The organism is Coleofasciculus sp. E1-EBD-02 (assembly GCF_040218245.1).
In the GTDB taxonomy this organism is placed as follows: Bacteria; Cyanobacteriota; Cyanobacteriia; order Cyanobacteriales; family Coleofasciculaceae; genus Coleofasciculus.
Window position 1 is genome coordinate 1 of the sequence record NZ_JAVJQN010000055.1, and the last position, 41,909, is coordinate 41,909.

Here is a 41,909-nt window from a genome sequence, read left to right on the forward strand (position 1 = left end):
CCTGTTCCCTGTTCCCTGTTCCCTGTTCCCTGTTCCCTGTTCCCTGTTCCCTGTTCCCTGTTCCCTGTTCCCTGTTCCCTGTTCCCTGTTCCCTGTTCCCTGTTCCCTGTTCCCTGTTCCCTGTTCCCTGTTCCCTAACAAAGGACAAATGACCAATGACCAATGACGAATAACTAAATCAAACCCAACCAGCCTAATAAACCTTTACCTGTAATCAACTCGATCAGCAATAAAGCCACAAATGCGATCATGGCAAACCGTCCGTTGATTTGTTCGGCGTAAGGTGTCCACCCAAAAGCGGGTTCGGGTTGGTTGGGGGTTTCTGTTGTCGATTTTTCTGGGGTGGGTGTTTGAGATGTCATGATTTTGGTAAAATTTCTTCCTCTGGTGTCTCAGATTTCAAGGTTTGGACGGATTCAATCAGCGATCGCACTTGGGCGGTGTCTTCGGAGGCGTCAAATCCTAGGGGGAATTTACCACGGGCGAGCATCCGTAATCCGAGGGGACTTAAACTGAGCATTCCTTTAATATCTCGGAAGAAGTTCGCCACCACTTGGATGCCAAATTTGCGCTCATCAACCCAACCTCCTTGTTTGACCAAATCAATTAAGACTTTGCGATGGCGGATTGAGCGGCTGGCTTGCTTGTCTTTGCGAGTCAGAATTTCTTGTTTAATTTTACCGATTTGATCCATGGGGGCGACATCCATTGGGCAAACGGCGTTACACATTAAACAGCGGGTACATCCCCACACCCCCTTAGTGCCTTGATTGTAGTTTTCCAGGCGACTTTCTATGGCGGTATCGCGAGAATCGGCGACTAGACGTTGGGCTTTGGCGAGGGCGTGAGGACCAACAAATGTGGGATCAACCTCGCGAGCATTACATTCTGAATAACACGCGCCACACATGATACAATTACCATTCTGATCCAGGCGCGATCGCTCTTGGGGACTTTGTAAAAATTCCCGTTCTGGAATGGTTCGTCCGGCTGTGCTAACGTAGGGTTCAACCGCTTCTAAGTTGTCCCAAAAGCTCCGCATATCCACGACTAAATCCTTAATCACGGGCAAATTACCTAGGGGGGCAATTGTGATTTCCGGAATCTCTGGACGATGATGCTCAGGCAGCTGCGCCAATTCATTGCCCACATTTTCTTTACAAGCCAGTGCGGAGCGACCATTGATCCGCATCGCACAGCTACCACAGATTGTGTTGCGGCAATTCTTGCGAAACGCTAACGTTCCATCCTGCTCCCACTTAATCCGATTCAGGCACTCCAGAATCGTGTTTCCTTCCTCCACATCTAACTTGTAAGTCTCGATAGTGGGGGAGGTATTTTGAGTCTGTCGAATGATTTTAAAGGCAACTTGCATAGTGATATGCTCTCTTTGTATCTCAACACCTATATGAAAATTACCACCTTCTCAGGAATCACAACCTACCCATTGACCATCACCCCCTCATTTCCTGATCGCCCATAAATATAGATGAGAAATATTGCCAGAAGGCACTCGCTCAACTTGTCCGTGAGCATTTAGCCACGATATTTAGCAAACTGACTACAGTCTAAGACAATCGGCGGTCACTCAGCATTCATCCTTGGGAGTGTTGATTTTCTGCTGATAGATGCTCTCTCCCTTGTGTCTGGTCAAATTTTTCCCAGATGACCTGCCAAATCTCCAGATGGATCACTGATCTGAACATACTTCAGGTTCGATCTTTTGCCACAGAGTCATATCTTGGTTAAAATTTTAACCTAAGAAGCGGCTTTGGCGTCTCCGAAAAATCCTTATGGCTCAAATTCCTAGAAATTTTAATAAATGATCAAAAAAATCTTGACCAAAACCAGAGATTTAACGATATATTTTTTATATAGCCAAATACACTTGGCAGCAAATGACGTTTACCATCCTGAAAAATAAAGGATAGTCTGTGAAATTATGGCAGAGACCCAAGCTAATGCATTAACGGGGAAAGCCTTACTTCAAAAAGTAAAAGAGCTTTCTCACTTGCCTCGGCGAGAAACAGCAAAACGCTGTGGCTATTATTCCGAAAGTAAAACAGGTCAGACCCGCGTCAACTTAACTGATTTTTATGATGCGGTGTTAGCGGCGAAGGGTGTTCCCTTAGATCCAGAGGGAGCAAAAGATGGTCGTGGTCGGGAACCGACATATCGCGTCAGCGTCCATAAAAATGGTCAGATTGTGATTGGCTCAACCTACACTCAGGAAATGGGATTAAAGCCCGGTGATGAGTTTGAAATTAAACTGGGCTACAAGCATATCCATCTCAAGCAGGTGGATCTGGATACATCTGAGGCGTCCGAAGAGGAATTAGAAGCCGCAGAGGTTTGAGGCAGTTCATGCTAAAAAGGATGGGTTATGCAAAGTATCCATCCTTGGCAGCATGAAAGTAGCCGCGTAAAAATTATAGCTCCTCACCGTTTGCCGATCGCGCTTATGGCTATTTTTGATCAGGCAGATAATCCGTGTATTATTTGGCTAATAAGCGCATCGGCGCTGGTAAAAGTCGCGGTTTTTTTTCTGGCTTGGTCTGCGTTGTGGTTGCCTTTAGCCATCGCGATCGCAACCCGACTGAAATGGTATCCTCCTAAGCCTTTGGCAGCACAGCAAAAGTTGCCATTCATTGCTGTTCTTTACCTCATTGCCCCCCTGATTATCTGGGGGGCGACACAGATAGAAGATACATCATTCCCTGACTATGGCTGGGACTGGACGACGCGGATTTGGATATCCTTAGTCGGGGGATTTGCTGTGGCAATTTTGAGTTTAGGAATCAGCTTTACGGGACAATGGCTAGTAGGCTGGGTGGATTGGCATGGAGAAAATTGGCAGCAATTGACCCAGATTGGACTGCCAATATGGGGAATAGGACTAGGGATTGGATTAATCGAGGAATTAGTGTTTCGCGGGTTCCTTCTGACGGAACTCCAACAGGACTATTCTCTGGCAATAGCGGCGGTACTATCAAGTCTGATTTTTGCTCTATTACATCTGATTTGGGAACAGCAACAGACGCTCCCTCAAATTCCTGGATTGTGGCTAATGGGTATGGTATTAGTCCTAGCGCGGTACGTGAATGAAGGGAGTTTAGGCTTAGCCTGGGGACTCCACGCAGGTTGGATTTGGGGATTAACCTGTCTGGAGGAAGCCAAACTGATTTCTTATACCAGAAAAGGACCAATATGGATAACGGGAATAGGAGATAATCCTTTAGCAGGGATATCTGGTGTCTTGTGTTTACTCGGTGTTGCTGCGTTCCTGTGGGGAATTAGTCATTAGTCATTAGTCATTGGTCATTAGTCATTTGTCCTTTGTCATTCGTCATTTGTGATAATTGAACGGTGAGGTCGGGGCGGGTTTAGTTATATCAGGGTCAAAACGAAACGTTAGTGGTAAAACCCGCCCCTACAAAAGATGTTCCACCGGAGAAGTCTCTACAATTCTTCCCCATCTCCCCCATCTCCCCCATCTCCCTCTGCTTCCCCAGCTTCCCCAGCTCCCCCAGCTCCCTCTGCTCCCCCTGCTCCCCCTGCTCCCCCTGCTCCCTCATCCCTCTTTTGCTGACCAACGTTTTTGCCAATGGGAAGTAGGTTCGAGAGTAGAGGCTTGCTGCTCAATTTGCCGTCGTTGCAGAATAATCTCAGCCTGATCCGCAAGTTGAGGATCACGATAGGGAATAGCCGCACGGGTTTGTAAATGTTGACGCGATCGCTCGGAGAGAGGGGGTAGAGTGGAAGCGTCAAAACTTGCCACGGTTCCCGGTTGTCGTCCCCCGACAGGGGGTGTCGGACCAATCTTAAATCCAGCCGTTATTAAGCCACTACGGACAGCAGCCGCACAGGAATAGGTTGCGAGTCTACCTGTTTTGGCACAGCACTCAGCTAATTGGTGGAAAAATTCCACCGTCCATAATTGGGGACAGCGACGGGAAGAAAAGGGATCGAGAAAAATAGCATCAGCTTGAAAGTTCAACTGAGACAAGTGCTGGATGCTTTTTCTGGCATCGCCGAAATAAAGTTGCGCCTGAAGCTGATCCGTTTTGACTTGTGAGGTTGTCACCAGACACTCTAGGAGTTCGGGAATCGGGTGATTCCAGCCACTGAGAAAATGATGTGCGATCGCGCTTCGCGGTACAGTCGGGTCTAATTCCAGGGCGACTAATTCAACTTGGCATCTAGGGTTAATCGTCCAAATCGTTTCTAAAGCCGCCGCTGTATTGTAGCCTAAGCCATAGCAGATATCCAGCAGACGCACAACCTGCTGTTGGGCTTTTTGCTTCAAGTGACAAGGTTCCACAAATTTTAACAACGCTTCCGTTTTTGCCCCTTGAGTGCTGTGGAAATATTCACCAAACGCTTCAGAAAAGAAGGTGAATGAGCCATCGGCTGTGGGTTGAGGGGTAAAGCTGGGGATGTTTGCCATGGTTGGTCTGAATGATATTCAAAATTCTACCTTCCCCATCGGGCAGGAGGCAGACGTGTTCTCAGTCCTAACCATTGTGGCGGTGGCTCTATATCTCACATTCCTCATATCCCTCACATTCCTCCCCATTTCTATGACTTTTCGTTCCGCTTCAAATGACTACAACTCCTGTCCTGGCGTCATTATAGGACTTTAGCTTTTAGCCTTGCGTTGAAACATAAGACGGTTTAAGGCTTGTACTTGCCCCTTGACAAACCTCATTCAAAGGGGATATAACAGAAATAGCTCACAAGAATGAGTAAAGCGAACAAACCGATCCATGGTCAGGGTGTCAGAAAACAACACCAATGAAATTTGAGGAAGAATTCGATGAGAGTCCAAATTTTGACCCTAAATAACGTTCAAATATTCGGTGATATGGCAGTTTCTGCCCTTCCTAACAGCTATCGTTCTAGACTCTCCGATATGCTCAATAATTCTCGAAATTTCATTGTGTTGACGGATGTAGAAATCCACCAACCGGGACAGCCGCTCACGCAAATGTCCTCTCTGTGCATTAACAAGCCTGCGATCGCATTCTTATGTGAGGCAGAGGTGACACCCACTTCATCTCAGACTTGGGAGACTGATTCTGTCTCAGCAGGTGCAGCCTGACGACTATAGCGAACTTACTCCAACATTTAGAGGAAATACATTATGAAAACGATAACCACTAAAATCAAACAGGCAATTTGGGCAGTTCCCTTCTGTCTCACTGTCCTCTCACCGCTTTCCGCCCACGCCTTAACCGTTGAAGAGGTTCCTAATCCGCAACAAAGGAATGGCACTTGGGTAACAGATATGGCAGATATTCTCAGTCAGGATACGGAACGCCAGCTTAATCAGATGATTTCTGAGTTGGAAATTGAAAATGGTACAGAAATTGCCGTTGTGACTGTACCGGAAACCTCTCCATCTCCATCACCCAAAGCGTTTACCACTGAGTTGTTCAATCACTGGGGGATTGGCAAAGCTTATGAGGACAACGGTGTACTATTTTTGATTTCCACAGGCGATCGCCGCGTCGAGATTGAAACCGGATATGGTATCGAACCGATTTTACCCGATGCCCAGGTGGGTCAGATTATCAAAACTAACATTACTCCGCCTTTTAAGCAAGGTGACTTTGACACCGGGACATTAGCCGGAACCAAAGCATTGGTTGTTCAATTAAGCGATGACGTCAATACAACCGATACCATCCAAACCAATAGAAAAACGACCAACAGTACGACGGCTGTATCTTCATCTCAACTATCCAGTGAAGAAACCTTTTCTGGAGGAACGTTGCAATCATTACTCCTCTTCCTAGGAGTACCTGTTGGAATCATTGTCCTACTCGTTGCCAATCGCAATCGTAGCCGTTCTTCTAGGCGCCGTTCTTCTAGGCATCGTTATTCTAGGCGTTCTTCCAATGGCGGTATCAGTAGTGGTGGTTCTAGTGGTTGCAGTTTTGGTGGCAGTGATTTATAAGATCATGTTCGCTTGGATCATTACAGATTTTGACTACCTCAAGTCGATAACAGATGTTTGCTAAATGTGTGCAACATTATTCCTAAAATCGACCTCTTGCAGACAATCTAGGAGTTAACCGTGAATAAGAAACAGACAACTCAGCTTCAAAAAATTACAGCTTTCCCCCATAACCTAATCAACATCAAGAATTTATCGGAGATTAAAACAATGAAACCTTTTGCACGTCAACTCAAACAAATGATTTGGACAGTTCCAGTTTGTCTAACCATTTTCTCCCCTCTGGCTGCCCAAGCCATCACCGTTGAAGAAAGCACATTCAACGAAACAAAAGCAGTCGTTACTGAAACGAGTACTGTAGTCGCGAGTAATACTACATCTCCTGAGCATATTTATAAGTCGTCTAACGAGGCTTTGCTGGCACTACTCATCCTATTGGGCGTACCTGTTGGAGTGCTGATACTAGCCCTAAATAGCGATAGCAGTTCTAGCAGTTACCGTTCTGGTAGTCATCGTTCTTCGAGTAGTGGCTACAGTGGCTACAGTGGTGGCGGCTTTGGCGGCGGTGGCGGTTCCACTGGCGGCGGCGGTTGCAGCGGTGGCGGCGGTTCTAGTGGTGGCGGCTTTGGCGGCGGTTCCAGTGGCGGTGGCGGTTGCGGTGGCGGTTTCTAAAGGAAATGAATACCGCTTCGTAGTTGCACCAAGCGTGCCATAAGCAAGTTGAGCGCTGACTACAAACTCTTACATCTAACATCATCAGTTTGTAGTGGCGCTGTCTTCGCCATCAGCGATCGCATCACGTTCTACCAACCCTTAAGTTAGTCAATCGACCCTACTTAAGTTGTAAAGAGATATTACAAGAATCAACCTCTCGCATAAAAGCCAAGACTCAATAGCGAGTAAGAGACAGACGACGCAGATTCAAGAATTTACAGCGTCCTCACATAACCCAATCAACATCAATTTTTTTCGGAGATTGAAAGCATGAAATCTTTTGCCCCTAAACTCAAACAGATACTTTGGACAGTTCCATTTTGTTTAACAGTTTTTTCACCCCTTGCGGCACAAAAATTAACAGTTGAAAACTTTGCTAATTCGCCACCAGTGACTAGCGGTTTTGCCACAGAAATGACAGGGATTGTTAGTGAAGAAAGCGAGAGCCAAAGCAATCCGATTAATTCCGATTTGCCGACGGGTAATATGAATACTGAAGTCGCTAGTAATACTACGTCTTTAGAGTCCAAATCTAAGATATATAAATCGTCTGGAGAAGCTTTACTGGCATTACTCGTACTATTAGGTGTGCCAACGGTCGTGATTTTTCTAGTTGCCAATAGTAATGGCAGTTCTTCGAGTCGTCGTTCCTCGCGTCGCCGTTCTTCAAGTAGTAGTTACACGGGTGGCGGTTACACAGGCGGTGATTACGGTGGCGGTGGCTACAGTGGTGGTGGCGATTCCGGTGGTGGCGATTCCGGTGGTGGTAGTTTTGGTGGCGGTGACAGTGGCGGTGGTGGCGCTGGCGGTGATTTCTAAGCAGCCTCTTTTGATCGAGTTGTCCGCTTATTAATAATCCAAAACATCTGTAGTTCAGAGTGTCGGGGCGACCCGCTTGCACTAATTAAAAACTCCATTTCATTCAATTAGGTTGGGTCGCCCTCTGATCAAATTTGTTGTTATTACCACCTGAACAAAACGACATCGACATTTGAATCAACATCCGGACTCGATACCTCTCCAGTTTTCAATCAATAGCTAGCACATCATAATTAAGTTTTTCAAATTTTGGATACAAATGCTTATGAAAGTTATAAAAGTTCAACGCCTAGTTGTGGCAAGTCTATTTTGTCTAGCGCTTTGCCTATTTCCTTGTGTGAGTTATGCCTTAACTATACAGGATGTCCCCAATCCGCAACAGGTCAATGGCACTTGGGTAACGGATATGTCAAATATCCTCAGTGATTCTACAGAAACTAAACTTAATCAAATTATTTCTGAGTTAGAAGCCCAAAATGGGACAGAAATCGCCGTAGTTACTGTGCCAGAAACAGCACCATTGGCTTCGCCAAAAGCGTTTACAACAGAGTTATTTAATCATTGGGGAATTGGCAAAACTGATGAAGATAATGGTGTACTATTTTTGGTTTCAGTTGGTGATCGTCGCGTTGAAATTGAAACGGGTTATGGGATTGAGCCAATTTTACCAGATGCCAAAGTGGGTAACATCATTGAGAATCAGATCACACCCAGATTCAAACAAGGTGACTTTGATGGTGGTGTATTAGCGGGAACGAAAGCACTGATAAATACTTTGCAGAGTAAAAGTACTGATTCTTTCTCAGCAAATTCTACTAATATATCCCTAAGTGCCACTCGACGTGGCACAATTGCGTTAATCGGTGTGGGAGGTATACTATTGTCATGGATAGGATACCGCCAGTTCAAGAAAATTAGTACTCCAATTTTGCTCAAACCCATGGGGCGATCGCGCCTCCATGGCGTCAGTAATCCTAAGCAGAAAGCTTATCTAATCGCCTATATGGGTATAGTTTTGGCTACGTTGTCCCTGGGACTATTCTTAGTAATCATTTCTCTTAAATTATTTAATATAAAGTTTGCAATTAGCTGGTTCATTTTTAGTGTAGTTACTGGATTTCCACTTGCCATCTTAGCAACAAATAAATATTACGTTTCACCATCTTGGCATTGTAGCGATTGTGGTTCACCCTTGAAAAGAGTGCGGCCAAGCTTGGTTCGTGCCTCTCTCACTAAACCCGAAAAAGTGGCTCGAAATTTAGGTAGCGTGAAATTTGAAGGTTGGGAATGTCGTCCCTGTAGTCAGAAGATGCGGTTGCCGTTAATGCATATCCGGGCTTATGTGGTTGATTCTCGTTCTTACATACAATGCCCAATATGTCAAGAATTAACAATGAAACACAGTGCAACAACAATTACATCTCCGACTGAATATAGCACGGGTGAACTTCGCATTATCGATGACTGCAAATGTTGTGATTATTACAAAGAGAAGATAGAAACTATCCCAACTTTGCCTTCCACTTCACACAGCAGTTCAAGTGACAGCAGCTCAAGTGACAGCAGTTCTAGCAGTAGTAGCGATTTTGGTGGCGGTGATAGTGGCGGCGGTGGTGCAGGTGGAGATTGGTAATTTTATGAAATTGTTGATTGAAATGGGAGCAAGTCATGAATAAATTAAACGGGGGAATACCTGAAGAAATTGTTCCAGAGGTTTTGGAATTAGCCTCTCGCAATTATGCCAATAACAGCCAAGCTTACTCTGCCTCGGAACTCATACAAGCGGGTTCAGAAGCCCAAATTCCAGCAGAGTTTATTCAACAAGCAATTCAAGAGGTGCGATCGCGAAAAATACGCCAACAAAAACAGCGAAGAGTTTTGGCGATAGTTGGTGCAAGTGTTTTGGCGATTAGTGGAGTTTGGAGTATCTGGACATATAACTCATTTTCTCGCCATGCTTCTGTGGTTCAGGCTAAATGGGCGCAAGTGGAAAATCAACTGCAGCGACGTGCTGATTTGATTCCTAATTTGGTTCAAGTCACTCAAGCTTACACCGAACATGAAAAAGAAATGGTGTCTTTGTTGCAGCAATCTCGTCAGGCTTATTTACAAGCGGATACCCCAGAACAAAAAGTGGCGGCTGTCGAACAAGTGAATGACGCGATTAATCATTTTCAAGACTATGCCGCCAATAATTCTCATTTACAATCGAGTCAATTATTTACGAACCTTCAGTATGAAATAGCCGGGACAGAAAATCGCCTTGCTGTAGAACGGATGCGTTATAATCAGGCGGTGCAACAATACAATCAAAGGATTCAGCAATTTCCTAACTCGGTTTTGGCACAGGGGTTAGGGTTTGAGGCGCAACCCTTTTTCCAGGCGGCAACCACTGAACCTTAACCAGGACGATTATCACGCCTAACCTGATTCGTCTGATCAGTTAGGGGATAGGAAGGGCGGGTTTTGCCTGTTCAATTATCACACGCTAGAAAGATTAATCCCTAAACCCGCCCCTACAGGGATGGGAATTTTGTGTCTGATATCAATAACGTCTCTTGCTTTAAATGTTGAATTATTTATTATTGCCGATATAGAATGAGTATGTTAGGGTGTTGGTTGATTTGAGCTGAATAGCACTGACGTAAGCGTTTTATAAATTGATATAATACATCCATAGATTTATAGTCAACGCTGAGGTGTTGATGGCGCTAAAGCGCAACTACAAGCGCAACTACAAGCGCAACTACAAGCGCAACTACAAGCGCAACTACAAGCGCAACTACGAATGAAGCTAGCTTAGGTCAGTAGTATTCGCCTTTATTGCGTGAGTTTATCGCCTTCATGCCATCCTCAAATTACGACCACTTATTTAATACTATTGAAGAGTTAGTGCTGCATCATTCTCCTAGTGGTGCCGAACGGGAAATTGATCAACTTCTGATCAGTCGGTTGCAAGGTTTAGGTGTCGAATCATGGCAGGATCGAGCCGGAAATATTATTGCTAAGATACCGGGTCAAACCTCTGAGCGATCCATTGCCATTACCGCCCATAAAGATGAAATTGGCGGTATTGTTAAATCGATGGACGAACAGGGACAGGTGCAAGTCCGCAAACTCGGCGGCTCATTTCCCTGGGTGTATGGGGAAGGCGTTGTCGATTTATTGGGTGATAATCAAACTCTGAGTGGTATTCTTTCCTTTGGATCACGTCATGTTTCCCATGAATCTCCCCAAAAGGCGCAACAGGAAACCGCCCCCCTGCGTTGGGAAGAGGTTTGGGTGGAAACGAAATGTACTCTGGCTGAACTTGTCGCTGCTGGGGTGCGCCCCGGAACGCGCATGGTTGTGGGTAAACACCGTAAGCGACCCATACGCCTCAAGGATTACATTGCTAGTTATACCTTGGATAACAAAGCCTCTGTTGCTATTCTGTTGAGTCTTGCTGAACAGGTTAAAACTCCGGTTGTGGATACCTATTTAGTGGCGTCGGCGAAGGAAGAAGTTGGCGCAATTGGCGCGTTGTATTTCAGTCAAAATCATTCGCTTGATGCTTTAATCGCCTTAGAAATCTGCCCTCTCTCCTCAGAATACCCGATTGAAGATGGGGAAGCACCTGTGCTGTTGTCTCAGGATGGCTACGGGATTTACGATGAAGGACTCAACTGGGAACTGCGACAGGCGGCGAATGGGATTGGTGTTCCCTTACAGCTTGCCACAATTAGTGGGTTTGGCAGCGATGCGTCTATTGCCATGAAGTTTGGTCATGTTTCCCGCGCCGCCTGCTTGAGTTTCCCGACACAAAATACCCACGGCTATGAGGTGGCTCATTTGGGCGCGATCGCCAACTGCATTTCTCTGCTTGACACGTACTGCCAGACTCAGTTCACCTGAGTATCACAAAACGGCGACGGATAACAACTCCCTTTATTAAGATAAAGTTAAGGAAAAAATGCGACAGTGAAGATTGTGTAAATATAGGTACTATAGGCTTTTGAGAAGCAAATCGTTCAGTATACTAGATAAAAAGCGAAGGACTTAACCAGCCGTTAGCGCTGAAACAACAATTCTTTAAGGTAGGTTGATCATGTTGCATATCATGCTAGTTAGCTCAGTTAGTCTTTACTTAGTCGTAGCGGTGCGCTTGTTAAACAAGTGGTTTACCTGTTTACAAGAAGATAATACGTTATCGGAAGACGATAGACTGAGCTGTGGAATTTGTTTCGTTGTGGCTACAATTACTTGGCCCCTATCTGTACCCTATTCCTATCTAAGATTATTGGAAGGTCAAAATACTATTCCCCAAGACTCCTGATTAAGTTGAATCGGCTTAAAGAAAAGAGACGTGGCAAATAGGAAGTCGTAGAAAATAACTATCAAGTAAACCGAAAGGAATCGAATCAAGCCGCCACGTAGCAACTTGTCAATAATCCAACTCTTTACCTTCTTTTTCTGTCCATTCTAAAAGAGTGAAGTCACACTATTGTCGGGGCGGATTGACGCGCTCCAGAGGAGTTCATAACCGATAACCAATCCACAAAACCTTGGCACATCTCTAGTATCCTAGTGTAGAAATCTCATCGACCACCTTCATCCGCCCTCGGCGAAATGCGCGGAGTAATCGTTCTAGGGAGTCTCTCTCTTCATCAGTTAGTGATTCTTCTAGCAATGCTGCCATTAATCCGTATCGGTCAGCGAGCGTAATTTTACCAGAACTGCTAGCTTGAGCGAATAAATCAGATAGCGCACCAGGTATAAGTCTCACTGAAATTTTCATCGTTGCATTAAATCAACACTTTTATCCAATATGAACTATCCTAACCATTTGAGGGATATGGGTCAGACCCCACACCCCAGCGGAGGCGCGGGGGAGTTGGGGGAGATGAGGGAGCTGGGGGAGATGGGGAGATGGGAAGATGGGAAGATGGGAAGATGGGGGAGTCAACAAATGACGAATGACGAATGACGAATGACGAATGACGAATGACGAATGACAAATGACGAATGACAAATGACAAATGACGAATGACGAATGACGAATGACAACAATGATTGCGATACCATCCAAGTGTAGTCATCATCACACCTATCACTATGGAGCCAGAGTCTCTTCCGGCAGAGCTAATCCTGACGCAATCGCGTCAGAGTCTGGGTAATATCCGATTAGATTGGACTCCCCAACCGGGTAATTATCTTGACTATAACGGTCAAACCTACGCTGTTTTAGAGCGTCGCCATCGCTATCTTCTAAAATCTGGGCGTTATCGCTTGCACAAAATTGCCTTGTATGTCCAATCGGCGCCGCGCCCGACGGAGAAAAGTTTGGTTGATGGGCGCTGGGTGCTGGGCGATGCGAGTTGTGAATATAATGCGAATTCTGAACTTGTGCGTTGTGCGGTTAATCCAGAGGGTCCTTGTCAGTCTTGCCGTTACTACGAACCAATTCAATCCAACCTGACTGACTCTGAAATTCCCTATCGAAAAAGTCGCCAAAGCTAGATTGTACAACTCCCGCCGCGATCTTCACGTCTGCGAAGTGTGGCGGGAGAAGGTAGAGACGTTTCGGCGGAACGTCTATCAATTGATTGTAGGAACTGATTTTCCGGCTATTTTAAGCTTGATTGCTCGAATCGATAAAAAATGGGGGAGTGGGTAGATCATTGGCGATCGCCAATACCTGAAGCGCAACTTTAACTTTGACAATGTTAGCGTCGTTTTCGGCACCTCCGGCTGGTGGATTCTTCAGAAATTCTCTCAGTACATTAGCCGCCTCTACGCCAGCTTCATGTAGAGCATCATCAAATTCTCGCTCTGCTGCCATGACGTTCTCCTCGAATTTGGTCTGATGCTTTCATTGTAGAAGGCGATCGCTTGAGCGAATAGGTTTCATACATAATCTGCGTAAGGGCGCAAGCCTTGCGCCCCTACTGACATGGATTAGCTACAATCTCACCTGCTCCCAGACGTGCCATGACACATCTCTACAAGCATTAAGCGCCACCCCGTAATTTGTCGAGGACGCTCCGATCTTCTAAGGTTGAGGTATCACCTGTTACCTCTTGACCTGATGCAAGCGATCGCAACAACCGCCGCATAATTTTACCCGATCGCGTCTTGGGTAATCCTTCGGTGAATTTGATTTCACCGGGACGCGCTAAGGCGCCAATCTCTTGTCCAACGTGCTGTTTTAATTCCTTGGCTAAGGTGTCACTGGCGGTATAGTTTTCTTCTAAAGTGATAAAGGCGACGATTTCTTCCCCTTTCACCTCACTGGGTTTCCCGACTACAGCAGCTTCGGCGACGGCGGGGTGAGAGACGAGGGATGATTCGACTTCCATCGTTCCCAAGCGATGTCCGGCGACGTTGATCACGTCATCCACTCGACCCATAACCCAGAAGTAACCGTCTGGATCTCGACGAGCGCCATCACCACTAAAGTAGAGATAGTCTCCATCTTTGGGCGGGATATGCTCCCAATAGGTGCGACGGAAGCGATCGGGGTTGCCGTGAACCATACGAATCATACTGGGCCACGGCTGTTTAATCACTAAGTAACCCCCTTGGTTGTCTCCCACGGGATTGCCGTCTAAATCCACCACATCAGCGACAATTCCGGGGAAGGGATAAGTGGCAGAACCCGGCTTCGTGGGTGTGGCACCGGGTAGAGGCGTGAGCATGATTCCACCTGTCTCCGTTTGCCACCAGGTATCCACAATCGGACAACGTTCGCCGCCAATGACGCGGTGATACCACATCCAAGCGGCTGGGTTAATTGGTTCACCGACACTTCCCAGTAATCGCAGTGAGGATAAGTCTCGCGCTTTGGGTAAATGTTCCCCCATTTTCATGAATAGGCGAATCGCGGTGGGGGCGGTATAGAAAATGGTGACTCGGTATTTTTGTACCACATCCCACATACAACCGGGATTCGAGGAACGGGGCGCCCCTTCATACATGACGGTGGTGGCACCGTTGGATAAGGGACCGTACACAATATAACTGTGACCCGTAATCCAACCGATATCAGCAGTACACCAGAAGACATCCGAGGGGTGCAGATCAAAGACCCATTTTGTGGTGATATGGGTATAAAGGTTATACCCACCTGTGGCATGAACCACGCCTTTGGGTTTACCTGTGGTGCCAGAGGTATAAAGGATAAAGGCGGGATCTTCACTGTCCATGGGTTCGGCTGGACAATCCGCAGAGACACCCGATCGCAGATCGTGCCACCAGTGATCGCGTCCCGGTGCCATACCGATCTGTTGACCTGTGCGTTGCACCACCAGAACGCTGTGGACGCTGGGAACGCTATTCCCGGCTAAGGCTTTGTCTACTTGTTCTTTCAACGGGACGATCGCATCCTTGCGCCAACCGCCATCCGCCGTAATCACTACCTTAGCTTCGGCATCTAAGAGTCGGTCTTTGAGGGCTTCAGAACTAAACCCCCCAAACACCACCGTATGGGGTGTGCCAATTCGCAAACAAGCCAGCATGGCGATCGCCGCTTCGGGAATCATCGGCATATAAATCCCCACGCGATCGCCTTTTTTCAAGCCCAGTTGTTTAAGGACATTTGCCATTTGACAGACGTCCCGATGCAACTGAGCATAAGTGAAGCTCCGGGAGTCTCCGGGTTCGCCTTCCCAAATCAAGGCTAATTTGTCCTGTCGTTCAGGAGTCAGGTGGCGATCGAGACAGTTATAAGAAATGTTTAGTTTACCGCCGACAAACCACTGAGCAAACGGGGGTTGCCAATCCAGCACCTGATCCCATTTCTGGAACCAGTGCAGTTCTTGTTCTGCCAGTTGACCCCAAAAGGCTTCTGGATCAGCTTTAGCTTGGTCATAGAGGCGCTGATACTCCTCCATGCTCTTAATATGGGACTCTTGGCTAAACTGACTCGGTGGATTAAAGAGGCGTTTTTCTTGAAGGACGGATTCTATGGTCGCTTGTGACATCGTTTCTCTCCTTAAACGAGACGATCATCGTAGCGGTTAATTAAAAAACTGATAATCATATCATACGCAAAAGCATACACTTTGATGCATCTGCTACATCTGCTGTAACAAATAGAATTGTTAATTCGTGTAAGCGGGTCGCCCCTACACCAAACTGATAACTGTTATTCCCCAATCAATCGTTGCACATAGAGCGATCGCGTTCTTCAACTTCCGGGCTAGTCTGAATATAATCCCGTATCCAGTCACACCCCTGTTGGAAAACAGGCTTGACATCCACCACCTGATCCAATGTCCAGAGAATCACCGTATGATCTAAACTGGCAGAGGCGAGAATCTGACCATCGGGACTAAAGGCAACATCAAAGACACGATCCGGATGACCCGGTAATGTGGTGATTAACGTGCCATCACTGCGCCACAGTTTAACCGTATGATCCCAACTGGCTGAAGCCAGAAATTGACCATCGCGGCTATAGGTAACACTTTGGACGCGATCGCCATGTCCTGCTAAGGTTTTAATTAACTGCCCGTCTCTTGTCCATAGCTTAATCGTGCGATCGGCACTGGCTGAGGCAAACTGCTGACCATCGGGACGGAAGGCGATATCCCAAACTTGATCACTGTGTCCCCTCACTGTTTGTATCGCTTCCGAGGCAAATCCCCCAGAACTATCCCGTTGCCAAAGTTTAACGGTTTCATCGGAACTGCCAGAGGCGAGGAGTTGACCATCGGGACTGAAAGCCACCGTGTTCACCTCATGCTCATGTCCCAGCAATGTGGTTAATACTCTACCATCAATCCGCCAGACTTTAATCGACTTGTCCCAACTGGCTGAAGCAATCAACTCCCCATCCGGGCTGAACGCAACCTCAAACACGGTATCCTGATGTCCCTTCAGGGTTCTCAGGGGTAAACCCTCTGCCTGCCATAGTTTAACCGTTGCATCCTCTCCGGCTGAGGCAATCAAGGAACCATCGGGACTGATATCAATCCCCCACAGTTGATTCAAATCTCCCTTCAGGGTTTTAATGGGTGTGCCATCGGGTTGCCAAAACTTGAGTGTCGTATCGCTGCCAACAGACACCAATTTCTGACTGTCGGGGAAGAAATCAATGCCCCAAACTGACCTAGAATGACCTCGGAGTCGAGTTAAACTAGGCGGATTGAACCGCCACAGGCGCAGGGTTCCATTGACCCCGGATGACATCAAGGTTTGACCATCGGGACTAAAAGTAATCTGCCAAATCCCTTCTTGATTTGCCTGGATAGTGTGCAGCAAAATTCCCTCTATTGACCAGAGTTTGATTGTGTCATCCCAACTCGCGGAGGCGAGAGTTTGCCCATTGGGACTAAAAGCTAAACTGATCACCGTACTCTCATGCCCTTCCAGAGTTTGTACCAATGTCCCGTCACGCTGCCAAATCTGAATCCTGTTATACCAGGTTCCGGCTGCTAACCGTTGACCATCAGGACTGAAAACCAGACTGACAATGCGATTGAATTCTGAGGACTGATCTCGGTGATTAACACCTTTAAGGGTTTTGAGTCGGGTTCCGTCAAGATTCCACAGCTTGATTGTATTATCGAAACCGCTAGACGCCAACATCTGCCCATCGGGGCTAAACGTCACCGACCATACTGCATCCTCATGCCCGATAAAGGTGTTTAGCAGTGTACCATCTAACCGCCACAGCTTGACAGTGCCATCTTCACTCCCTGAGGCAATATGTTGACCATTTGGACTAATGGCAATCGACCGGACTAAATCCTGATGTGCCTGAATTGTCCGTAATACTGTACCCTCTAAATTCCACAGCTTAATTGTCTGATCCCAACTGGCAGAAACGAGTTGTTGACCATCAGGAGTAAACTCAACAGCAGTGACGATATCTTTATGTCCCCTCCAACTCCTTAGAAGCTTACCATCTCGACGCCAGAGTTTAATCATTTTATCTTGACCCCCAGTGGCAATCAGTTGACCATCTGGACTGATGGCAACAGTTTGGGCAGCATTTTTATGGGCTAACAGTTGATTGGATTGGTCGGCTTGAAAGACACTGCGGCGCAGAATTTGCTCAGTTTGAGAGTGTAACTCTGGAGTCACAACGGCTAGATTTTGCGATCGCCGCCATGCTTTAATTGCGGTGAATAATGCCTCTAAGTGATTATCTGAGGCAAATAAGGCTTCAGCAGAAATTGTTAGCGCTTGCACCTCTCTCACCGCCAGTTGACGCTTCTGAAACCGGGTGAATAATCCCAACCCACTGGCTACCACAAATGCCACAGTCACTGTAGCTAATAAACTCCGTTGCAGTTGGGTGGTTTTATGTTCTTGCAGCAGTCGCGCTTCTACTTCTTTAAGTCGTTTTGCCTCCTCAATGCGCTTAATTTCCTCTAAGTCGGTACTGGTGCCAAACCATTTTACAACTTCCCCATCAGGACTCCGCAGGGGAGTGGCGCGTTGCAAAAACCAACGGTAGTTCCCTTGACCATCTCTAAGGCGAAGTTCCACCTGATAGGGGTCTCCGGTTTGAAAACAGTGTTGCCAAGCGGTTTGCGATCGCGCGATATCTTCGGGATGACAAAAGACAAATCGTTCTTGGCTTGTTGCTTGCGCTAAGGTACAGTTTAAGTAATCCAATCCTCGTTGATTAATATAGGATAATTTACCATCGGCTTCAATAATCCACACAATTTGTGGTATGGCATCGGCGATCGTTCTAAAATATTGTTCTCGTTCTTTTTGTACCTGTAAGACTCGTTCAATCTCTTGGCGTTCTGCATCTTGACTCGCTGCCAAAAATTGATAATCTACATCACTTAAACGCTTTCCCTGAGACCACAGTAGGGCATCTTGTAGCGCTTGTCCCCGCAACAGTCGGGAAGTATCCTGTTGATGGCTAGCTATCCACGCCTCAATTGCTTGAGAGTAGGGACGTAATTGACTCAGTTGTGCTTGTACCCAGTTGAGATTAAAGACAGCTTGATAAATAGCATTATTAATCCGTAAATAGCCTTGCTGCTTAACAACTAACCCCGAAAGCAACAGTTCAATCTGTTCCCGACTGTCATCACTGGGAATAGAAATACCTTGAAGTAATTGCTGATAAATCCCCAAAAGTCGGGTCGTTAATTGGGGGTTGACCAGGACGCGATCGCGAATCGTTCGCAGATGTTCCGGTTCATCATTTGCTTCCCAATCCATCAACAGGCGTTCTAACACCAATTTATCGATAATTTCCCCTTCTTCACCCGCCTCAATAATGTTAGAAGATTTAACAACCAACTGACAGAGTTTTTGGGTGAGAAATGGTTGTCCTCCCGTCCAGTCTAAAATTCGCTGGAGTACCTCCATGGGGTGTTTAGCTTTTGGATTCAAGCCTTGAGCTAAAGGCTCCACCTCGGCTATCTTAAATCCGCGCAAATCAATGGCTTTGCCAATATTAAACGGCGTGCGTTTTTTATCCGCAATCAAATCCGAAGGCGTCGCCACCCCAAACAAAGCAAACGTGAGTCGCTGATATTTAGCATTCTCTGACCGTTGATTATAAAAATATCGAATTAAAGCAAAGAAATCATCTGTAGGAAACTTTAAACCCAGAACTGTATCAATTTCATCAATACAGATCAGAATATTTCCTTGGGGAATCCGAGCCAATAAAACCGTATCAATAAATCGACTGAATAGTTGAATTAGGGATAAACCCTCATGCTCATCCCACCAAATTTTCAGATTAAACTCTTGGATTTGGGAAAACTTATCGATTAATTCATATAAAAGTCCGCGATACCACTCCTTTGGCGTAATCGTCTCACTCCCCAGATTAGTTAAATCAATCGAAGCCGAATGAAACCCTCTAGCTTTAAGGCGATGAAGTGTTCGCAACCGCAAACTGGATTTCCCCATCTGTCGGGTATTAAACACATAGCAAAAGTTTCCCGCCAGCAGCGCTTCATACAATTGGTCATCAGCCGCTCGTTGAACGTAGGTGGGGTGGTTATATTTTAAACCCCCACCCACTTTGTAGTATTTAGTGAAACGAGTTAAATTGGTCATTGGTCATTGGTCATTGGTCATTGGTCATTGGTCATTTGTCATTTGTCATTCGTCGTTGTAGTGGCGTGTCACACCTTATTTGATGAATTAGAATTACGCCCGGAAACTGTAGGGGCGCAAAGACTTGCGCCCGATTCAATGGTCAAATCTATTCCACAATTTTAGTCGTCGTAGGGTGCGTTAGCGCAGCGTAACGCACCTTTCCCCTTTACCTTCTGAAATATCGGATTGTTCTAGTTTGACTCCGTAATCGACATTTAAAGCCGCTGCTAATTCAACCTGATCTAGACCGCGTTGTAATCTGACTTGACGAATTCTCAAGCCGCTGATGTTTTGCTTTTTATCCACAGTTAACAGTTTAAAACCTAATGGTCGAGATATTATCGACTGTTAAACTGGTTTGTAGACGAAAATCGTCTACAGTAGATTTTGATCCGTCAATCATCTATGATGGTCGTCACAATTAGGCTTTATCTCTAGTTTCATGCGTGTTGCTTCGTTCTTTGCAGGTATTGGCGGTTTTGATCTCGGCTTTGAACGAGCAGGGATGCAGGTTGTGTTTCAATGTGAGATAGATCCGTTTTGTCAACAGATATTAAAACGCCATTGGCCCCACGTACCCCTTCATGACGACATCTCGACCCTCAATCCAACAACTATCCCTACCTCTGATTTATGGTGTGCAGGATGGCCCTGCCAAGACCTCAGCCACGCCAACACCGAGCGACAAGGACTCACAGGGGAAAGAAGCGGGCTATTTTTCCGGTTTATGGACTTGGTTAGAGAAGTTCAGCCAACGTGGTTGGTCATGGAAAATGTGCCGGGATTGCTCTCGGCGGAGCAAGGAACCGCTCTTGAGACAGTTACCGACACGTTGGAAGCGAATGGGTATTTGGGGGGATGGATATCGTGTAACGCTCTCCATGCGGGCTTACCCCACAACCGAGACCGAGTATTCTTTATCGCAAGTTTTAGATCAGAACGTGCCTATCACTTCTTTGCTAACAGCCGCGAATTGTCTAGGGATACTGCGTCGCGAAAATCGAGCCAAGCGAAAACTCGATCCGATTTTCGTCAAGGCACTGTCACAAACGATCCGCTTGTGGTACAACGTCGCGGTGGCTTCGGGTACACCTTGGCAAAAAGCATCTGCCCCACGCTACGTGCCCAATCTGGACGACATCAAGGAGGTCATTCAGACCGACCCATACTCTGTGGCGAGAAACTTGACGTGGACAGAGTGGGAGCGGCTCATGGGGTTTCCTCCCGGATGGACAGTCGCCGAGGGAGACTCCTTGGCAACGCCGTTGTCCCCCCCATCAGCGAATGGCTCGGAAGACAAATTTTAGAAATTGTTCGTTGTTCGTAGTGAGGGAACCTTAGCCTAGTTTGTAGTAAAGGAACCTTAGCCTTATATTCAGTTAGATGATCAGAATTTCGTGACAGATCAACTCAACAGAGTCCACCTACTTTTAACCTCAAAAAAAGGGCGACCTGATCATCTGTAGGGGCGGGTTTTACGGATAACATACAAGCCCAAACAGGTAACTTATGTAAACCCGCCCTGTTTCTGGAATTGCCTGAAAGAGGAAGGATTGCTTGTTTGATTATAGAGCGACATGATCGAGTTGAGTCGGGGGAGAAATGGTGTGTCACAGCTAATTTTATGAATTAACCATTAGCCCCGAAACCGGGCGCATGGCGCACGCCCGATTCAGATAGCGTGTGCCCTAAAATTGTGGAATAGATTGATGGTTAAATTGGGCGCACGGGGCGTCATCCGTGTCAACTTAAGAAGGGCGGGTTTATTCAAGTTATTCCTTGGGTGCTCCCATGTTATCTGTCAAACCCGCCCCTACATTCCTGATATTTTAAAGGGCGGGTTTAGTTAAGTTATCAGTGGGGCGCACGTCGTGGAAAAGGGCGCACGTCGTGGAAAAGGGCGCACGTCGTGGAAAAGGGCGCACGTCGGTGCGCCCCTACGAGAAACCTCGCCCAGCGCCAAAATACTGACGGTATAACTCACAACTCGGCGTCGCTTTATTTTCCTTTAACTTAATCAACCCTAAACTATCCGGATACTCGGGTTTGGTTGGGGATGGATTGAGAATAAATGATGGCGCGATCGCATTCATTCTACGCCGCAGTACCGACTGTAGATTCGCTTTGGTGACTTTTTCTCCCAAAGCCTTACTGAGTTGTTGCCAAAGCTGCGAACCCGCAATCCGCAGGTAACCCACCTCATACTCAAACTCTTGGGCGATGTCATAATAGCTCTTCCCCTGCCAACATTGTCGGAAGATCAGCTCTTGTATATCGGTTAAGCCTTTCGGTTTAAGGCTTTGATCGATAATGCTTAGGGCTTGCTCCACATCCATCATTTTGCTGCTCCTCCCCAAATACCTAACTTTTTCTAACAATTTATAACAGGTCAGTGTTGTAGACTATACGTTGATGTAAATGATTAGTCTCTTGATATCATGTTCATACAACCATTCAACGGCTATTGATCATTCATGTAACAAGTTGTTATAAAATCAGTTAACTAACCAAGTATCTAGGTTTTGGGCGAGCAATCGATTGTCTTGTCTGGCAATATCCCCATCGCTGTTATCGGGTTCGCCGTCACCTGTTCGGCATTTAAATTGGGATACCTCAATCGCAAGGAAGGGAACAGGCAACAGGCAACAGGCAACAGGGAATACACAATTTAAATGCGTTTTAGCTTAACTGAAACATTAGCTAAATAATTTTTACAATTTTTTCTGAAAATTTCAGATGAATAGCAACGTTAAAAGCCCTGTGCATAGTCCATTTTGTCAATTTTTATTTATAAAAATAAAATTACACATAAATTTATTTTTTCCCAACATATCACCCAAGACAGAGAACAAAGATAAAAAATATTTGATTTCGGTAAATTTGAAGAAATTATGAATACATTAATTATTTTAGCTGAAGTCAGTATTGTCATAATTATTTTCTTGGGTTTGATTTGGCTTGTGGGGAAGTTATCCAAGCTAGTGATTCAATACCCACTATTTAAGATCGAGGCGCAACAAGTCAAAATGATGCGTCGGAACATCACCGGATTGTTGCTCCTGACTGCCTTGGTGCTGTGCCTGGTGATTGTCGGTGTTAATGGTTTCCTGATCTATCAAGGGAAAGACTTACAAAAGTATACACTCGACCTGATTCGGCTTATTCCACCCAGATTTTGGCTAACCTTGGCAGTTGGCATGGCTCAAAGTCTTGGTGCGGTCATTTTAGCGGCGATCGCTCTAGCCTTGATCAAATACTGCCTCAAACTAGCGAACACTCGCGCCAAAAGTATAGACAGCAGTACCACTGATGATGAAAGTATTGATGCTTTTTTTAGCGAACTTTATAAACGAATCAAATGGGGGAGTTGGCTGTGGATAATCGGTTGCTGTAGTCTGTTTCTCAAGTTACCCGCCGTAATTTCTGACTATATTTTTGTCGCCCTACGCATCTATTTAATCATCGCGGTTGGATTACTCATCATTAAAGCAGCCGCCGCGATCGTGGATATCCTAGATGTTCTCAGTATCAGATATTCTAGCCCGGATAACCTATTAAGATTTTACGATCGCCTACGCCACCTAATCCCCTTTTTGAAGCGGTGTTTGGAATTAATTTTATACACTTGCATAGCGATATTGGTAACTCAGCAGATTCAATTAATCGCTAACTTATCCGATTTTGGGCTGCGAATTATCAAAATCATTACCCTGGTATTCTTGAGTCGGGTGTTTTATGACGTGGTTTATCTCCTGGCGGAAGAATTAGTCTTTAAAGAGAAACATTTGACCGAGAGGCAAAGAAGCAGACGCTTAACGCTGGTTCCTCTATTTCGTAGCTTATTGCAATACGCAATTTATTTCACCGTTGGGATTTCTATCCTGTATACTCTCGATATTGATCCAACTCCCATCCTAGCCGGTGCGGGTATTATTGGTCTAGCTGTAGGATTTGGCGCCCAAGAACTCATTAACGATATGGTTTGTGGCTTCTTTATTCTGTTTGAAAACTACTATTTAGTGGGAGATTATATTGAAGCCGGGAACGTGGAAGAGAAAGTTGTCGAGGGTACGGTGGAAGCAATTGAACTGAGAACCACCCGTCTTAGACATCCTAATGGTCAATTACAGATTATTCGCAATGGCGCGATCGGCTCAGTGATTAACTACTCCAAAGAATATATTTTTGCTGTTGTAGAAGTTTGTGTACCCTATAATGCCAACTTAGCCCAAGTCTATCAAGTCGTTGAGGAGCTCGGACAGGAGTTAAACACCAATTATCCCGATGTCCTCGAACCCACACAAGTTGAGGGTGTGGAAAGTCTCGGCGAGTCTAACTTGTTGTTGCGGACATTAACCAAGGTAAAGCCAGGAAAGCATATTCAAATCCAGCGCATTTTGCGGCAGATGTTTATGGATACCTTGCGTGAAGAAGGCATTCTATTACCGGCTCCGATTAAAAATGAAGAATAATTTATAGCAACGTAGGGGCACGGCATTGCCGTGCCCTTACCCGATATTTTAGTTAGGTTTTGTCCCTGAAACGAACCGAAAAAATTTACAAAAAAAATGGCATAATTTGATAGACAATTTATTCAGGTAATGTTAGAATATTTTCTGGTAATATAAAAAAACAACCAACAGACAATAGGAGACTATGTTAACGGAACTTCAAACCAAAAAATGGACAAGACTATTCCAAGTCTATGACGCCGATGGAAACGGTACAGTCACCCAGGAAGACTTTGAACTCATCTTCCAAAATTTAGCCAAATTCCGCAATTTGGAAGCCAATACACCCCAGTACGATCAACTCCATGCCAAGTTTATGGAGGATTGGGAGCATCTGCAAAAAGATGCCGACAAAGATAAGGATGGGAAGGTTCAGCTTCAGGAGTGGCTAGAACACGGCGATCGACGCATCCATGACCAATCAATGTACCAAACAGTTGTTGACCTTGCCAACCAAGTTTTCGAGTTATTAGACTTAGATGGCAATGGTGTCATTACGGCTAAGGAGTACAAAACAATTATGCAGAGTTGGCACGTTTCTGAAGATGTAGCGGCGGAAACCTTTCCTAAGTTAGATTTAAATGGTGACGGTAATATATCCAAAGAAGAATTAGTCGAATTAGTTCGACAATTCCATGCGAGCGATGATCCACAGGCACCTGGAAACTCCTTCTTTGGTCCTTACTAAATTCGGCTCTGAATAAGGGGTGTAGAGACGCGCCATGGCGCGTCTCTACAACATAGAATGACCTAGATTTAGATTCTATCTGTAATCATCCTAGAAAGTTTGCCATTATATAAAAAATTAAGAGGTTTCGTTGAAATGGAATTATATTCCGTGCGAATACTAAAAACAGAGGAAGAGAAGATTTTAGCCAAAAGGCTACTTTACGAAGTTTACGTGGAAGAGCAAGGTTGGATTCCACCCGTAGGCAATCCCTCCAATTTAAAAATCACAGAAAGTGTCTTGGGAAATATCCTGGTTGATGATTATGACTCGGTGTCAACACAATTTGGTGGGTTCTATGGTGAAAACATCATAGCGGTACTTCGTGTAATTCCTCGGCTTAAGGGGCGTTTAGAGGTAGAAAATTACACCCAATTACCACTATTTCTACAAAAAGATTGCCATCATGAATTTAATCGCTTGGCTATCGATAGAAGTTTTCGCAATTCTCCCATTTTTTTATTGATCATGGCAGCAGCAATCAGGTACATGATCGGATGTGAGTATAAGTATGTAATTAGTAGCGCTCCTTTTCCCGAACCCGGAAATCTTTATTGTAAAGTTGGTGCAACTCGAATCAATTTTCCTGAGTTCAAATATTATTTGCTTGACCAAAACATTGTTTCCCTAATTGTATTTTTTCTTGAGCAACTAAATAATTTTCAGCGATTATTTACAATTGTCGATAAATTCAAGCAAAAAGGGAAGGTCAAACCAATTGACGATAAGCTTGACTTGTAATGTCTTACAGTAAACGATTCTTCAATGAACCGCCAGAATGTCAACAACGCGATCACTTTATTCACCACTGGCAGCACGAACCTTATTAGTAAAGACGTTGCCGATAACGTCTCTACAACATAGAATGACCTAGATTTAGATTCTATCTGTAATCATCCTAGAAAGTTTGCCATTATATAAAAAATTAAGAGGTTTCGTTGAAATGGAATTATATTCCGTGCGAATACTGAGAACAGAGGAAGAGAAGATTTTAGCCAAAAGGCTACTTTACGAAGTTTACGTGGAAGAGCAAGGCTGGATTCCACCCGTAGGCAATCCCTCTAATTTAAAAATCACAGAAAGTGTCTTGGGAAATATCCTGGTTGATGATTATGACTCGGTGTCAACACAATTTGGTGGGTTCTATGGTGAAAACCTCATAGCAGTACATCGGATAATTCCTCGGCTGAAGGGGCGTTTAGAGGTAGAAAATTACACCCAATTACCCGGATTTTTACAAAAAGATTGCCATCATGAATTTACTCGCTTGGCTATCGATATAAATTTTCGTAAATCTCCCATATTTGTATTGATCGTAGCAGCAGAAATCAGGTATCTAATCAGATGCGGGTGTCAGTATGCAGTTAGTACCGCCACTTTCCCCGAACCTGGAAATCTTTATTGTAAAGTTGGTGCAACTCGAATCAATTTTCCTGAGTTCAAATATTATTTGCTTGACCAAAACATTGTTTCCCTAATTGTACTTTTTCTTGAGCAACAAGAGGATTTTCGGCGATTATTTACAATTGTCGATAAATTAAAGCAAAAAGGGAAGGTCAAACCAATTGACGATGAAATTGACCTGTGATAGCAAATCCGGCATATTTTTTCTGTGAGAATTGGAAACCTTAGGGGATACGGTAGGTAGGGGCACGGCATTGCCGTGCCCTCACCCGATGTGGCTAAATCAAAACAACTCCCTATTCCGGAAGAGTCTGAGAATCTAGATAAATTGTAGCCTCTAAAATTATCAAATTCGTGTCATTTTCTCAATCAGAGACTGATGTTGAGGATAAAGCTTAGTTAATTCCTCTCGTTTAGCCAACTCAAAATCATTAAAATCAAAACCGGGATGTACGGTACACCCCACCAGTGCATAAGATTGCGGATCATTCACCGTCGAGCCAAACCAACATCCTGCTTTGACTAAGGCTTGAAACACCTCACCCTCGTCAAAATTATCACCTAACTTGATCGGACAATAGTTTCCCGATTCCTCAATAACATGAACCGTTAGTGAACTCCCGGCATAAAAATGCCATAACTCATCGGAATCGAGGCGATGAAACGCCGAAAAATCAGTTCCCTCTAATAAAAAATAGATGGCGGTTGCAGAATTCCGAGAGTCTTCAAATCGTTTGGGTAGATTTTCGTGAGGTATTTCTTGCTCACAACGATAAGTTTCCTTGTAGTACCCTCCTTCTGGATGTTTTTCAAGTCCAAGCTTTTCAATCCAATAGCTAGCGTTTTTGGTTGACATAGAGTTTCTCCTTAGAAATCATAATTTTATCTGTAGGGGTATGGCAATACCCATTGGTGTCAACTTAAGGTAAAGAGATCGAGCGAGCGGGGGGTGTAGGGGCGGGTTTTACAGATAACATGGGAGCAGCAAACTGATAACTTAACTAAACCCGCCCTTCTCCCATAGCTGAAAATTAGAATGGGTAAGGGTTATGGCTTAAGTAAGTAGGTTGGGTAGTAAGTAGGTTGGGTAGAGCGAAAGCGAAACCCAACACCATTGTTAGCCTGTTGGGTTTCGTTCCTCAACCCAACCTACGAGGCTAAAATTGTATCGGGCGACTCTTATCATCAAGTGCCTGCCAAAACAGATTGATATCCTCAGTTTTGATCTGTTGCGCCATGCGATAAACCCCTGGTTCTATTGCTGTTTCCGTTGTCGCCAGTTTCACTAATCCTAGCAGTTGCATCGTGACAATGGGATCAATATATTCGGTTTTTACGCCTTTCTCATGCTTGGCAAAAAAGTTGATCACAAAGCCATCGGCTAACAGAACTAATCGTTTCGACTGCCCGTTAAACTGAATATGATAGATTGTACCAATATCCTGGTGAATGGATTTACGAATGGAAAGACGGCTTTTAATCTTACACCGAATCCATGCCGCTAAACCAGACGCCCAGGTATCAGGTTGGGCATCTTTCAACCCACTAATCTTGAGCAATTCAGGATATTGTTTAAGTTGGGCGACGAGAGCATCAGGTGTTTTCCCAGAAGCCAAAACTTGACGCATCACCTCCATGTCATCATCTGCAACAAAGCACATCTGTTGTTCATAATATCTCGTATACCCGGTCAACTGTTGCTGAATATCTATCGTCTTTTCGGAAAGAACCGCTAACAACTCATCCAGAAAAGCAATGGCTTTTTTAAATTCATAATCCTTGGATGAACCACTAACCAGGACAAGTTCATCAACCGGATTTTCATTGTTATTTCGGGTTAAAAAGGCATTGATGTCATACTCATCAAATACAGGTAACCCCGTCATCCCAATTATGGTATCAACATGGTTCTGAATCAGGCGCGTCACTTTTTTGAACGAGAGTACCTGTTCTGAGACTAATAACGTGACTTTTTTGGATAAATTGCCGTTACTAAAGAATTGACTCATCCCTTGTCCATTGGGCAAGAATTCCATTTTCTCTGCTACATACCCAGACTCCTGTCTGATAGAATCCCATAACTGATTCAATCTGTCCAGTTCTTGCCATAGCATCTCCAAGGAAATGTCTGGATGTGGGAACGAATTGGTAAAGACTAATTCCGTAAAGGAGGCGTAGGGGGAAGAGACTGAAAAGAACTCGCGCACGGATTTCTCAATCGTCTGGTTGTATACGTGCAGACTACGATTGCCAAAGGACAAGTCGATAATCACCGGTAAACAGTTGTCTTCCACAACATATCGACCCAAGTTTAAGTAATCAACTTTTATGGCTGCATAGGGAAACTTTTCGCTGTCAATTTCTCGATAAAAGGCGTGATCGACAATGTCTATGGCAAACACATTACTGGTGCTATTCTGCATTTCGGTAAGTTCTTCAACCAGTCGAGTACCGATTGCCCCATTGCCCCCAATAACCGCCACTTTACGGGTTTCAAATGTGGGCAATCCTAATCGACCTAATGCCGTTGATGTGGAGTCAATAATCGCTTGTGAAACCCCTTTTGCCTCAAAAATAGTCTTGATGTCATCCCGTGCGGTTGAGAGTACCGGAAGCAAGGCTTTTCCTTGATTCGATTCAATGGCTGCCAAGTCTCTGCGTTCTCCAGCCGCCGTTACTTCAACGGCACCAACTATTATCCTTTCATCCACAGCTTGTTTGAACAGGGAATGCCAAGGATGGCTGGAATCGTTATAAATTTGATAAATCAGAGGGATGGCATATCCGCCATCTTCATAAATCAAAAATTTGGTCTTTTCTTGGAGACAGCGTTGAACACTGCGAATTAGTTCGGTTTCCACTAAGGTTGTCATCGCACTCATATAGTTCCGATTCACGTTCGAGTCGTTATATAAGTCGGTAAATAACGCTTCATCCGCACTCAAAAGAAAAGAGGATTGCTTAAAGTCAAATCGGTATTGCATCGGTTCAATCGGATGTTGAATCATGCGTAAACATCGATAGCTTTGACTCGACACATAATCTAACATCCTCATGGTGGGCCAATTGCTTTCACCATAGGGAATGCCAATAAAGGCATCAATGGTAAATCCTAATGCCTCTAGGGTTTGTAACGTCATCACCACTTCATGGGTGCGATGATGAAGTACCAACAGATGATAGGGATTCTGCTGGTGCAGGCTGGATTTTTCCGGCAAATTTGCATAAATGTGCTGCTGAATCGGCATATTTATGCTTGATATCAAGTATTCAACCTGTTTGTGAACCGACTGTTGATCCTCGGCGATATCGATAAAAATATCAGCGGTTGTGGTTGAAGCGGCTTGATCATAATGTATGCCCTTTACTTGCCACTGAATAAAAAAGGTTTGCTGTTGTGAGTCGTACTGCTTATGCACAACTAAGCTTCCTCCTCGCCCTAAGGATTCAGGAGTCCCGATAATCTCAAATTGATCAGGAGGAACTTCTTCCAGTAGACGGTTATTCCCAATTTGGGAGAAGAGAGTATTCAAAATTATTGCCCCAGACGGCGTTCCGGGTTTCAGAACCGTTTCCAGGATGTCAGGAGTAGCAAAGAAGGCGAGATCAAGGTCTTCTTTTTCGGGGACGGTATCTAAAATTCGGTCAGACCCCGATAAGATGAAGTTATGTTGCTCCCTGATAATCAGCTTTTTCTCTAAGGGAATAATGCTGTCCGACTTATAAGCCTCTGCCGCCAGTTCTTCGGCTAAAAAATAAAGGTAGTCATTGGCGAGTTCTCGATCAAGCGTCATACAAATAATTCTGGGTCTCAGGTTTTTATTGATGTATCCAACATATTACATCCTATCCCTATCCCATAACGGTTTAATTAATATTTTTTTTACAAACAAAGCAAATTAGCTATAACTCAGACAAATCTTCCATAATATTGCACAAAAAAAGCCTTAAGTGTAAGATTATAATTGCCCTGAGCAACTTGATTGTTTTATTAACAAAAGTAAATGACAATGAACAAACATGATCTAATCCAAAAGCTCTCCTTGCAAATGCACCCGGAGGGAGGTTACTACTCTGAGGCATATCGTTCTAGCATGATGATTGAAACCGATCGAGTGGGGCAAAAACGGTCAGCTATGACTTCGATATATTATCTGCTCACAGACGACAGCCCAATCGATTACTTTCATATCAATAAATCCGACATAATGCATTACTTCCACGGGGGTTACCCGGTAACTTATTTGCTCATCCCTCCAAATGGAACATTGCAAAAGTGTAAACTTGGTCTGAATCTAGCCAATGGAGAAAAGCCCCAACTTTTGGTTCCCGGTGGTTACTGGAAAGCAGCCGTCTTAGAAGCCGGTGAATTTGGACTATTGGGAGAAGGTGTGGCACCAGGCTTTGATTTCCGGGATATGGAAATTGCCCAGTCTGAGGATTTCCGCCAGCGATTCCCTGATAGTTGGGATCAGTTAGCTCCCTATATTAAGCCGTAGTAGACGTAGATGGCATTTCGGAAACCTTAGTTATCTCCGACTGTAGAACTGTCGGAATAACTTTTTATGTCTTCAGAAAAAATCTCTTGAGAAAGCGCCTCCATTTTATGATGATCATTTTTGAATGTTTCTATCTCATGGCTAAAGTTAGGATCATCCTTTATTGTTTGGATCTCATCGGAAATATGTTGATCGAACGCTGCACGAGTTTTCCAGGATGTACGATTAGGAAATTCTTTTTCTAGATGAGCAAAAGAATTATCTTTTTCGACCCTAATTTCACGATCAATAAGCGTTCGATAATGTTCAATCGCTTGTTGGAGCGCTTTTTGATGAAGTTCATCGCGAACTTGCGGCGTTATCTCTATACCCAATTGTTCCAACATTTGAATTAATTCCTGATAGAATTTCTGCTCAAATTCTGGCTTGCCAACCAGATAATCCTCTACCACAATTTTTAACAATTCTTCCTTGAAGGTTAAAAACCTGACGCGAGATACACATTGGCTGATAATACGATCAACACTATTTGTATTGGCGGAACCACTCAGTGAAGTTGACAAGTTTGCACTTCTTTGCGCCATAGAAACACCCCAATCTTGATTGCCTATTGGTGGGAAAATTGTTTCTAACAAATCAATTATTTGATGTTCCCGTTCTATTTCGGCTGTTACTTGTTGTTGTAAATTATGAAGAGCATGAATGGCTTGATCCAGCTTAGCTATATTTTCGGATAATTGTTCTGACTCATCAGCCTGAGCCATAGCATTTAGAATCATTCCTATGGGCAATGTAATCGCCGTCAAAACCCAACCGGCTGGACTGAGAAAGTCCCCAAAAGCTATAACTTTAGAAGCAATGCTGAAAGCACGAATAGATGCTGCCAGAGATATACCCAGCGCTCCTAACCCGGCAACACCATCTAAAAGAGCTAAAGCCGTAGTGACATGTTGTAAAGTTTCAATAACTGGTGCAAGATCTGTATCTAAAGATACAACTCCTTGGGTTTGGAGTTCTTGTATCTTTGTACTTAGTTCTCTTGAATTATATTGTAGTTCAAGCTCCTGTACAATCTGCTCAAGTTGCTGTGAAGATGGATTGGAGGCTCTTATCGTTTTCCAGATTATGGAAAAGCTATGAAGATGGCTTACATGGTAACCAAAGTCTGTATGAGTCGTATCAAAGGAGATGGACAAACTTTGGAAACTGTTTTGTAAAGTTTGGTACTCTTGTTGCTTTTGCGCGTACTCAGTTCTTTTAGCCCTTAATGCATTATAAGACTCTCGTTGTACATCACATATCCCAACACAAAGACCCGCCTGATCCATACCCTCTCTAAACGTATTAAACTCTTCGCTAAGGGAACCGCCCGCTAAGGCATTTACAGCCGTTAAGGTTGTATCTACGGTAGTCGAGATGATCTGCTGTTGCATGTTCAATAATCCCCTACCAAAGTCGTCACTACTTTTGCCCGAACTAGACATTTTAAACCCCTAAAAATTAAAGCATTTTTTGCCGTTAAACCTGTTTAGCGCTCGGTGAGATTCTCTTGTATATTGGAGTTCCCCAATCGTCAAGCACAACATAACCCTCTGAATCTAGTTCAGGCTCGTGAAATAAGCAATTTCCTTCAGCGTCTTTTTTCAGAAAGAGTCCTTTTTTTGATTTTTTGAATTCTAGAACAGGAGGGGCAAATAAGGGGGAACCATCATGCTCCACAATTTCTCCATTCCTGTGCCTGAGTAATGGAGAACATACAAGCTCCCCTTTGGTATCGAAAACAAAATCTTGCGTTTGGGGGTCAAGCACTGGCCTTGGATAGACATATAACCCTATAGAGGTTCTCAGTATCCCTCTTTTCTTATCTTCTAAAGGTGAAATAAATACAGGTTTACCGTTTGAATCCTTAGCCAGTTTGCCTGTTCTCAAACTACGAAGAGCGATCGGCATTGGCTCAAGACTTTGAACCACATCTCTTAACCTGAATGCTGGACGATAAAGACTAGGGAGAGCTTTACCTCGATAACTGTCAATTGGAAAACACTTTTTCTTGTATACAACTTGTCCCTTAGTGAAGCCACGTCTTTCAACCAAGGCTTGTAGTCCTGTTTCCCCCCAGTCTATGGACAGATTAATTTCGCTGATCATTAACCGCTCAGCCAAAGATTCAGCTCCCTCAACCAACGTTGTGATTGCCTTGAGTTCACGGTGTTCCGGGTAGAGATAGATGGCATGAACATTGAGTAATCGTTCAGATAAGAAGGGATGCAAATGTTCATATTCAAGTGATATATTTTTCGGGATATAGTCGGGAACTGACTCATCAAAAACACTTAATATCATACTCCCTGCTATGTTTTTGTCGCACTCTATAACAAGCAAGTATGTGAATTTTAAGCAGAGCTTGTTATAGACAAAATATTTGAAATTAAAATCCGGTTTAACTTTTAATTTTAGATGGGATTGCTTTCGACAACTCTCTTCTGAATAGGACTTCCATAAAAGAGCAAGTTGATCGACATCGTTCTGGGTTGCTTCTCTACAACTGTATTCCATGATCTCTAAATAACCTTTTTTTAGGTTTGACAATTCTAGAACATTTGAGCCAGGAATTTGTTTTCTATCCCGGCTCGAAACTTGAACTTTTATTTTACTTGATTGAGATAAAAACTTGTTTTTGTCCCTGGCAGAGATAAGCCTCTATCCTCAAAAATGAGATCTCCTGAGCAATTCGATGGGTATATTCAGGTCTATTGAAATCTGCTCCAGAGTCAAATCAAGCTGAGATTGCTGATTGGCATTGACATAGTTAACCTTGTCTTGTGATGAAATACTCTGGTTCAGAGCCTGCCACAACCTGATCACCTCTGACTCTACCTCATTCTCAGTTTGCCAGTGTGTTCGGTTCTCCAAGCTGCTGTTTCCCGTTATCCTGTTCCAAACTCTACTTGTTTTTACCTTAGTGTGATTTTCTTCATAATCTTGTCTGAGTTGTTCTATTTCACCGACTAACTTTTGTTTCATCAGTGATTTCTGATCAGGGGACAAAGACATGGTAATGCCAAGAATGCTTATCGATTGCGTAAATCGACATTCTACTAAAAAATCTTGATTTTCATCTTTTTCCAGATAATCTTTTTCCAGCCACCACTCATGGAGTAACTCCCATGTACCCTGAACAATTTCTTGTGTGCAATCAATGTCACGCCGCACTTTTTGCAGGTTTGATTCCAAATCGCTAAAAAGCTTAGCCAGACTATCCGTGAAACCAATACCTATGTCTCGAAGTGCATTGTAGCGTACTTCCGCTGTAGACGAGGTATCTAAGGCAATTGTCTGCTTGGCTGTAAAGATTCCAAATGCATTTTGAATCTTGTGGAAATTTTGGGAATCTTGAGGGCTTATAAAATTTAACTGACCATTCGGTAGATGCGACTGTTCAGCTACTATCCGCTGATACTCGCCAATGACCAGTTCATATATGCTTTTTACATCAGATTTAACGGCTCCTGATGCAGATGAATCCGATGCTCCTATTACTTCAACAAGTGCTTTTTCTGTATCAGCTTGTATAGTTGTCAAGCCTCTTGTTAACATCTCTCTGCCGTTTTGAGCATCTGGACTGTTTCCGTCTATCTCTATTTGAAAATAATGGGCGACCTCATCTATTTGAGCGGCGGAACAACCAGCCATAGCTAACTGAAGATATTTTGAAGTCTCTTGGACTAACCTTGTTGAAGCTTGTAATTGCTGTTTCATGTCTTGAACGTGTTGGATGCCTGTAATAAAAGATCTCAACCCAAACACACTCGACACAAGGCTACCCATTTGCAACGCTGAACCGACGATTTTCTGGACAACCCTCACTTTGCTGATCACGGCCGATGGAATTCTTTGCCGTATTCTTGCACCAATGGTATCTATCTTCCCTTCAACGACTAAATCGGGATGATAAGCGCTGCCTGATGATGACGGTGCTGTGGAGTGCCGGATTCTTGTAAATTGTTTGAATGAGAAAACCCCCACTTTTAGTAGAATATCTCCCGATGCCAGTCCGATAAATAGACGATCGGCTTCTATTGTTTCTGGGTCATCGTTTTGATTTCGATCTAGCGGCTCTTGCGCCTGGATATTCACCCAGGTGTATTGTTGCGGTAATTGCCGTTGTATGTTTGTGATGATAGTGGCTATCTCCTCATACAGATCCTCTATCCGTTCTAACCTTCTAGAAAAGATAGACACATCGTCATAAACAAGTCTCATCCCTGCATTCAACTTATCAATTGTCCGGCTCATTTCTATCGTTTGGTGATGAAGACGATGAGCTTCTAGTGACGCTTTAGTAAACGCGGTTAAATCATCTCCATAGTTCAGATAGTCGTTACCCAGAACCTCTTTGGCTATTTCATTGCTAAGGGATAAAAGGTCTTGAGTTGTCGTGATTACATCTACTGCTCTACCCCCTACTCTCACTAGGTTAGTCACTGTACCCGATCTCGCTAGACGAGTACTCACTTGAATTAAGTCTTGTGCAGATTCTGCTAGCCGAGATGCAATGTTAAATCCCCTGAATACACTGACCATATCTTTTCTCTTTTCTTTCTTGCATTAACCCAAGTTGGTAGCTAGACGGATTATAGAATGACTATCCCAGCCCTTGTCAACCTGACGAGGCATTTTACTAACATTTTATAACATTTTATAACATCAAGATGTTGTAACAGGTAAGTTAATCCTATTTTTACTAACATTTTCTAACAAAAGCCGTCTTGCTGGAGAGGGCGTATCAATCCTAAGATGGGAAGTTGACAAAAACAAAGCGCGATGGGGTTGGGTTGAAGAACGAAACCAAGCCTACTTGCGTTGATAGTGAGTTAAAAAGGAGAAAAATCCCATGCCACATCCATTACTTGAAGTAGTACAACTTTTAAAAGAGGGGAGTGTTCGTACTGCTTATCATCTGCTGCATAGTTTGAACTACGATCGCAAGACGCAAACGAAAGAGTATGTGTTTGCGGATGCATTGAAGAAGAAGTTTGACGTTAACTATATCGAACAAGCCAACGTTTACCTGGGAAAATATGAGGATGAAGAAGACTCCAAGATTGACATCTTTGATGCTCTGGCAAAGGTACCCGTTTTCACCTATTCCTACCAGATTGGGAATCCATTACTCGCTGAGTATATTACCGAAAGTGGGTTAGCAGACGTGGCTTACATGGATTTGGGTTTAAGTAAAGGCAGTCAAGCCATCGCTGTGATGAAATTGGTGGCTGAAAGTGATCACCCACCGGAGAAATTTACTGTCATTGGTTTAGAACCTGTTCCTGCCAGTTTAGACGCCGCCGAGCAAGCCATTCGGGAAGCCGGAAAAGCGCTACCCTTTGCGGTGGATTTTGTCGGAATTGATAAATGTGCCGAAGATCTCTCCTGGGAAGAATGGCAAGACTTACGACAGCGTTTTGGCGGCAAAGTGACGATAAATGCCGCCTATTCTCTCCATCATATCGTCAGTGAACCCCATGAAGGAGATGAACGCGATCGCGTGCTGCGCCAACTGTATCTGTTGAATCCTCTGGGGTTTGTGTTGCTAGAAGGGAATGCTAACCATAATATTGATGAATTTTTTCAACGGTTTCAAAACTGTTGGGATTTGTACGGCACCTGCTTCGATATAGTGGATGCGGTGAATGAATTAACGGATGCGGAAAAAGTAGCGTTGAAAGTCGGCTTTTTTGGACGTGAAATTGAGGATATTCTGTCTGAAGATGAAATGGCAAATCGCCATGAACGCTTAGAACCGTTATCGGTTTGGGTTGAGCGGTTTGTGCGGGCAGGGTTCTACTTGAAAAAGAAAATTCCCAACATACCTCCTGTGAATCATCCAACCTTAGCCGTGCGTCAGTACAGAGGCTATGTGGGTGTGGAATATAACCACCGTACCATCGTTGGGGTTCTAGCCGCCCAAGTGGATAAATATAGCAAGGTGTGAGACTCGAAGGGTAAACGCCCAATACGGTAGGGACACGATACTATCGTGCCCTAATCCAAGGATATGAAAGGATTTTACTAGATTTCTTTGTATTTGCTCCACATCCATCATTTTGCTGCTCCTCCCCAAATACCTAACTTTTTATAACAATTTCTAACAGGTCAGTGTATTAGAATGTGCATCGAGATAGCTGACTGATGTATTTATATTTATGTTCATACAACTTTTACACAGTTATCGGGTCTTAATTTAATAAGTTGTCAGAAAATACGTTAAACTATAAAAAAATTAGGGTTTTGGGCTGGAAATTGATTGTTGAGTCAGGCAATATTCCAGTAGCTGTTATCGTTCGCCGTCAAAAACTGAAGTGTTTTTCAGGGGACACCGAGTCCTGAGCGAAGCATCTATTGAGATTTTTTACGCTGCTATCGTGCCGTTTTCTAAATGATCGATTTTGTGCTGTGTGTGCGGATCACGTCAGCGTTTACATTACCGTGAACGACTGAACTGTCAGCATTATTTTTTCAATTTAGTTTAAACAATGCCAGATGATTAGCAAAATCCCAACACATACAAATACTACAGCTTGGCAAGTTTTGTTCGTGGGAAATGACCCCGCAATCGTCCAACAGATTCAAGCCATTTTCCTGGATAATCAGAATCCACAGGCATCGCTCATTCGGGTGAAAAGTCTTCATGCAGCCCGAGAACGTTTGCAACAAGAGAAATTTGATATTATTGTATTCGATTTGTGTCTGATATCAAGGGGAAAGAAAACAGAAGGCTTGCAGGAGAGCGAAGGGTATGATTATCGTTTAGAAGAACAGGATACTAGCCCAGCACAGTGGCTGGATGCGATCGCGCGACTTCAGGAGTATAGTGGAGAAAGCCCAACTCATGCCGAAATTCCCATTGTTGTCCTCGGTGCGGCGGAGGATGAAGCGTTAGCATTTCAACTGATTCAAGCCGGGGTTCAGGATTATTTAATTAAAGGAGAATTCGATAATTCCCAACTTATGCGCTCCCTGCGCTATGCGATTGCCCGTCAACAGGTGCGGAATCAGGAAAATCAAGGAGTAGAGAAGAAACAAAGATGGGAAGATAAGGATGAATTTTACCACTCTCTCATCCCTAAATTTAAATCCCTGATTCCGGACGAAAACGGAAACGGACAATATACTCAACCACCATCAAATCAATTAGAGTTCGCCTGTCAATGCGACGCGGATAAAATTAGCGAAAATTTTTCAATTCTTGCTCCACCCCTACGACTACCAGACAATCAACAGCAGCGTTTCTTTAACCTTTCCATGAATCTGCTCTGTATTGCTGGGTTTGATGGCTATTTTAAACAGTTAAATCCAGTTTGGGAAACGACATTGGGTTACTCTATCTCGGAACTCTTGAGTCAACCTTATCTGAATTTTGTCCATCCCGATGACCAAGATGCCACTCAACGGGAAGCACAAAAGCTGATCAATAATAGCGTTTCCACAATTAACTTTGAGAATCGTTATCGCTGTAAAGATGGCTCCTATCGCTGGTTCCTCTGGAGTGCAACGCCAGTAGTAGAAGAAGGGTTAATTTATACCGTTGCTCATGATATCACCGCCCGCAAACAGACCGAAGAAAAATTACACCTGCTCGAACGGGCGATCGCGGCGGCGAGTAATGGTATCGTGATTACCGATGCTCAAGCCCCTGATCATCCCATTGTTTACGTCAACCCGAGTTTTGAGCAGATGACGGGTTACTCCCCAGCCGAAATTCTCGGTCATAATTGCCGTTTCCTCCAGAGACAAGACACCCATCAACCCCAATTGCAGGAAATACGCCAAGCCCTCCAGGACAAACGAGATTGTCATGTCACCCTGCGAAACTATCGGAAAGACGGTACACTATTTTGGAATCCCGATGACCTAGATTCTATCGTCGATGAAATTCAGAGGTATGGATTTTGGAGTCGAGAGATAGAATATGTGAGCAAAAAAGGACGGTTATTTTGGGGAAATTTAGCTGTCAAGCGAATTCAAGTGGCGGATAAAACCCTCCATTTAGTCCGCGTCACCGACATCACCCCCCGTAAACAAGCAGAATCCTTAGCTTCATTGCTGGCAATATTAACCCCGCCCGGATGTATATCCGTGATCTTTTGCAGCTAATTTACCTCTACGGTCAATTTTATCCCATACCACCTCAGGAAATTCAAGACTATATTGTTGAGAGAGAACTCGATTTTATTGAGCAAGACTTTGTAAAATTATTAAATTCCATGCAAGAGGGAGCGGCAAGAATTCAGGGCATCGTTCAATCTCTGCGAAACTTCTCCCGTTTAGATGAATCGGACTACAAAAAAGCTGATATTCACCAAGGTATCGAAAGCACCCTGATGATCTTACAACATCGCCTGAGAAAACAGCCGAACCGAGCCGCGATTCGGGTGATGCGAGAGTATGATGATCTGCCCTTAATTAATTGCTATCCTGGAGAGTTGAATCAGGTCTTTATCAATATTTTGAGTAATGCAATTGATGCTTTAGAAATACGGATGCAGCAGGATACAAACTTTATTCCTAAGATTCGGATTTGTACCGATTTTATCACAGTTCAGAGTCAACAGGATATCAATAAAATTATTATTCGGATTACCGACAATGGTGTAGGGATAGATCGTCAGATTAAATCGCGCATATTTGACCCGTTTTTTACCACCAAAACCATTGGTCAAGGCACAGGATTAGGTTTATCGGTTGCCCACACCAGTATCGTGGAGCGACATAAGGGTGAGATTCATTGTAAATCGTTATTAGGGCAAGGTACAGAGTTTGTGATTGAGTTACCTGTGTGATTGATCATTGGTCATACTCGCTCCCGAAAAGAAGCAAGCTATATCATTTGCCATTGTAGTTAGTAATTTTTTTTGATCAAAGACAGATTAGGTTGAGGAAAATTCACACAAAATCAAACATTTTACAACACCAAACTCGGTGATTCAGGGTTATGATATTATTAAGGATAGTTTAGGTGTATTGGCTTCTAAAGATTTGGTATTTAAATCTTTAGGAGCTAGTTTATTAAAGAATAATAATAGTTGGAGAGATAAGAACTGTGGTAGAGACGTTCCGCCGGAACCTCTCTACCATAAGATGTGTCCTAACCGCTATGGCGATTGCTATATAAGAGGGCACGGCAATGCCGTACCCCTACCACCCTCTGATTGCAAGTCGAGGTGTTGCCTATTCCCACCACAAGACTTATTCAGCAGCCCCTAATCAAGCCGCAGGTAAGAGCGATCGCGACAACACCACACTCTGATAATACTGTTGTAACTGACGGGTTGCGGCTGACCAACTCCACTGTTCGGCTTCCGCCCTGGCGTTTTCTCGTAAGGTTTCCCGTTCGGTTTGTTCCTGGAACAGACGTTGAGTCGCTGCGATCGCGCCTTGTTCATCCCTCGGGTCAAATAGGTAGCCGTTTACCCCATCGGTGACAATATCGGGAATTCCCCCAGAACGCGCCGCCACCACGGGACACCCCGCCGCCATTGCTTCGAGTAAAACTAATCCCAAAGTTTCAGTGCGGGAAGGGAAAATAAACGCATCCGCCGACGCAAAGGCAGAACCTAAGGCTTCACCCGTCAGATACCCGACAAAATGGGTAGGGGTTCCAGCAAAATGTTTTTCCAAGGCGCTGCGATGAGGTCCATCGCCCACTAATGCCAAACGCGCACCGGGAATCGATTCCAGAACTGGCTTAATCCGGTCAATTTCCTTTTCCGCCGACAAACGCCCCACATAAAGCAGCAATGGGCTTTCCGGGTGTCCTTGGGACAAGTGCGATCGCATCTCGGTTGACGCCAAACTGGGACGAAATGTCTCCGTATCTACCCCCCGTTGCCACAAATCCAATCGTTCAATCCCGTGCCCTCTCAATTCCTCCACCATCGCCGTCGAGGTACATAAATTAAGCTGGGCTTGGTTGTGATTTGCCTTAATTAATTCCCACATCACCGGTTCTAACATCCCTAACCCATAATGCTGAAGATACTGGGGTAAATGAGTATGATAGGACGCGATTAAAGGAATTTGCATCGCTTTAGCATAATAGAGTCCCCCTAACCCTAATACCGCCGGATTCACCACATGAATTACATCCGGCTTAAATTCAGCTAACGCTATGCCAATCGCGGGTCGAGGTAATGCCAGTTTCAGTTCGGGATATAAAGGTAATGGAAAAGCCGAAACGCCATAAATTTTGGCACCTTTGTGTTCTGTGAGTCCACCATCTGGACAGATTACCAGAACCTGGTCACCATTGCGTTGTAAATGGTCAACCGTGTGCCGCAGTCGCGTGACAATCCCATCAACTTTAGGCAAAAAAGTTTCAGTGAATAAGGCAATTCGCATAATCGTGTGACTGTGTGCGGAGTGGTATTGCAAACGGTAGGAGGCAGGAGGCAGTGGTTCGACAGGACTTCGGCGTGAGCGCGGACCCCTGAGCCTGTCGAAGTTCAGTCGAACGCTCACCAACCAGGTAGGAGGGTTGTTACTGGTATAGGGTCTCAGCCATTATATCTCTGTCCTGAGAAGACCCTCGCTTTCAGCGATGGGATGAATCAGGACATTGTTGATCCTGGATGTAAACCTTAAGCCTTTCTATTGTAACGCCACCGCAGCTAGAGACAAAATAAGAACCCGTCAATAAAACCCTTTTCTTGTAAACAGAAGTTAACATGGGTTCAAATTCTCGCCACATCGTCTTAGATGATGTGGCTTTTAAATTGGCAATCAGGTTGCTCAATAACTTGTGGGGCGGATAAGAAAGGAGAAGGTGTACATGGTCTTCTTCTCCATTAAACTGAAGGACTTCTGACTCCCAACTGCTCGCTACAGACTCGAACACCTCTGACAACCTTACTAACATCTCTTTTGTGAACACACTTTTGCGGTATTTGGACACAAATACGATATGTACAGTGAGGTTGTATACAGCTCTGCGAGTCCTTTTGTATGTTGTTTCTGGATGCATTGACAATAGACGACTAAAATGATACTGTTAAAATAACACATCGACGGGTCGAGACGATGCTAGTTTACGAATTTAAGGTAAAAGCCTCTAAAGCTCAACTTAGAGCTATAGATGAAGGAATAAGGATATGTCAGTTCATTCGCAACAAATGCTTGCGATACTGGCTAGACGCTCCTAGAGAGGAAAAGGTTGA

General features: G+C 44.4%; 37 protein-coding genes and 1 pseudogene. 21 read left to right on the forward strand and 17 right to left on the reverse strand.

Annotated features, from left to right (window positions below; translation table 11 throughout):
• Positions 1 to 173: 173 nt before the first annotated feature.
• Positions 174 to 362, reverse strand: a complete 189-nt coding sequence (locus RIC07_RS09450; protein ID WP_446348078.1) for a chlorophyll a/b-binding protein — start codon at positions 360 to 362, stop codon at positions 174 to 176.
• A complete protein-coding gene (locus tag RIC07_RS09455; protein ID WP_446394290.1) occupies positions 359 to 1,375 on the reverse strand; it encodes a succinate dehydrogenase/fumarate reductase iron-sulfur subunit in 1,017 nt (338 codons plus the stop codon). Before RIC07_RS09455 ends, RIC07_RS09450 begins: the two co-directional genes overlap by 4 nt.
• Before the next feature lie 567 nt (positions 1,376 to 1,942).
• On the opposite strand from RIC07_RS09455, the gene RIC07_RS09460 reads away from it, so the two are divergent.
• Together RIC07_RS09460 and RIC07_RS09465 are read left to right on the forward strand one after the other, a co-directional pair.
• Positions 1,943 to 2,356, forward strand: a complete 414-nt coding sequence (locus tag RIC07_RS09460) for an AbrB family transcriptional regulator (RefSeq protein ID WP_446380951.1) — start codon at positions 1,943 to 1,945, stop codon at positions 2,354 to 2,356.
• Positions 2,357 to 2,461: 105 nt separating this feature from the next.
• Positions 2,462 to 3,304 carry a CPBP family intramembrane glutamic endopeptidase gene (locus RIC07_RS09465; protein ID WP_446394322.1) on the forward strand — a complete coding sequence of 281 codons (843 nt, stop codon included), beginning with the start codon at positions 2,462 to 2,464 and terminating at the stop codon, positions 3,302 to 3,304.
• Between the two features lie 155 nt (positions 3,305 to 3,459).
• On the opposite strand, the gene RIC07_RS09470 is transcribed toward RIC07_RS09465, so the two are convergent.
• Together RIC07_RS09470 and RIC07_RS09475 are read right to left on the reverse strand one after the other, a co-directional pair.
• Complete coding sequence (locus tag RIC07_RS09470) at positions 3,460 to 3,642, reverse strand: hypothetical protein (RefSeq protein ID WP_446394291.1); 183 nt, start codon at positions 3,640 to 3,642, stop codon at positions 3,460 to 3,462.
• Positions 3,572 to 4,447 carry a tRNA (5-methylaminomethyl-2-thiouridine)(34)-methyltransferase MnmD gene (locus RIC07_RS09475; RefSeq protein ID WP_446394292.1) on the reverse strand — a complete coding sequence of 292 codons (876 nt, stop codon included), beginning with the start codon at positions 4,445 to 4,447 and terminating at the stop codon, positions 3,572 to 3,574. Before RIC07_RS09475 ends, RIC07_RS09470 begins: the two co-directional genes overlap by 71 nt.
• A gap of 369 nt (positions 4,448 to 4,816) precedes the next feature.
• Between RIC07_RS09475 and RIC07_RS09480 the strand changes: the two genes are divergently transcribed.
• The 8 genes from RIC07_RS09480 (at position 4,817) to RIC07_RS09515 (ending at position 11,807) form a co-directional block, all read left to right on the forward strand.
• The gene (locus RIC07_RS09480; protein ID WP_446394293.1) at positions 4,817 to 5,101 is read left to right on the forward strand and encodes a DUF6812 domain-containing protein; all 285 of its coding nucleotides are present in this window, start codon (positions 4,817 to 4,819) and stop codon (positions 5,099 to 5,101) included.
• Positions 5,102 to 5,143: 42 nt separating this feature from the next.
• Positions 5,144 to 5,959: a TPM domain-containing protein gene (locus tag RIC07_RS09485; protein ID WP_446394294.1), complete on the forward strand. Its 816-nt coding sequence runs from the start codon at positions 5,144 to 5,146 to the stop codon at positions 5,957 to 5,959.
• 210 nt (positions 5,960 to 6,169) lie between these two features.
• Positions 6,170 to 6,631 (forward strand): hypothetical protein, encoded by a 462-nt coding sequence (locus RIC07_RS09490; protein WP_446394295.1) that lies wholly within the window; start codon positions 6,170 to 6,172, stop codon positions 6,629 to 6,631.
• Positions 6,632 to 6,943: 312 nt separating this feature from the next.
• Positions 6,944 to 7,492: a hypothetical protein gene (locus RIC07_RS09495; RefSeq protein WP_446394296.1), complete on the forward strand. Its 549-nt coding sequence runs from the start codon at positions 6,944 to 6,946 to the stop codon at positions 7,490 to 7,492.
• Positions 7,493 to 7,757: 265 nt separating this feature from the next.
• Positions 7,758 to 9,125: a TPM domain-containing protein gene (locus RIC07_RS09500; RefSeq protein WP_446394297.1), complete on the forward strand. Its 1,368-nt coding sequence runs from the start codon at positions 7,758 to 7,760 to the stop codon at positions 9,123 to 9,125.
• A 35-nt stretch (positions 9,126 to 9,160) separates the two neighbouring features.
• Entirely contained in the window at positions 9,161 to 9,895 is a 735-nt protein-coding gene (locus RIC07_RS09505) for a LemA family protein (protein ID WP_446394298.1), read from the forward strand.
• A gap of 441 nt (positions 9,896 to 10,336) precedes the next feature.
• Positions 10,337 to 11,386, forward strand: coding sequence for a M42 family metallopeptidase (locus tag RIC07_RS09510; RefSeq protein ID WP_446394299.1), 1,050 nt, complete (start codon positions 10,337 to 10,339; stop codon positions 11,384 to 11,386).
• Positions 11,387 to 11,579: 193 nt separating this feature from the next.
• Positions 11,580 to 11,807 carry a hypothetical protein gene (locus tag RIC07_RS09515; RefSeq protein WP_446394300.1) on the forward strand — a complete coding sequence of 76 codons (228 nt, stop codon included), beginning with the start codon at positions 11,580 to 11,582 and terminating at the stop codon, positions 11,805 to 11,807.
• A gap of 240 nt (positions 11,808 to 12,047) precedes the next feature.
• Here the strand turns inward: RIC07_RS09515 and RIC07_RS09520 are convergent, their stop codons facing one another.
• Positions 12,048 to 12,269 carry a hypothetical protein gene (locus RIC07_RS09520; RefSeq protein WP_446380940.1) on the reverse strand — a complete coding sequence of 74 codons (222 nt, stop codon included), beginning with the start codon at positions 12,267 to 12,269 and terminating at the stop codon, positions 12,048 to 12,050.
• A gap of 317 nt (positions 12,270 to 12,586) precedes the next feature.
• Between RIC07_RS09520 and RIC07_RS09525 the strand changes: the two genes are divergently transcribed.
• A complete protein-coding gene (locus RIC07_RS09525; RefSeq protein ID WP_446380939.1) occupies positions 12,587 to 12,991 on the forward strand; it encodes a DUF6464 family protein in 405 nt (134 codons plus the stop codon).
• Positions 12,992 to 13,103: 112 nt separating this feature from the next.
• Here RIC07_RS09525 and RIC07_RS09530 read toward each other — a convergent pair whose 3' ends face one another.
• From RIC07_RS09530 to RIC07_RS09545, 4 genes are all read right to left on the reverse strand, one after another.
• On the reverse strand, positions 13,104 to 13,313 hold the full coding sequence (locus RIC07_RS09530; RefSeq protein ID WP_446394301.1) for a hypothetical protein: 210 nt from the start codon (positions 13,311 to 13,313) through the stop codon (positions 13,104 to 13,106).
• Positions 13,314 to 13,482: 169 nt separating this feature from the next.
• On the reverse strand, positions 13,483 to 15,453 hold the full coding sequence (gene acs / locus RIC07_RS09535) for an acetate--CoA ligase (RefSeq protein WP_446394302.1): 1,971 nt from the start codon (positions 15,451 to 15,453) through the stop codon (positions 13,483 to 13,485).
• 175 nt (positions 15,454 to 15,628) lie between these two features.
• A complete protein-coding gene (locus tag RIC07_RS09540) occupies positions 15,629 to 19,513 on the reverse strand; it encodes a WD40 domain-containing protein (RefSeq protein WP_446394303.1) in 3,885 nt (1,294 codons plus the stop codon).
• Positions 19,514 to 19,693: 180 nt separating this feature from the next.
• On the reverse strand, positions 19,694 to 19,861 hold the full coding sequence (locus tag RIC07_RS09545) for a hypothetical protein (RefSeq protein WP_446394304.1): 168 nt from the start codon (positions 19,859 to 19,861) through the stop codon (positions 19,694 to 19,696).
• Positions 19,862 to 19,997: 136 nt separating this feature from the next.
• On the opposite strand from RIC07_RS09545, the gene RIC07_RS09550 reads away from it, so the two are divergent.
• Positions 19,998 to 20,882, forward strand: a complete 885-nt coding sequence (locus RIC07_RS09550; RefSeq protein ID WP_446394305.1) for a DNA cytosine methyltransferase — start codon at positions 19,998 to 20,000, stop codon at positions 20,880 to 20,882.
• Positions 20,883 to 21,492: 610 nt separating this feature from the next.
• Here RIC07_RS09550 and RIC07_RS09555 read toward each other — a convergent pair.
• Positions 21,493 to 21,894, reverse strand: a complete 402-nt coding sequence (locus RIC07_RS09555) for a hypothetical protein (protein ID WP_446394306.1) — start codon at positions 21,892 to 21,894, stop codon at positions 21,493 to 21,495.
• 552 nt (positions 21,895 to 22,446) lie between these two features.
• Between RIC07_RS09555 and RIC07_RS09560 the strand changes: the two genes are divergently transcribed.
• The 4 genes from RIC07_RS09560 (at position 22,447) to RIC07_RS09575 (ending at position 26,381) form a co-directional block, all read left to right on the forward strand.
• Positions 22,447 to 24,027 (forward strand): mechanosensitive ion channel family protein, encoded by a 1,581-nt coding sequence (locus RIC07_RS09560; RefSeq protein WP_446394307.1) that lies wholly within the window; start codon positions 22,447 to 22,449, stop codon positions 24,025 to 24,027.
• A gap of 184 nt (positions 24,028 to 24,211) precedes the next feature.
• Positions 24,212 to 24,754: an EF-hand domain-containing protein gene (locus RIC07_RS09565; protein ID WP_446394308.1), complete on the forward strand. Its 543-nt coding sequence runs from the start codon at positions 24,212 to 24,214 to the stop codon at positions 24,752 to 24,754.
• Between the two features lie 135 nt (positions 24,755 to 24,889).
• Positions 24,890 to 25,534, forward strand: a complete 645-nt coding sequence (locus RIC07_RS09570) for a hypothetical protein (protein ID WP_446394309.1) — start codon at positions 24,890 to 24,892, stop codon at positions 25,532 to 25,534.
• A gap of 202 nt (positions 25,535 to 25,736) precedes the next feature.
• A complete protein-coding gene (locus RIC07_RS09575; RefSeq protein WP_446394310.1) occupies positions 25,737 to 26,381 on the forward strand; it encodes a hypothetical protein in 645 nt (214 codons plus the stop codon).
• 162 nt (positions 26,382 to 26,543) lie between these two features.
• Here RIC07_RS09575 and RIC07_RS09580 read toward each other — a convergent pair whose 3' ends face one another.
• Both RIC07_RS09580 and RIC07_RS09585 read right to left on the reverse strand, forming a co-directional pair.
• The gene (locus RIC07_RS09580) at positions 26,544 to 27,053 is read right to left on the reverse strand and encodes a cupin domain-containing protein (protein WP_446394311.1); all 510 of its coding nucleotides are present in this window, start codon (positions 27,051 to 27,053) and stop codon (positions 26,544 to 26,546) included.
• Between the two features lie 301 nt (positions 27,054 to 27,354).
• Positions 27,355 to 29,991, reverse strand: a complete 2,637-nt coding sequence (locus RIC07_RS09585; protein WP_446394312.1) for a hypothetical protein — start codon at positions 29,989 to 29,991, stop codon at positions 27,355 to 27,357.
• 216 nt (positions 29,992 to 30,207) lie between these two features.
• Between RIC07_RS09585 and RIC07_RS09590 the strand changes: the two genes are divergently transcribed.
• Positions 30,208 to 30,696: a cupin domain-containing protein gene (locus RIC07_RS09590; protein ID WP_446394313.1), complete on the forward strand. Its 489-nt coding sequence runs from the start codon at positions 30,208 to 30,210 to the stop codon at positions 30,694 to 30,696.
• A 26-nt stretch (positions 30,697 to 30,722) separates the two neighbouring features.
• On the opposite strand, the gene RIC07_RS09595 is transcribed toward RIC07_RS09590, so the two are convergent.
• The 3 genes from RIC07_RS09595 to RIC07_RS09605 form a co-directional block, all read right to left on the reverse strand.
• Positions 30,723 to 32,180: a hypothetical protein gene (locus RIC07_RS09595; protein WP_446394314.1), complete on the reverse strand. Its 1,458-nt coding sequence runs from the start codon at positions 32,178 to 32,180 to the stop codon at positions 30,723 to 30,725.
• Positions 32,181 to 32,214: 34 nt separating this feature from the next.
• Positions 32,215 to 33,285 (reverse strand): hypothetical protein, encoded by a 1,071-nt coding sequence (locus RIC07_RS09600; protein ID WP_446394315.1) that lies wholly within the window; start codon positions 33,283 to 33,285, stop codon positions 32,215 to 32,217.
• Positions 33,286 to 33,402: 117 nt separating this feature from the next.
• Positions 33,403 to 35,280: a hypothetical protein gene (locus RIC07_RS09605; RefSeq protein ID WP_446394316.1), complete on the reverse strand. Its 1,878-nt coding sequence runs from the start codon at positions 35,278 to 35,280 to the stop codon at positions 33,403 to 33,405.
• Between the two features lie 310 nt (positions 35,281 to 35,590).
• Here RIC07_RS09605 and RIC07_RS09610 point away from each other — a divergent pair, with 310 nt between their 5' ends.
• The 3 genes from RIC07_RS09610 (at position 35,591) to RIC07_RS09620 (ending at position 39,536) form a co-directional block, all read left to right on the forward strand.
• On the forward strand, positions 35,591 to 36,688 hold the full coding sequence (locus RIC07_RS09610; protein WP_446394317.1) for a GRAS family protein: 1,098 nt from the start codon (positions 35,591 to 35,593) through the stop codon (positions 36,686 to 36,688).
• A 548-nt stretch (positions 36,689 to 37,236) separates the two neighbouring features.
• The gene (locus RIC07_RS09615) at positions 37,237 to 38,850 is read left to right on the forward strand and encodes a PAS domain S-box protein (RefSeq protein ID WP_446394318.1); all 1,614 of its coding nucleotides are present in this window, start codon (positions 37,237 to 37,239) and stop codon (positions 38,848 to 38,850) included.
• Entirely contained in the window at positions 38,823 to 39,536 is a 714-nt protein-coding gene (locus RIC07_RS09620; RefSeq protein WP_446394319.1) for a sensor histidine kinase, read from the forward strand. Before RIC07_RS09615 ends, RIC07_RS09620 begins: the two co-directional genes overlap by 28 nt.
• Positions 39,537 to 39,960: 424 nt before the next feature.
• Here RIC07_RS09620 and RIC07_RS09625 read toward each other — a convergent pair whose 3' ends face one another.
• Positions 39,961 to 41,094 carry a glycosyltransferase family 4 protein gene (locus RIC07_RS09625; protein WP_446394320.1) on the reverse strand — a complete coding sequence of 378 codons (1,134 nt, stop codon included), beginning with the start codon at positions 41,092 to 41,094 and terminating at the stop codon, positions 39,961 to 39,963.
• A 193-nt stretch (positions 41,095 to 41,287) separates the two neighbouring features.
• On the reverse strand, positions 41,288 to 41,716 hold the full coding sequence (gene tnpA, locus RIC07_RS09630) for an IS200/IS605 family transposase (RefSeq protein WP_446394321.1): 429 nt from the start codon (positions 41,714 to 41,716) through the stop codon (positions 41,288 to 41,290).
• A gap of 56 nt (positions 41,717 to 41,772) precedes the next feature.
• Between tnpA and RIC07_RS09635 the strand changes: the two are divergent.
• Positions 41,773 to 41,909 (forward strand): annotated as a pseudogene (locus tag RIC07_RS09635) (RNA-guided endonuclease InsQ/TnpB family protein); the annotation flags it as partial.

What these genes read in the sequence shown, in the direction of transcription:
- RIC07_RS09560 (WP_446394307.1), top strand. Translation starts at nt 22,447, where the DNA reads ATGAATACATTAATTATTTTAGCTGAAGTCAGTATTGTCATAATTATT.
- RIC07_RS09495 (WP_446394296.1), top strand. Translation starts at nt 6,944, where the DNA reads ATGAAATCTTTTGCCCCTAAACTCAAACAGATACTTTGGACAGTTCCA.
- RIC07_RS09615 (WP_446394318.1), top strand. Translation starts at nt 37,237, where the DNA reads ATGATTAGCAAAATCCCAACACATACAAATACTACAGCTTGGCAAGTT.
- RIC07_RS09625 (WP_446394320.1), bottom strand. Translation starts at nt 41,094, where the DNA reads ATGCGAATTGCCTTATTCACTGAAACTTTTTTGCCTAAAGTTGATGGG.
- RIC07_RS09455 (WP_446394290.1), bottom strand. Translation starts at nt 1,375, where the DNA reads ATGCAAGTTGCCTTTAAAATCATTCGACAGACTCAAAATACCTCCCCC.
- RIC07_RS09610 (WP_446394317.1), top strand. Translation starts at nt 35,591, where the DNA reads ATGCCACATCCATTACTTGAAGTAGTACAACTTTTAAAAGAGGGGAGT.
- RIC07_RS09450 (WP_446348078.1), bottom strand. Translation starts at nt 362, where the DNA reads ATGACATCTCAAACACCCACCCCAGAAAAATCGACAACAGAAACCCCC.
- RIC07_RS09515 (WP_446394300.1), top strand. Translation starts at nt 11,580, where the DNA reads ATGTTGCATATCATGCTAGTTAGCTCAGTTAGTCTTTACTTAGTCGTA.
- RIC07_RS09595 (WP_446394314.1), bottom strand. Translation starts at nt 32,180, where the DNA reads ATGTCTAGTTCGGGCAAAAGTAGTGACGACTTTGGTAGGGGATTATTG.
- RIC07_RS09555 (WP_446394306.1), bottom strand. Translation starts at nt 21,894, where the DNA reads ATGATGGATGTGGAGCAAGCCCTAAGCATTATCGATCAAAGCCTTAAA.
- RIC07_RS09520 (WP_446380940.1), bottom strand. Translation starts at nt 12,269, where the DNA reads ATGAAAATTTCAGTGAGACTTATACCTGGTGCGCTATCTGATTTATTC.
- RIC07_RS09490 (WP_446394295.1), top strand. Translation starts at nt 6,170, where the DNA reads ATGAAACCTTTTGCACGTCAACTCAAACAAATGATTTGGACAGTTCCA.
- RIC07_RS09590 (WP_446394313.1), top strand. Translation starts at nt 30,208, where the DNA reads ATGAACAAACATGATCTAATCCAAAAGCTCTCCTTGCAAATGCACCCG.
- RIC07_RS09550 (WP_446394305.1), top strand. Translation starts at nt 19,998, where the DNA reads ATGCGTGTTGCTTCGTTCTTTGCAGGTATTGGCGGTTTTGATCTCGGC.
- RIC07_RS09540 (WP_446394303.1), bottom strand. Translation starts at nt 19,513, where the DNA reads ATGACCAATTTAACTCGTTTCACTAAATACTACAAAGTGGGTGGGGGT.
- acs (WP_446394302.1), bottom strand. Translation starts at nt 15,453, where the DNA reads ATGTCACAAGCGACCATAGAATCCGTCCTTCAAGAAAAACGCCTCTTT.
- RIC07_RS09570 (WP_446394309.1), top strand. Translation starts at nt 24,890, where the DNA reads ATGGAATTATATTCCGTGCGAATACTAAAAACAGAGGAAGAGAAGATT.
- RIC07_RS09505 (WP_446394298.1), top strand. Translation starts at nt 9,161, where the DNA reads ATGAATAAATTAAACGGGGGAATACCTGAAGAAATTGTTCCAGAGGTT.
- tnpA (WP_446394321.1), bottom strand. Translation starts at nt 41,716, where the DNA reads ATGCATCCAGAAACAACATACAAAAGGACTCGCAGAGCTGTATACAAC.
- RIC07_RS09485 (WP_446394294.1), top strand. Translation starts at nt 5,144, where the DNA reads ATGAAAACGATAACCACTAAAATCAAACAGGCAATTTGGGCAGTTCCC.
- RIC07_RS09525 (WP_446380939.1), top strand. Translation starts at nt 12,587, where the DNA reads ATGGAGCCAGAGTCTCTTCCGGCAGAGCTAATCCTGACGCAATCGCGT.
- RIC07_RS09460 (WP_446380951.1), top strand. Translation starts at nt 1,943, where the DNA reads ATGGCAGAGACCCAAGCTAATGCATTAACGGGGAAAGCCTTACTTCAA.
- RIC07_RS09510 (WP_446394299.1), top strand. Translation starts at nt 10,337, where the DNA reads ATGCCATCCTCAAATTACGACCACTTATTTAATACTATTGAAGAGTTA.
- RIC07_RS09565 (WP_446394308.1), top strand. Translation starts at nt 24,212, where the DNA reads ATGTTAACGGAACTTCAAACCAAAAAATGGACAAGACTATTCCAAGTC.
- RIC07_RS09530 (WP_446394301.1), bottom strand. Translation starts at nt 13,313, where the DNA reads ATGGCAGCAGAGCGAGAATTTGATGATGCTCTACATGAAGCTGGCGTA.
- RIC07_RS09465 (WP_446394322.1), top strand. Translation starts at nt 2,462, where the DNA reads ATGGCTATTTTTGATCAGGCAGATAATCCGTGTATTATTTGGCTAATA.
- RIC07_RS09500 (WP_446394297.1), top strand. Translation starts at nt 7,758, where the DNA reads ATGAAAGTTATAAAAGTTCAACGCCTAGTTGTGGCAAGTCTATTTTGT.
- RIC07_RS09585 (WP_446394312.1), bottom strand. Translation starts at nt 29,991, where the DNA reads ATGACGCTTGATCGAGAACTCGCCAATGACTACCTTTATTTTTTAGCC.
- RIC07_RS09620 (WP_446394319.1), top strand. Translation starts at nt 38,823, where the DNA reads ATGTATATCCGTGATCTTTTGCAGCTAATTTACCTCTACGGTCAATTT.
- RIC07_RS09475 (WP_446394292.1), bottom strand. Translation starts at nt 4,447, where the DNA reads ATGGCAAACATCCCCAGCTTTACCCCTCAACCCACAGCCGATGGCTCA.
- RIC07_RS09605 (WP_446394316.1), bottom strand. Translation starts at nt 35,280, where the DNA reads ATGGTCAGTGTATTCAGGGGATTTAACATTGCATCTCGGCTAGCAGAA.
- RIC07_RS09580 (WP_446394311.1), bottom strand. Translation starts at nt 27,053, where the DNA reads ATGTCAACCAAAAACGCTAGCTATTGGATTGAAAAGCTTGGACTTGAA.
- RIC07_RS09480 (WP_446394293.1), top strand. Translation starts at nt 4,817, where the DNA reads ATGAGAGTCCAAATTTTGACCCTAAATAACGTTCAAATATTCGGTGAT.
- RIC07_RS09575 (WP_446394310.1), top strand. Translation starts at nt 25,737, where the DNA reads ATGGAATTATATTCCGTGCGAATACTGAGAACAGAGGAAGAGAAGATT.